Genomic DNA, 57,671 nt, shown 5'->3' on the forward strand with positions numbered 1-57,671 from the left:
TCTCACATAACAGCCCTGTACCTGATTCCGGCTCTTCCTCATTATAATTATAATTCCATTTTGCCAAAGGTTTTCACTCGCTCAGCTTTTTTATTAATATACCGGCACAGATAAATTCCTTCCGACCGCCAGTAACGTCACACAGCCGTCCCCGCCCGTGCCAGTAAAGTAGATAGCCGCTGGGGAGGCAGGGGACATATGCGAAGGTATAAGCGGGAGGGACGGAGAATCCTCACCAGATTCCTTGGCCCGTGGGATGAGAGCCCCATCGGCGAACATTCCACGGGCTTAGGAATCTGTGTGATAGTCGCAGTTCCCGGACGCATCGGAGCAGATGCCCCCTGCCTCCCCAGCGGCGTCCTAATTTACTAAACCCCCATTTACTGGCAGGAGTAGGCTCCGTCTACGATGAGATCGCTGCCTGTCGTGTAGCCTGACGCATCCGATGCAAGATAGAGCACCGGCGGTATCAGCTCTTCCGGCTTTCCCATCCGGCCGAGCGGCATGAGCGGCATCCATGCGTCTATCAGTTCCTGGGGTGACAGATCGACAGACATCGGCGTGGCGATGTAGCCCGGGCTGAGTGAATTGACCCGGATGCCATATTGCGCCCATTCTACGGCCAGTGATTTTGTCAGGTGGATAACCCCTGCTTTCGAAGCGTTATAGGAACACTGCCACTGTGGTATGTTGACGATCGTCCCCGACATAGAAGCCATGTTGATGATGCTGCCTTTTATGCCACGTTCAATCATAATCCGCCCTACAGCGCGCGCCATAATAAATTCTCCCGTCAGGTTCGTATCTACGACCTGGCGGAATTCCTCCACAGTAGCGTCCATGGTTGACTGATGCATGCAGATACCGGCATTGTTGAAGAGGATATCTATCGTACCGGAACGCTCCAATATGGAGGCGAGCGCCTGTTCCACCTGTGGCTCGTCCGTAACATCGGCTTTGAGCTCGTAAGCCTTTCCGCCGTCTTTCTCAATCATGTCCACCGTCTCTTTGGCCCCGGACCGGGAGATGATTACGACTTCGGCTCCTGCTTTGGCAAGGCCGCAGGCGATAACTTGACCGATGCCGCGGCCACCTCCGGTCACGATGGCAGCTTTGCCGTATAATCCAAATATATCCTGTAAATACATCACATAATCCTCCTTTTGGGTTCTAGTCAAGCCAGCCTTCTCTTGGCACCGCGTGGAAGGTGCCGGCAAGGGCTTTCAGCTGATCTTTCGGTATCTCGTTCTTTCGTTCCAGATGGGCGATCTTCATATAGATTTCTGCGGCCTTCTCCACGGTCTCTATGAGGCCGAAAGCCTCGTCCAGAGTCCGGCCTGTGCCGAAGATACCATGGTGTGCCCATACGACGAGACGGCAGTCCTTAATCTTCTCGGCGGTAGCGGCCCCGATGTCATTTGTCCCTGACACCATCCACGGTACGATGCCCACACCGTCGGGAAATACGACGATACACTCTGTGATCATCTGCCAGAGCGTGCAGGTGAATTCGCGGTCATCGATGGAATGTACAAAGGTCATGGCAATCGTATTTGCCGGATGGCAGTGCATGACGACCCTGTGTTCTGGATCTGCTTTCAGCCTTGCCATATGATTCATGAGATGCGTAGGAAATTCACTCGTCGGGAGCGTTCCGCCTTCAAACCCCCAGAGCAGCTCCAGTTCTCTGCCGCTTGACGCCACACGTACGATTCCAAGATTTCCCTCCGGGTCTTTGGTTACATTTTTAAAATACTTTCCGGTTCCCGTGACAAGAAACAGGCGTCCGGCAAGCTCTTCGGCGTCAAATGCAATCGGAATACTGCGAATGACTTTAGAAAGGTCGAGATAATCTGACAGTTCCCTCTCATCCAGGAGCCAGCTTATATTGCCGCCATTTCGCTCATCCCATCCAAGCCGATACATGTTGGCAGTCATATCACAGATATCTGTTATGATTGGTGATTCTAATATATGTTTCATCGTTGTTCCTCCTTGGCGCCTCGAAGAGACGCCGGGTCTGAATCGTTCGACAGTTTCAGAAATGCTTCATAATGCATATTCCACTCTTCCGTGTTCTGAGGGGTATATTCTTTCGTCCTATATGATGGCCTCATGATATCTTTTGCCTCGTTGAGCGTGGCAGCCGCTCCTGTAGAGATGAGCTGGACGGTGATGTTGCCGATGGCGGTTGCCTCATCCGGGCCTGCGATAACCGTGCGCCCCGCTGCGTTGGCGGTGAACTGGCAGAGCATCGATGCTTTGGCCCCTCCGCCCATCATATTGATGACAGGAAGCGGTTTGCCGGATATGTGCTCCAGCTGTTCGATCGTCCAGCGGAACTTCATCGCCAGGCTTTCATAGATGCAGCGGATAATTTCACCCGTGGTCTCGGGACGCGAGCCGTAGCGGTCCATACAATACTGCTGTATTTTTACAGGCATATTGCCGGGCTCATAGAATACGTCCTCATCCGGATCAAAGAGATAGCCAAACGGTTTGGCGGCCGCAGCAAGCTGTCCCAGCTCTTCAAAGGAATAGTCCTGCCCGTGCTCTTTATAATATCGTTTCGTCTCCTGGATGAACCAGGAGCTCATCACGTTGCGGAGCAGGCGGTGATGCCCTTTGAAACCGCCCTCGTTGGCAAGGTTTGCCCGGTAGCCTTCCCCGGTGATGACACAGGACTCCAGCTCCGTGCCTATGAGCGCCCACGTACCGCAGCTTATGAGGGCACAGTCTGACGTGACCGGAGAAGAGAGATAAGCGGAAGCCGTATCGTGTTCGCACACGACGGATACAGGAAACCCTTTTGTCTCCATATATCTGTTGTAGCTTTCCTGCGTGCGTCCGAGCAGGGTGCCCGGTTTGGTCAGTGTGCCGAACAGGCTGCGCGGTATGGAGTAGCAGTCCAGTATCTCCTGGCACCAGTCATCTTTTTTGAAATCATACATCTGGCTGACAGAGGACAGCGTGTATTCGGATATGGTCTTTCCGGTCAGAAAATTGATGAGCAGATCAGGGATAAAGAGCAGCTTGTACGCGTTCTTCAATATGTAGCCGTGCCCGTCCTCGCACATGGCGGCGAGCTGCATGTAAGTGTTGAACAGTGCGTTCTGGTTGCCGCTCAGGCTGTAAAGCTGTTCCTTGGAAAGCCGTCCGTATATCTTCGCCGCGTGGCGTTCGGTACGCTTGTCCCTGTAACAGCGCACGGGGGTGAGCAGTGCTCCTTTTTCATCGATAAATGCAAAATCATTGGAAAAGGAGTCGATAGCAAAAGAATCGATATGGTCGTCCGTCAGCTCTATGGCCTTTTTGATTCCGATGTTCATCTCTTTATAGATGTTGATGATATCCCAGTACAGGCTGCCGTTGATCTGGTATGATACATTGTCGAACCTGTGGATATTCTGAATAGATGCTTTGCCGTTACCCACGGCCGCAAGAAAGAGCTTGCCTCCGCTTGCGCCCAGGTCAAAAGCCAGTATATTCAATGTGGGACCTCCTCCCTCTAGCTTGTAATAATTTTAATATTATTTTTGGATGTAATCGTACGTATGTTGCTGCCGGTCTGAGGTGTATAGTCATATTTGTCAGTCACGATATAGTCAATCGCATCGAAGTCTGACAGATAGAAAGGTCCGTTGATCTCGAATTTCGTGTGGTCTGCCAGCAGATAGGTCTCTTTTGACTTTGACATAAGCGCTTTCTTCGTATCGACCTCGTTGAGGCTGATATCAGTAAGCCGGTTCTCAAGCGTCACGCCGGTGCAGGAGATGAAGGACTTGTTCGGGAAAAAGTCCTCCGCACTTTTAATCGTCCTTGTTCCGTAGACCGAGTAATTGTTGCAGTTATAGAATCCTGCCAGCGATATGAGCGAAAGGTTGGGATTCCCGAGCTTGGCGGCCTCCAGCAGTACCTTTATGGAGTTTGTGATGATAGTCAGGTGAACCTCTCTCGGAATGTAGTCCAGGAGGAATAAAGTCGTGGAGCTGTTATCGATGAAGATGGTGTCCCGGTTCTCGATAAAAGCGGCGGCTTTCTGGGCTATCTTTTTCTTTTCCGGTATATTTCTCACATGCCGGAGCGCGAAAGGATACTCGTTGTTGAGTATCGTGTCGCCGTACTTGGCAGACGCTCCGACGGAACGGGAATTGCCGTTCGTTATGGCCCCGCCGTGGGTCCTCGTCAGCAGGCCTTCGCTTTCCAGCTCTTTAAGATCCCGCCGTATCGTCTCCTTGGACGTGTGGAGCATATCGGCCAGTATGTTGACGCTCACGGAAGACTGTGCCTTCAGCAGGTCGATAATTTTGGCTTTCCTTTCATGGCTATACATAATTCATACCATCCTTATTCAGAGTTTAGATGAGGTTCTTCGTAATGGTACAGAAAGCGTCGCACTCGATGCGCTCTAACATACTGTAGGCAAGATAGATGCTCGGACCGGACACGACGACGCCATGCTTTGGCATAATCATGCCGATCGGCTTCTTTTCCGCCAGCTCCCTGTGGTCTTCAAAGTACTGGTATACGTTTCTGCTCAGCTCTTCGGAATAGGCTTTCGTCCATTCGATGCATCCGACCTCGCCGCGGCCCATCGTGGCTTCCGTCACATTCGGAATCGGCTTGCACTGTGCCACGAACGGCATACAGTAGAATGGATGGGCATGTATCGTACATGCTATTTCTTTGAAGTTGCTGAGGATCAGCACATGCATCAGACCTTCGCGGGAGAGCTTGCCATCCCCTTCCAATATGTTCTGGTCATAATCGATCAGAAGGAAATCTTCCGGTTTCATATTGCAATGCTTGTTTTCTGACATAAGCGACGGGGACATGAGAATGCGGTTATCGTCCACGCGTACCGCGAAGTTCCCTCCGGCAGCGTTCGTAAGCCTGCGCTCCCACATCAGCCGTGCTACTGTTACCATTTCCTGTCTCATTTCGTAATAAGATAAATTGCTCATACTTTTACTCCTTTACTTTAATATAATTGGCAGATTTTTTCAATTGTTACTTGGCTTTTCAGTTCCATGGCTCGGTTATAAACATAGCCTGCCGAGAGCTGCGATTCAGCGGTGGCCGCCGAGACCCCTGTCGCGGTCCGTATCGTCTCTTCCATATCATATCCCTGGGATAGGCCGTATACGAATCCGGCGAGATAGCAGTCGCCGCAGCCTATCGTATTTACAACGTCTACTTTGGGCGGATGTACGCGGTATATCCCTTCCGGAGTCTTGACGATGGAGCCGTCGCCGCCTAGTGATACGGCGATAATCTCCACTCCGTACGTGTCAAGAGAATCAATGGCTTTGATGATAGACGCGTCATCTTCCGGAATACTGAATCCGGCCAGGGTGGACAGTTCGTCAAGGTTCGGCTTGATCATATAGGGCGACTCCTGGATGCATTCCTTCAGCGAGGGGCCGCTCGTATCCAGAAAGAACTTCACATCCTTCTCCCGGAAGATGTGCAGAATCCGGTTATATATAGAAGGGTCGGGAGAATTGGACGCGTCACCGGAAAATATGAGGTAATCTCCGGGGCAGATGACTTCTTTCATCGTAGCGAGAAGGCCATCCAGCTCTTTTTCCGTGAGCGTGACTCCGGATTCTGCGACAATCGTACAGTCGGTACTGTCCTCGATGAGCAGATAATTTGTCCTCGTCTCCCTGTTATCTTCCATATAATGGTTGAAACGGACGTTGATACCGTAATCGGACAGCATCTGGATGACCTGCCTTCCGTTTTCACCGTGGCATATGCCGAAGGCATTGTTGTCCTGACCGAGAAGCTTCAGATTGATAGATACGTGTGTGCCTTTGCCGCCGATAGTGTCTGTGGTTTTTCTGACCCTGTTTGTGACGTTCTTTTCCAGCTCTTTCAAGTACAGGATCCTGTCAATGGCGGGGTTCAGCGTAAGGGTGTGAATCATAACATGCTCCTTTCTATGTACATCTGATATAAGAAATTAAGCATAAGATAACACAAAAACAAAAATAAAACAATAAAAAACAAAGAAAAAGTCAAAAGTAATAATTGAATGACGGTTGATAATATGAACTAAATATGAACAAAGATATAACTAAAAGTGTACATTTTAACAAAAATCATAAAAAAGTGACTGCCAAAGGACAAAAAAGTGACTTGACAAACAAAGGTCATAATATTATAATTTGTCCTATAATAAGCAAAATGCATAATAAATACTAAATATTTGTCATAGAATCGTTAAAAGTGCTAGGAGTGATATTGCCACAAGCATAAACGGTCAAAAACGGTAATAAAACAAATATGTAAAATTGCGAAAATGGTAAAAGCTGTGCAGTATATGAAAAGGGAGGAAAGAAGAGTGGAGAATATTAAAATGCGTGTCAGCGGAATTAATAAGTCTTTCCCGGGAGTCAAAGCTTTGGACAACATCGATTTTGCGGTAAGAAAAGGGACGGTACATGCCCTTTGTGGGGAGAACGGTGCAGGAAAGTCTACTCTGATGAAAATCATCAACGGACTTTACAAACCGGACTCAGGACAGATATTCATCGACGAGAAGCCGGTGGAGATTAAAAATCCTATTCAGGCACAAAGCTATGGAATCGCCATGATTGCCCAGGAGCTGAACTATGTACCTGAGATGTCGATAGAAGAGAACCTGTTTCTCGGAAGGCTGCCGGTTAACAAGATCGGTAAAATCGACTGGAGGAAAGTCCGCAGGGAGACGCTCAAGTTTCTCGAGCAGGAGAAGCTTCCGTATGATCCGGAGCAGAAGCTCAAGACGCTTACCGTATCTGATATCCAGATGCTGGAGATTATCAAGGCTATTTCTAATAATGCAGATATCGTAATCATGGATGAGCCGACATCGGCAATCACGAACAGAGAGGTAGAGGTGCTGTTTGAGAAGATTGCAGAACTCAAGAGCCGCGGCGTAAGTATTATCTACATATCCCACAAGATGGAAGAAGTATTCCGCATTGCAGACGACATCACCGTATTGCGTGACGGGACGGTCGTCGAGACGCATCCGGCTTCCGACATAGATCTGGACACGGTCATCGCACTGATGGTAGGGCGGAAGATGGAAAATGTATACCCGAAAGAAGAAGTGCCCGTCGGCGATCCGATTCTTGAAATCAAGGACCTGGAGAGCAGGGGAGTGTTCAAGGATATCAATTTCTATGCCAAAAAGGGCGAAATCGTAGGATTTGCGGGGCTGATGGGAGCAGGACGTACAGAGACGATGCGGGCGATCTTCGGCCTGGACCCTTATGACGGGGGAGAAATCAAAGTCCATGGAAAGCCGGTTCACATTAAGAAAGTAAGAGACAGTATCAACAACAAAGTCGTCATGCTGTCAGAAGACAGAAGGCGCTATGGAATCGTACCGATCAGAAGCGTTATGGAAAACGCCAGCATATCAAGCCTTGACAAGTTCATCTACGGCGGCAGGAGCCATCCGAGAGAAGAAAAGAAGCTCGTCGGAGAATATTTTGATAAGATGAACGTCAAGACACCTTCGTTAGAGACTGCGATACAGGCACTTAGCGGCGGCAACCAGCAGAAGGTACTTCTTGCAAAGTGGATGCTCAGAGACCCGGATGTGCTGATTCTGGATGAACCTACAAGAGGTATCGACGTTGGCGCAAAGTTTGAGATATACAGACTGATGACCGAACTTGTGAAAGAGGGAAAGACGGTCATCATGGTTTCGTCAGAACTGCCTGAATTAATCGGAATGTGCGACAGAATCTATGTCATGAACAAAGGAATGATTACAGGATGCCTGAACAGGGATGAGTTCTCACAGGAGACTATTATGAGATTTGCGACAGGCACAGAAAAAGCGGAGGTATAGGAAGATGAGTAAAGGTAAATTCAAAAACAGTAAGTTTGTAGAAAAATATTCTATTTTTATTGTGTTGCTGGCGATGTTCATTTTATGTGCGGTAATGAATGAGAATTTCTTGTCCGTGAACAACCTGACTAACGTTGCCCGGCAGCTGTCTGTAGGAACCATCATTGCATACGGAGAGATGCTCCTTGTCATCGCAGGACTGATTGACTTGTCCGTAGGCTCCGTACTGGCGCTTTCCGGCGTTCTTTCAATCGCCTGCTACCAGTCTACCGGTTCCCTTGCGCTGGCCCTTTTGCTGGCGATTGTAATCGGAGTTCTCTGTAACCTGGTAAATGCAGTGCTTGTAACACATTTTGATGTTCCGGCTTTCATTGCCACGCTGGCGATGCAGACGATGGCAAGAGGCGCCGCCCTTCTCTATACAAAAGGGCAGAATCTGCTTCAGCTGAAAGATTTTACGATCTTCGGCCAAGGCAGCGTGGGACCGATACCGATGCCCATCATATTCATGGTTGTCATCACGATCATCACCTGGTATATCATGAACCACACGAGATACGGACGTTCCCTGTACGCCATCGGCGGCAACGAAGGAGCAGCCATCGCGTCTGGTATCAACGTTAAGAAGAACAAGTATATTACATACATCATCAACGGCGTGTTCGCCGGTATCGCAGGCGTATTGTTTATGAGCCGTGTTAACGCGGGTCTGCCGAACGGTGCGGTAGGGTACGAGATGGAAGGCCTGACAGCTACGATTGTCGGCGGCACGAGCTTCTCGGGAGGCGTGGGAACGACGATGGGCACCCTTGCCGGTGCATTTATCATCGGTTTCCTGAACAACATCATGAACCTGACCGGAGTGGATTCCTACGTGCAGCAGATAGTCAAAGGCGCCATCATCGCGTTTGCGGTTGTGCTGGATATCCGTTCTAAGAACAAGAAGACGAGGAAAGTTATCCTTGTGGCGGATGATGCCAAGAAAGATTCAGGAGACAAGAAAGACAGCTATAAAGTGGCTTATATCGCAAGAGCCCAGTCCGATTCATTCGCGGCATGGCTTGCAAATGAGCTGAAAGCTGAATTTGAAAACTATGACGATATGACACTGGAAGTATTTGACGGTGAAGCTAATGACGAAAAAGAGAACACGATGATTGAGAACGCCATCTCCAGCGGATTCGACGGTATCATCATCCAGGCGAACAACGGTGAGGCTCAGCTTCCTTATATCCAGCAGGTAGTGGACGCTGGAATCCCATGTATCACGACAAACCCACGTGTCGAGTGTGAAGGAACAGGCTCTATCGATGCCGATCCATACGAGCAGGCGAAAGTCAACTGTGAGCTTGCTATCGACCAGATTCCTGAGAACGCAAAAGTTGTCGTTCTGTTAGGGCCTGCAGGTAACTTCCACAGCACAGAGAGAAGAAATGCATGGGAAAAAGAATTCTTTGAGAAGAGACCAGACGTAGAAATCCTTGCAGAAGACATCGCTAACTGGAACAAAGACGAAGCTATGGCACTCATGGAAGACTGGGTACAGGCTTACGGCGACATCGATGCAGTCGTATCTATGAACGACAACATGGCAGCAGGCGCAATCGAAGTAGTGAAAGATAATGACAAATTTAAAGATATGCTGGCATACGGCGTTGACGGAACAGCAGAGGCTTGCCTGTTAATCAAAGAAGGCAAGATGACATCTACAGGCTTACAGTCAGCAATCGACCTGGCCAAGATGAACGCAGAGGCTATCCACTCTGTACTGACAGGCGAAAAGAAGATTACTGATATTAATGACAACGTTCCGGCTCCATTGATCACAAGCGACAATGTTGACGAGTATATCCAGATGTACAAAGACAACGGACAGATTAAAGAATAATAGAATGTCAGTAAATAAAAGTATATTGTAAAAGTAAAAAACTGGCAGGTCTTATGGCTTGCCAGTTTTTATACAAAAAAGCGCTGTCACGCATGCGCTGCAAGTATGCTGCCCCGTCAGCTTGCTGCGGGGTATTTGATTTGACCAAAAAAATCGAGAAAAAATTAACAATCCAGGAAGGGACAGGTGATTTGGTATGAAAAACAGAGCGGCTTATATGACAGATTTAGACAAAATGGAGATTCGTGACATCGAGATGCCGGAAGCCGGGGCAAAAGAAGTGCTTGTCGAGCTTGAATATGTAGGAATCTGCGGTTCCGATGTGCATTACTTCCACGATGGAAGATGCGGCGACTACAAAGTTGAGGGAGACTTCATGCTCGGCCACGAATGTGCCGGTACAGTTATCGCTCTTGGCGAAGGCGTGGAGCACCTTAAGGTCGGTGACAAAGTTGCACTTGAGCCGGGCATTACGTGCGGCCAGTGTGAGTTCTGCAAGACAGGGCGTTACAACTTGTGTCCGGACGTACAGTTTCTGGCGACGCCTCCGGTACAGGGCTGCTATGAGAACTACATCGCATTTCCGGAGAACATGTGCTTCAAGCTCCCGGAGAATATCAGTACGAAGGAAGGTGCTCTTGTAGAACCCTTATCCGTAGGTATGCACGCAGCCAATCAGGGCGATGTAAAGCTCGGTGACTCCGTAGTAATCCTCGGCGCGGGCTGCATCGGCCTTGTGACGCTGCTTGCCTGCAAGGCACACGGCGCCACAGATATCACGGTAGTGGACGTGATTCCAAAGCGTCTTGACTATGCCATGAAGCTTGGCGCGACCCGCGTCATCAACGGCAGAGAGGCGGACGCGGTCGCTGAAGTAGAAAAGCTTACAGAAGGTGCGGGCGTGGATAAAGTATTTGAGACGGCAGGCGCTCCGATTACAATCCAGCAGACACCGTACATGGTGAAGAATGGCGGGACTATCGTTCTCGTCGGCATATCTGCACAGGAGAAGATAGAATATAATTTTGCCAAGATAATGGCCAAAGAGGCAAAGATTGAATCTGTATTCCGCTACAGAAATATATATCCACAGGCGATTGCGGCCATAGCAGACGGCATCATCGACGTATCTGGCATCGTGACGCATGAGTTTGACTTTGATGACATCCAGAACGCTTTTGATTGTGCCATCAACAATAAAGATGAAGTTGTGAAAGCAGTAATCAAAATTAAATAAGTGACAGGAACGACCCATGGAGGATGATAAGAGATGGATTACAGAACTTTTAATGAAGACTTCAGCCTGGCAGGAAAGACTGCTATCGTCACAGGGGCTGCAAGCGGAATAGGATTTGAGATTGCAAAGATGTATGCGAGAAAAGGCGCCAACGTCGTGAGCTTCGACTTAAGCGAACCTGCAGAACTGCCTGAATATATGGAGAAACAGGGTGTGGGCTATCTGGCTTATGCAGGTAACATTACAAAGACAGAGGCGATTCAGGAGTGTGTCGATCAGACGGTGGAGACGTTCGGTTCGCTGGACATCCTTGTCAACTGTGCGGGAATCGGCGTAGTGGAAGGCGTGCTGGAGCACGATGAGGCGCTTTGGGACAGGACGCTTGGCATCAACCTGACAGGCACTGTGCGATTCATGAAGGCCGCCGCAAAGCGGATGAAGGAAAACGGCGGCGGAAAGATTATCAACATGGGCTCTCAGGCCGGTGTAGTCGCACTTGAGGGACATCTTACATACGGCTGCGCCAAAGCGGCAGTCATCTATGCGACCAAACAATTTGCAATGGAGCTGGCCCAGTACAATATCAATGTCAATGCCGTCTCACCGACAATCATCCTCACTCCTATGGGCGAAGAGAACTGGAACAATGAGCGGGGCGAGGAGTTTAAGAAGAAGATACCGGCCCACCGGTTCGGATATCCGGAAGAAGTTGCGGCGTGTGCGGTATTCCTTGCAAGTGATGCGGCAAGCCTTATCAATGGGGCGAACCTGGTAATTGACGGTGGATTTACAATCTGCTAGTCGTAATTGACTAATATCAGACGGAGGTTCTTAAGATGGAAGAAAAAAGAGTGAAAGAACTGGCACTAACGGCAGCGAAGATAAGGAGAAAGGCGCTCGAGGCAATCGAGGCGGCCCACTCCGGACATGTAGGCGGTTCTTTTTCAGTGGCAGACATACTGGCAGTATTATACTTTGAGAAGATGCAGATAGACCCATCTGACCCAAAGAATCCGGACCGTGACAGGTTCGTGTTATCCAAAGGGCACTGTACACCGACAATGTACGCGACGCTGGCCCTCAGGGGATATTTTCCGGTGAGCGACCTGATGACGTTCCGGAATGTGGACAGCTATCTTTCCGGACATGTAGAGATGACGAAAGTTCCGGGTGTGGATATGTCGGCCGGTTCGCTCGGACAGGGATTGTCAGCGGCCGTCGGCATGGCTCTGACCGGCAAGGTGGATAAGAAAGACTACCGGGTATACGCGGCGCTCGGCGACGGTGAGATTCAGGAAGGCCAGATATGGGAAGCAGCCATGGCGGCGGGCAACTATGGCCTTGACAATCTTACCGTGTTCGTAGATAACAATAACCTGCAGATTGACGGCACGGTCGAGGAAGTGATGTCTCCTTATCCTATCGAGGATAAGTTCAAAGCGTTCAAATGGAATGTCATTCCGATTGACGGACATGATTATGAGCAGATTGCCGATGCAGTCGATGAGGCGGCAGACGTAAAGGGCATGCCGACAGTGATTGTGGCAAAGACGGTAAAGGGCAAGGGTGTGTCATATATGGAGAACAATGTGAAGTTCCACGGCAGCACTCCGACAGAAGAACAGTTCAGTCAGGCATTTAGTGAGATAGATGCAGTTATCGCATCACTGGAGGTGTAATCATGGGAAATGTAGTATCAACGAGAGAAGCATATGGAAGAGCTCTGTGCGAATTCGGAGCCGACGAAAAGATAATGGTATTCGACGCAGATCTTACGATCTGCACCATGTCATGCTATTTTGCCGAGAAGTATCCGGAGCGTTTCTTTAATGCAGGTATCGCCGAGTGCAACATGGCGGGAATGGCAGCCGGAGCTGCAGCGTCGGGAAAGACGGCGTTCATCCATACCTTTGCGATGTTCGCGGCAGGCAGGATATATGACCAGGTGAGGAACTCTATCGCCTATCCGGGACTGAATGTTAAGGTGGTAGGCACCCATGCGGGGCTGTCGGTAGGTGAGGACGGGGCTACCCATCAATGTATCGAGGACCTGAGCCTGATGCGCACCATTCCAGGAATGACGGTCATCTGCCCGTGCGACGCATATGAGACAAAGGAGGCATTAAAAGCCATGATAGACTACGATGGCCCCTGCTACCTGAGGCTCGGCCGTTCCGGAGTGGAGTGTGTGACAGACCATATAGACGGCTATAGATTTGAACTTGAAAAAGGCGTGCAGTTAGAAGATGGCGATGATGTGACGATTATTGCCACAGGACTTATGGTACAGGAGGCGCTGAAGGCATCCGCCCTCCTTGGGAAGGAAGGCATCAGGGCGAGAGTCGTAGACCTACACACGATTAAGCCGATAGACAAGGATATCATTATAAAAGCGGCGAAGGAAACAGGTGCAATCGTGACGACGGAAGAGCACAATATCATCGGCGGCCTCGGCGCTGCTGTGTCTGAAGTGGCAGGCGAGACATGTCCGGTGCCGGTCGTAAAGCATGGTGTGGAAGATGAGTTCGGTCATTCTGGAACAGCTGAGGCGCTTATGGTAAAATACGGCCTGACGTCCGAAAAGATAGCTGCAAAGGCAAAAGAAGCCATTGCCCTGAAAAATAGAAAGTAGGTGTCCATAATGGAAATGATGAAAGCAAATGTGTACGATAAGCCGGGCCACTGCCAGATAACACAAGTGCCGGTACCGGAAATAGCGCCTCATCAGGTGCTCATCAAAGTAATGTCCTGCGGCATATGCAAAGGTGCAGATGTAGCCCTGGCAGGGGGTGGGTTCCTGGCGGAATTCCCTCTGCTGAACGGACATGAATTTGCAGGATACATATATAAGGTGGGAAGAGATGTCAAGACATTCAAGGAAGGTGACCGGGTGACGGCAGACAATACGGTGCTCTGTGACGACTGCTATTACTGCAGGAAGGATGAGCCGCTCTATTGCGAGAACTTCTACTCCCTCGGCTGTAACGGCCCGGGAGGATTTGCGGAATATGTCGTGGTGAATGCCGACAAGGTATTCCCGATCAGCGACAGCCTGTCCTTCAATGACGCTATATTTGCAGAGCCTACGGCGTGTGCGGTACACTCTATGGACCGGGTCCAGGTGCAGTTTGGAGATGACGTGCTCGTGTACGGATGCGGACCTACGGGAATCATCCTTATCCAGCTCCTCATGCACTCGAATGCCAACAGGGTCGTCGTGTGCGGGCCAAGCCAGGATAAGCTCGACATATTGAAAAAATATGGCTGCAAGGAGACGATTCTCATGGACAGGAATGACCCGGCCGTGCATGAGGCGAGGCTTAAGGAGATTGCACCAAAGGGATTTGACGTACTTGTAGATACGACGGCAAATGTAGATGTCATGGAAAGCATGATCAAGTTCGGAAAGATGGGCGCCAAGTTCATGATGTTTGCGATGCCCCACGCCGGTGCGAAGTGGGCCATCGATCCGGAATACTGGTATCTCCACGAGATACAGCTTATTCCGACGTGGGCGCAGACACACTGCTTCGGGCGTGCGTTGGAATATCTGGAGTCAGGCAAGGTACAGGTGAAAGACCTCGTCACGCACGAGATGCCGCTTGACGACTATGACAAAGGAATCGCGCTGGCCGCGAAAGGAGGACCTGGAACGCTGAAGGTCATCCTGCACCCGAATTACGAATAAGGAGCTTTTTATGGCCGTGGCGGAATGCTCCGCCACGGCCATCTATTTCTGCCATTTCATTCACAATTTCTATAGCGAAAGTAACCGAAAGTAGACAAAACAGGAACACAATGCTAGAATATCTTTAGAATCCATACTAATTGAACTGCTAATGTTCAATAAGGTAAAATAATCATATCGCATTCAGGAGGGAATTAAGATGAAGATTGCAATCGGCTGTGACCCAAATGCACAGGAGGCAAAGGAAGATTTAATTAAGTTTATGGAAGCAAAAGGCTATGGAGAGATTACGGACTTCGGAAGTGATGATCCGATTTATGCTAATACTGCTGTCAAAGTAGCAGAGGCAGTGGCTTCCAAAGAGTATGACCGTGGCATTCTCATATGTGGGACAGGCATCGGCGTGTCTATCGCGGCCAATAAAGTTAAAGGCGCATATGCGGCATTGGTTTCTGACGTATACTCAGCACAGAGGGCCCGCCTGAGCAACGATGCGAACATCGCATGTATGGGCGCGTTTACAACTGGTGGAAAGGTAAGGGAGCTGCTTGTGGAAGCATTCCTGTCTAACGAATTTGTACCGGGATGCTCTTCACAGCCGAAGGTAGACGCTTTTGTGGAATATGATAACACGCGTGACTAATATTGTAAGACTATCTTAGATTAAAAACTTAAAACATGGAAAATGCAGGAATACAAAATCTTCTGCGTTTTCCATTTTTTTAATGCCATGACTCTCCTTTTATGACTGCTTTTTAGAATTCATTTCTTTAAAATATTGAATCAATTCATAAACAATGTGAATTTCCTGTTCAGACAGAGAGGAAGCATCTAAAAATATATTGGTTTTAAGTCCGAGTAAATAATCTGTAGATACTTGAAATAATTGAGAAAGTTCTACGATATAAGTAGTAGAAGGAATAGACAATCCCATCTCCCATGCGTTAACGCTGCTGCGGGTAATATTCAGTTTTTTTGCCAGGCTTGTTTGCGTCATGTGACAAGAGGTACGTAGTTGTTTAATTCTTTCAGCAATCATATCAGAAGTCTCCTTTAAAAGTATAGTAAAACAATCTATGAGATATCGCATTATCATAATGATGTTTAAAATTGACAATTGCGATTTACAGTGATATACTTTACTTGTTTCATTAATATTATTGAGATAAAAGCAGAAAATAATTCTGCTGCCGGTATTGGGCAGATACAATGCCTTAATGAATTGCTTGAAAATAATAAGTATAAGGAGAAGAGATTGGTATGAGAAAAAGATTATTCGTAATACTTATGTGCTTAGTGGCTTTGTACCCGGCTGGTTGTTCTCCGAAAGCAGCTGAATCCGAAGTATCCGAGGAAGAGACGAATAAGCAGACAGAAGAGAAGGATATCATAGAACAAAGCCATGATGATGCAAGGGAGATTAGTTTTAATGGCGATATAGTAATTAGTAAGGGTCTGATACTAATATTGACTGATGACGGACATGTGTGGGGCAAAGGTGTTAATGTCAACGGAAATTTAGGAAATGGAAAAAGAGTTGATGCTTCTGACTGGGTACAAGTATCAGATTTGGAAAACATAGTGGGCATTTATGCATCTGTAACATATGGAGATGGCTATGGTGGCGAGGGGCAGGAACATTGTTATGCAGTAGACGAGGACGGTACGTTATATAGATGGGGAGGCAATATATTTACACCCGAGACAGTTAATCTGTTTTCTAACATCAAATCGGTAAACAGGGCAAAGGGTGGAGCCTCCAGGATGACTATCGAATGTGAAAACGGTGAAAAATATTTTATGGTTGATGCATTTTATGAGGGGCAAGATGATTACTTTATTCCTTATGCATCGGAGGGCGAAATTGATACAATTACAGAAAAGTTTTTCCTAAGTGATGGAAATTTGAAATATTTTACCTTAACTTCACAATATGCGGGCAACCAGCCAACTCTGGCGGTTTCATCAAAATCTCTGCAAGACTTATATGAAGAACATCCCGATCGTCTTTTCAGCATTGACAATATTAAAGTCAAAAATGCAGACGGTAACTATTTTGTTGATGAAGAGAATGGAGCGGTATATAAGTATAACGAGAGTGAGAAGTCGGTAGAAAATCTTGGGGGAAAGGGATGGAAAAAATATAGTAGTGGTGTTTCTACATTTGCTTTGTCTGAGGATGGCATACTGTCTACAAAAGGAGATAACAGTGAAGGGCAATTAGGAGATGGGACTACGGAAGATTTAGAGGATACATACTATAAAATTTCAGAAATTTCCTTTAAAGAATTTGTAACTACAGGTCGGTTTATCGCGGCCTTAGACCATGACGATAACTTATGGGCATGGGGAGAAGGTTATGGAGCAGCACCTGAGATAGTAGTTTCAAAAGAAGAGTTTATGAAAGTAAAGTAGGCCGACGGCAAGTCAATTACCGGATAGTCCTAAAAGCGTTATAAATCTTGAAAATTCAAGCATTAATAACGCTTTTTTTATTGACGTGGATTCTCCTTTATGAAAGTTTAAATTGTCTGAACATTATGATATAATAGAGAGGATTTTAGACGATACGAAAGAGAGGTTGCACGGTATGCTGAAGGTACTGATTGCGGATGATGAGAAGAAAGTATGCCAGCTGATTGTCAATCTGGTGAATTGGAAGGCTTTTGGGTTTGAGATTGTCGGGGTGGTGAACGACGGAATCTCGGCGTATAAGTTTTTGCAGGATAATACGGTCAATGTCATGATTACAGATATCCGCATGCCCGGCTGCGACGGGATGGAGCTGATTCAGAAGGCGAAGGTGCTGTATCCGGACATGTATATCGTCATCATCAGCGGATACAGCCAGTTTGATTACGCACAGAACGCTATCCGCTTTGGGGTGGAAGATTATCTGCTGAAGCCGATACGCAAGAAGGATTTGACGGCAACGCTTAAGAAGATTATCGAGAAATGCCGGGAAGAGATTCTGGACGCCCAGAAGTGGGAAGATATGCAGAAGCGGCTGGAAGAGAATGAAGAGCGGGTGAAGGGCAGCTTCCTGGAGGATCTGCTGAAACGGCCGGAAAAGTTTGGCGGCTTTTATCCGCTGGACCGGATCAACAAGGAGTACCACTATCATTTTCAGGATGTCTGCTACCAGACGTTTATCATCAAGGCCATACCAGGTAAGAGGAAAGAGGACTCGGATACGAGAAGGATTCTGCTCCAGAAAGGGACGGAAATCGTAAAAGAAGCGTTGGAAGGCATGTGCGGCGAAGCAGTAACCGGAGTGGTTGACGGCGATATATGCGGTATCATTAACGGAACAGAAGACGATATGAAGAAGACTGCCCGCAAGCTCAAAAAGGTGAAGCTGGACATCGTAAGGCTGCAGGATGTGTTCGAGGAGGTGCAGGTGTATGTCGGGCTTGGCAGAGAGACCGGGAGCATGCAGAACATACGGGAGAGCTTTGAGTCGGCAGAGCAGGCGGTACAGCAGAGGTTTTATTATGGAGAGGATTTTCTGCTGAAGGCCCCGCAGGGGGAAACCTACAAAGATATGGTGGGAGAGATTATCGACAACGCATGCAAGAAGCGCTTCTTGAACTATATCGAGATCATAGATCTCGAAAGCATCGAGGGGGAATTGGACAATGTGGAAAGGCTGCTTCTGGAAAGCCCAGAGAAAGACGGCCGCCTCGTCTCCGGAATATACAAGGAAGTTCTGACACTGTTCTATTTTGGTACACATAATTATAATATTGCCATACCGGACCAGTATCCGGAACTGCTGAAGCATCTGGAGGTGCTTGGAACCATCCATGAGGCGGTCGGCTATCTGAAGCAGTATATGCTGCGTTCTCTCATGCATTGGATGGAAGAGAAGAAGTATGTAGAATCGAGGCCAATCAGGCAGGCAAGACAATTTATCGGAGAAAACTATTACCTTCCGCTGACGCTTGAGACAGTGAGCAGGGAGATCGGATTCAATCCTACATATTTTTCGGGTATGTTTAAAAAGGAGACGGGAAAGAACTTTTCGGATTACCTGAAGGAGATAAGAATAGAGAATGCAAAGAATATGCTCTTGAATACGGAGCAGCAGGTGGAGGATATATCCTTCGCGGTCGGTTACTCAGATATCAAGTATTTCTCCAGGCTGTTCAAGAAGCTGACGGGAGTCACGCCTACAGAGTTCCGCAGGCTGTACAATTAGAAGGAGGTACAGGATGAAAAGAAAAGCGCTTTCCGCAAGGGTGGCAGCAGTCATCGGCTTGCTGCTGCTGTCAGGCATCGTCAATATAGTGATATTAAGTATTATATTCTCTGAGAGGACAGTCTCTGGAATGTTCATGTGTACCGTTATACTGGCAGAGGTCGTTCTGCTGCTCGTCTCAGCCTATCTGGCGGCAGAGTATGTGCTGAAGCCTTACCAGGAGCTGAAACGGATGTACCAGAGGTTTATTGACGGACAGGTGTACGAAGAACTGTTTGACGCCGAGAATGAACTGATGCCGCAGTGGAAGGAAGTGTTGAAAAAGATACGCCATCTGCTGAACAAGCAGGATGCCATAAGGATGTCCAAAAAGCAGGCAGAGTATCTGGCACTACAGAACCAGATCAACCCTCATTTCCTGTATAACACGCTGGAAGCCATCAGGGGAGATGCCATCTGTGCCGGACTGGACAGCGTGGCGGAGACGACAGAGGCCCTCTCTATCTTTTTCAGGTATTCCATCACAGGAGTGGACAGGCTCGTCACGCTGGAAGAAGAGATTGACAATGTAGAGAATTATTTTACCATCCAGCATTACAGATTTGGCGAGAAATTGAAGCTTCAGATTACCTATCCGAAGGAGGAGGAAGTCCTGCAGCTGCGTCTGCCGAAGCTGACCATCCAGCCCTTTGTAGAAAATGCCATTTACCATGGGCTGGAAAAGAAAGTAAACGGCGGGGTGGTAAGGGTGAAGATTGATACGACGGAGCATAAGCTGATGATTACTATTTCTGACAACGGCGTCGGAATGCCGGAAGAACAGGTGGAAAAGATAAACGGCTACTTTGAGAAGGTGGCGGTCAGCTATGTAGGAGATGACAGGAAGAAAAAGGGCGGCATCGCCATGAAGAATGTCAACAGCAGAATCAAGCTGCTGTTCGGAGAAGACCATGGAGTACATGTATACAGCGTTGCAGGCATCGGGACGGATGTAAAAGTAATGCTGCCCAGATTGAGGCGTGGTGAATATGAAGAGAGAACGGCTGAGGATTGAAAATATCAGAAAAGGCAATCTTCTCAAACGGATTGAGCTCCAGGTATTCGAGGGTGAGATCATCCATTGCGTGTTTGACAATATTCAGGAGAAAACGTTATTCCTGGATATTCTGACAGGGACTCAGAAGGCTGATTACGGAAGGGTGTACTATGAAGAAAACAGCATACCGGAAAAAGATATGGCACGTGTGCTGAAGAAGCGGGTAGCGCTCATCTCAAGGGAAAGCAGACTTATCGACTCTGTGTCCATGGAGGAGAATATGTTTCTTGTGCGTCCTCGGGTGAAGGGGCACTGGGTTAAAAGAAGGTGCTACAGGAAAGAAGCGGCAGAGCTGTTCATGGAATTTGGTCTGGATATAGACATGGAAAAACCGATGGGACGGCGTACTGTATTTGAGAAGGTGCAGATAGAAATCATGAAAGCTTATCTGCTCGGGCAGAAGATTATTATACTGACTGCCCTCAGCATATGCCTGAGCGATGCGGAGATGAAGAAGCTGTGGCGTCTTCTTGAAAAGCTCCGTGTCAGGGGATTGTCCTGCCTTGTCGTGGAACCTCTTGAGGATATCAATTTTGTCTATACGGACACGGTAGTGGTTATGAAGCATGGCAGGACGTGTGCGGTAAAGGATGTAGACGACTGTGACTATACGACGCTTCACACCATTCTATACCGCGATGAGATGGAGAAGAATGCGGAAGATTGGAAACGCGGCACGAAAGAATGGACCGGAGAGGGGGTAAGTATCAAGGACATATGTACGTCCTATCTCAGAAATGTCTCTTTCTCCGTCGATAAAGGTGAAGTTGTAAAGCTATTCTGCATAGACGAGCGCAGCTATGACGAGGTCACCGGTTTTCTGAAGGGTGAGTCGGAGGCAGTGTCAGGCAGGCTGCGCATCGGCAGCTTTGAGAAACCTGTCGGGAAGATGCTGGCCGGAGTGAAGGACCGGATTGGCGTCGTGCAGGGCAACCCCGGGACGGCTTCTCTATTCGAGGAGCTTTCCGCCATGGATAATCTGCAGATGCTGCTGTCACAGAAGGTGAGCGGGATGTGGATGATTCCCAAGTACAGGAAGAGCATCAGGAAGCTGCTCAGAGGCATCATATCGGACGAGGTATATGCCAGGAAGGTGAAGGAACTGTCCCCCGCAGATGTCCAGCGGATCGTATACTGCCGCTGGCTCATCTATTCCCCGCAGCTGCTTGTCTGTATCCAGCCCTTTGCCGAAGGGGACATACAGGCGCGGGAGACGGCGCGGGAGATGATATATATGCTGGAGAAGAGAAATATCCCCGTCCTGATCATCACCTCCAACACAGCAGAGCTCAACTACTGCCGGGGGAGGGAGCTGTATATGCGGCACGGCAGGATGATCAGTAAAGAAGAGGCTTATGAGTTCCTGTATTCAGAACTGTGATGAAGAATGAAAATGTAGTAGAGGTAAGATGCCTGGACTGTATCTTGTGATATCCCCGCATGGTGGGGATATCATTTTTTTCGCATGTCTACTATTCCCGCGGGCAACGAGCCAAGCGGACATGGCGACTGCCGCGGGGTATTTGACTTAAATAGCAGGGCACTTGGACAATATAGACAAAAATGTAACGAAACAAGAAAAGATATTATGTAAAACATCCAACTTCTGAAGATTGTCCCCCCTATTGTGAAGATGGTAAGTAGGAGACAGGAGAGCAGTGTGATACGATGCATTCATCGAGAGGAACCTGTGAACGGTGATGAAATATATGGGAGGAAAAGTTATGAAAAATGAGGAAAAGGCGCAGGATGGTCTTGTGCTTGAAGCGCGTAATATCACAAAACGTTTCCCGGGGGTCCTGGCGTTATCTCATGTAAACTTCAGGCTGGTGAAAGGCAGAGTGCACGCGCTTATGGGAGAGAACGGAGCCGGAAAATCAACTTTGATGAAAATCATTGCAGGTATCTACCAGGCGGATGAAGGAGACATCTTTCTACACGGAGAGAAGGTGTCCTTCCACACGCCGAAGCACGCGCTTAGCCACGGCATTTCCATGATACATCAGGAACTGAGCCCTATACTGGATATGACGATTGCCGAGAACCTCTTTCTTGGAAAAGAATTTTGCAGGGGAAAGCTTATCGACTACAAGACGATGAACCGGGAAGCAGCCCAACTGCTCAAGAAAGTAGGGGTCGACCTGCCTCCGGGAAGGCTGATGAAAGAGCTTACGGTGTCACAGATGCAGATGGTAGAGATTGCCAAAGCGCTGTCCTATGATGCGGAAGTTATCATAATGGATGAACCTTCGGCAACGATAACAGACAGGGAAGTCGCCAGCCTGTTTGGGATTATCCGAAGCCTGAAGGAGGACGGAAGATGTATTGTCTATATAACACATAAGATGGATGAGGTATTTAAGATTGCGGACGAGATAACGGTATTCAGAGACGGACAATATATCGGTACATATGACGCCGGGGAGATTGATGAAAATGAGCTTGTCGTCAAGATGGTGGACAGAGAGCTGACTGAAATATATCCGGTACGTTCAAACAAGCCGGAGGAAGTCGTGCTGAAGGTAGAGAACCTCAGCCAGGAAGGCGTATTCGAGGATATTTCCTTTGAATTGCGAAGGGGAGAGATCCTTGGCTTTTCCGGACTGATGGGTTCCGGGAGGACGGAGGTGATGAATGCCTTGTTTGGAATCACCCAGCCGACCGGAGGCACTATCTGGGTCCATGGAGAGAAGCTTGAAAAGCCCAGGCCGGGCAAGGCGATATCGAAAGGAATCGGCTATGTGACAGAGGACCGGAAAGGAAACGGGCTTGTTCTGGACATGAGCGTCTATGATAATATGGTACTTCCGTCTCTTGGCAAACTATCCAACAGGATGGGCGCCATCAACCGGCGACAGGCCGCCAAAGTAGCAGAGGAATACAAAGACAGGCTGAACATCAAGACGCCGAATATGCAGCAGATGGTCAAGCAGTTAAGCGGTGGAAACCAGCAGAAGATCGTGCTGGCAAAATGGCTGCTGCAGAATCCGGATATTTTGATATTTGATGAACCTACGAGGGGAATCGACGTCGGGGCAAAGACAGAGATATATAAGCTGGTGGCGCGGCTTGCACAAGAAGGGAAGGCAATTATATTCATTTCTTCGGAGATGCCCGAGATATTGGGAATGTCTGACCGTGTCGTCGTATTTTATGAAGGAAGAAAAAAGGGAGAGCTGGCAAGGGAAGAGGCTACGCAGGAGAAGATCATGATGTACGCTTCGGATGTCGATGAAGGAGGAATGGAGTGATGAAAGAGATGACAAAGAGGTTTGACCGGAATTGGGTTCAGACATACATGCTTATATTTATTGTGATTGGTCTTGGGATTATTTTATCATTTATCTCGGGTAACTTTTTGACAGGCACGAACCTGCTCAACGTTCTGCGGCAGATATCAATCAATGGGATACTGGCTATCGGGATGACTATCGTATGCCTGACCGGAGGGATAGACTTGTCGGTCGGTTCTATCGTGGCATTTTCCGGAATCATAGCAGCGGGCCTTCTGCGGGACAAGGAATACCCGATTGCGCTTATCGTGCTCATTGCGGTTGCAATCGGCGGGCTGCTCGGGCTTTATAATGGTTATTTCGTGGCATACTGGAACGCGGCGCCGTTCGTCGTAACCTTATCTATGATGACGATAGCGAGGGGCATGACTTATGTATACAGCACCGGCCGTCCGATATCGAACCTGCCTACAGAATTTCTGGCCATCGGCAAAGGGAGCATTGCAGGGGTTCCGGTGCCTACCATCATACTTATCATCGTGTTCATACTGGCAAGCGTCATGCTCACTAAGCTCAAGTTCGGGCGCTATGTATATGCGGTCGGCGGAAACGAGAATGCGGCCATGGTATCCGGTATCAATGTAAAGCGTATAAAGATGATGGTATATGTGCTGAGCGGCATCGCCTGTGGAATCGCAGCTATCATATTGACGGCCCGCGTGTCCGCGGGGCTTCCGACAGCAGGCGAAAGCTATGAGCTGGATGCCATCGCCGCGACCGTTATCGGAGGCACAAGCCTTTCCGGAGGGCGTGGGAGGCTCTGGGGCACGATAGTCGGAGCTATCTTGCTAGGGATTGTGAACAACGGGCTGGACTTGATGAACGTGTCATCGTTCTACCAGCAGATTGTAAAAGGGTTGATTATTCTCGGGGCGATTTTAATCGATTCAAAACGTAACCAATAATTTCAGGAGGGAAAGTTATGAAAAAAAGAATGTTATCTATGTTACTCGTAGCGGCCATGGCGGCCAGTCTGCTGCTTGGATGCAGCTCGGGTACGGAAGAAAGTGACGGCAAGGGGGATGATAAGAAGGCATCCAAGAAGGATGGTGGATATACGATTGGATGTACGGTCTATTACATGACCGAATTCGTAACGCTTATGACAGAAGGTATGGAGAAAAAAGCAGAGGAGCTTGGCTGTGACCTTGTCATGCTCGACGCGCAGCAGGATGCCCAGAATCAGATTACGCAGATTGAAAACCTGATTGCACAGAAGGTGGATGTCATCATCGTGGCGGCAGTAGACTCAGACGCGATTCTTCCGGCCATCGAGATGTGTGACGACGCAGGAATCCCGCTTGTCGGCGTAAACATGCTGTTCAATACAGAAGAGCCTTATCATTATGTGGGACCTGATGATGTGCTGGCCGGAGAGCTTGAGATGCAGAATGCCATAGATGAAATCGGCGGAGAAGGCAACGTCGTCATCCTGGAAGGGCCAATCGGACAGTCTGCACAGATACAGCGTCTGGAAGGGAACCAGAACATTCTTGACAAATACGAAGGCAAGATTAACGTGCTGGCCGACCAGACGGCAAACTGGAGCCGTGAGGAGGCGCTTACGCTTGTAGAGAACTGGCTGGAGACGTTCAGCGGCAAGATTGATGCTATCGTAGCCCACAACGACGAGATGGCGCTTGGCGCAATCCAGGCGCTGGAGGCAGCTGGCCTGACAGACGAGATAGTCGTAACGGGGGTAGATGCGATTCTGGACGGCTGCAACGCAGTCAAAGACGGTACACTTCTTGGAACCGTATATCAGGATGCAGGACTGGAAGGAAGCGAAGCAGTACAGAAGGCATATGACGTGCTGGAAGGAAAAGTGACAGAAAAAGAATTATCTTATATTGATATGAAATGGATTACAAAGGATAACGTAGACGAGCTGCTGGATACGATCTATGCAAAGTAGAAGCGGATACATGATCCGATGATAAAACGTAATGAGCCCTGAGAAAAATTATAAGTGGTTGGGTTATGCCCAACCACATAAAAAATAGCGAATTGTTAAAAAAATATCATATTTATCGTTTTTAAATGGTAGATAAATAAAGAATGATGGAAAAGAGGTATACATATATGGAAGGAAAAATGAAGGTTGCAGTGATGACAGGGGCGAGGCAGATGGAGTGGACGGAAAAGGACATTCCGAAGCCGGGTAAGGGAGAACTGCTCGTCAAGCTGGAGTATGTGGGCGTGTGCGGTTCGGATCTGCATTTTTATGAGGCCGGAAGACTTGGAAACTGGGTGCCGGAAGGCCCTCTTGTACTTGGTCATGAGCCGGGGGGGATTGTAGAAGAAGTCGGGCCGGAGGTGACGGGATTCAAAAAGGGTGACCGGATAGCGATAGAGCCGGGGGTTCCATGCGGCTCCTGTGATATGTGCAGGAAGGGTCTGTATAACCTCTGTCCGGATATGTCTTTTATGGCGATACCGAACGAGAGGGACGGGGTATTCTCCGACTACTGCGTCCATCCGGCAAATATGTGTTTCAAGCTGCCGGATAATGTAGATACGATGGAAGGGGCGCTGATTGAGCCGCTGGCTGTCGGGTTCCATGCCGCTAAGGTTGCAGAGGCGGAGATTGGGCAGAGTGCCGTCGTACTTGGCTGCGGCTGTATCGGGCTTGTGACGATCATGGTGCTAAGGGCAAGAGGAATAGAAGAGATCTATGCGGTTGACATGATTGACAAGCGTCTGGAAAAGGCCAGGGAAGTCGGGGCGAAAGAGGCATTTCACGCAAAGGATGTCAATATCGAAGAATTTGTCAAGTCACTTCCGGGAGGGGGAGTTGACATCGTCTTTGAGACGGCAGGCGCGGAGTTTACGACAAGACAGTCTGCGAAGCTGATTAAGAATGGAGGGCGGGTTGTGCTTGTCGGCATGTGCGCGGAACCTGAGATTGTCGTGGACATCGGAAGCCTGAGTGCGAAAGAAGGTGACCTGAAAACGATATTCCGTTACCGGAACCTGTATCCGACAGCGATAAAAGCGGTGAGCGAAGGTACGATTCCGCTGAAATCCATCGTTTCCCACGTCTTTGATTTCAAGGATGTGATCGAGGGGGTCGCCTATAACGTAGACAACAAGGCAGATGTCATAAAGGCAGTTGTGAAATACTAGAACGGGGGAAAAGTATGAGGAAAATAATCAATGATGCGGACAATGTCGTTTCGGAGATGATGGAAGGCTTCGTCGGAGCTTACAGCAGATACTTCCAGAAACATCCTGAGGTGAATGCTATTTTGTCCAGACAGAAACGACAGGACAAGGTGGCCCTCGTCATCGGCGGCGGAAGCGGACATGAGCCGATGTTCGGAGGGTTTGTCGGGAAAGGGCTTGCGGATGCCGCTGCCTGTGGCAATATCTTTGCCTCTCCGGACCCGAACACGATATATGAGGCCGCAAAAGCGGTGGATAACGGCAAAGGAGTGCTCTTCGTGTATGGCTGCTATGCTGGGGATAACCTGAACTTTGACATGGGAGAAGAATTTCTCAGCGCCGACGGTATCCGGACAGCCCACGTCCGTGTACAAGACGACGTGGCAAGCGCGCCGAAGGAGCGCATGGAGGACCGCAGGGGAATCGCGGGTGACGTATTTGTGGTCAAAATCGCAGGCGCGGCCTGCGACGCGGGCCTGAGCCTGGAGGAAGTGACGCGGGTTACCGAAAAGGCGAGAGACCATACGAGGACGGTAGGGGTCGCCACGGCCCCGGCTCAGCTCCCGGGGGTGGATAAGCCTATCTTCGAGCTGGGTGAGGACGAGATAGAGTATGGCATGGGGCTGCATGGGGAGCGGGGAGTGCTCCGCACCCACTGGCAGCCTGCCGATGTGCTTGCAGAAAAGATGTACGCACAGATAAAGGAAGATACGGACCTGCAGGCAGGCGACGAGATATGCGTACTCGTGAACGGACTTGGCTCCACGACAATCACAGAACTTGCAATTGTCTACCGCAAGATAAAAGAACTGCTCGATGAAGATGGCATCACGGTGTATGACGCAGATCTGAACAACTACTGCACGAGCCAGGAGATGGGGGGCTTTTCGGTCACCTTTTTCCAGATTGACGAAGAGCTGAAAGGCTATTACGACAGCCCTTGCTGCTGTCCGTATTATGCCAAAGGAGAACGGTCAGGATACGCCTGCGGGCGGGAGAAGGAGCCGGAAACTGTCTCAGATGCGGTCAGCCGGGATATAGAGGTTAAGGACGAAGAGGATGGCAGTGCTCCCGCAGGGGAGGCTGTCGCCGCCGAAGAGGCAGCTATAAGACGGAAGGGGGTGCTGACAGAGCTGAGTGCCCAGGACGCCAGAAGGATGCTCCTCTACATAGCAGATAAGATTATCGAGAAGAAGTCCTATCTGACAGAAATAGACAGTGCCATCGGCGATGGGGACCACGGCATCGGCATGGCCGGGGGCATGAAGAAGGCAAAAGAAAAGCTGGAAAAGATGGCAGGCGAAGAGAACGTGTATGCAGTCTTCGAGGCGGCCGGAAAGGCGATGCTCATGTCCATGGGCGGAGCCTCAGGCGTCATATTCGGAAGCCTGTACCTGGCGGGAGCGAAAGGTATGGATCCCAAACCGGTCATAACGGCGGAAGATCTGGCCAGGATGGAGCAAAAGAGCCTGCATGCCATCCAGGAGAGAGGGAAGGCCGAAGTAGGCGATAAGACGATGGTAGACGCCCTGTCTCCGGCGGTAGAAGCGATGGAAGCAAGCAGCCGGAAAGGCTTGCTGGAGATGCTGAAAGCCGCGGAGGAGGCTGCGGCCCAAGGTGTAGAGGACACGAAGAACTATGTGGCAAAGTTCGGCCGTGCCAAATCACTCATGGAGCGGGCCGTCGGTTACCAGGACGCAGGGGCAACCTCGGTGTGGCTCATCTTCCAGGGAATGAGAGAATACGTAGAAGGATAAATGAATTGGGGACGGAGGAAATCTAAAAAACCTCCGTCCCCAATTCGTTTTTGGGTGTCCCCAATTCGTTTTACCCTGTCCCCCTTATTGAATTATGTGAATACTAATGTTAGAATGTATCACAAACCAAAGGTGACTGTAGTTTTGCGTGGAGCATGGGAAGGAGAAGGCAAGTATGGTGTTTTATGTATTGAACGGGAGCCCCAGAAAGAACCATAATACGGCAAAGATTTTGAACTCTGCCATGGAAGGGATCAGAAGCATCCTTCCCGATGCAGAGTTCAAATGGATTCATGTCTATGATTATTCCTACAGCGGATGTGTCAGCTGCTATGGCTGTAAACGTATTGGGGGAAAGTATTATGGGAGATGTGCAAAAAGGGATTCCATCAGCGGGATTCTGGCGGATATTTCCCGGGGGGACGGGCTGCTGATTGGAAGTCCGGTCTTTTTCCATGACATTCCGGGCCAGCTGCGGGCATTTCTGGAGCGTCTGCTGTACCCGTATCTCGTCTACGGACAAGAGTACACCTCGATTGCTCCGAAACGCTTCCCGGTCGCCTTTTTCTACACGATGAACGCGACGGAAGAGAAGATGAAGCAGATGAATTATCCCGTAAAGCTGTCTGCAATGGAAGAATATGCAGGTATAGTCTTTTCAGAGCCGGAAATCTTCTACTGCTTCGACACGTGCCAGTTTGACAACTATCAATTATACAAGGCAGACCGGTTTTCGGAAAAGGAGAAAAGCTACATAAAGAAGGAACAATTTCCAAAGGACTGCCTAAGAGCCGCTGCACTTGGAGAGAAGATTGCACGGAAAGCTATATGTCAGAATCCCATTGTTTCAGGAAATCCTGGCAGAACTTGATAAAATCTGTCTGTTCCGGATAAAAATAACTGTTATGTATAGAGATCAGGTTATACGAATGATATTCATAATAATCTCTGATATAAATCTGCCGTATAGAACCTTCTTTCAACTCCCTGGCTACAGCACTTTTATACAAGAATGAAATTCCGGTATTCTGGATCAGCAGCTGCTTCACGGTAGTGAGGCTATTGCTGATTTCGATGAGATGTGCAAAGTGCATGGAGGATATATTGTTATCCCGGAATATCTGCTCCAGCCTGTTCCGCGACGGAGTCTTATCGACGCCGAGTATGAGTGTGCTGTTATAAAGCTCCTGTATAGATACGCTCTGTTCTGCAAGCGGATGTTCTGGCGAGCAGGCGCAGATCGTACTGCTGCTGCACAGTTCATAATAGTCGTGTTCTGATTTGGAGACGATTCCATCCATCAAAAAAAAGTCAAGCTCTCCTTCGTTCAACATTCTTGAGAGGGCATCATAATTATCAGTTACAACCCGAATCTTATAATCTGGGTATTTTTCCATAAATGCAATAATCAGATAAGGTAAAAAGGACTCGCCTGCGGACTGTTCTGCGCCGAGCCGCAGCTCCTTCGTAGAAGAAGATAAAAGGGACAGATGCTCTCTGATACGTTCAGAATCTGAATGGACGGAATTCGCGTACTGGTACAGAGTGCGCCCGGTGGGCGTCAGGACAAATCTGCGGTTCGTGTACGTGTAAAGCTTCGTGTGATAATAGCCTTCCAGATACTTGATGTGATGAGAGACCGCAGGCTGCGTAATATGGAGTCTTTCAGCAGTTTTTGTAAAACTTTTCGTCTGGCAGAGCGTCAAAAAGGTGACCAGTCTTGTATCTAACATCAAAGAGCCCCCCAACTATTATTTGTAGTAATAGATAAATTATAAATTAGAATTTTATTATAAATAAAAAGGCTGATATAATCAATAGTAAATCAATAGAATCAGAAAAAATGCCATTTTAATTCAAATATAAAGAAAAAACGGTCATTATTTCTGAGAGTTTAATCAAAATCCATAAAGGAGGGTAATGTATGAAGAAAATGATTTCTAGTTTACTGTGTGTTGTTATGGCAGCCGCCCTGTTCGCCGGATGCGGTAAAGCGTCGTCTGACCCAAAAGAGTCCGGAGATACGCCATCTGTCGGGGATACAGCCAATGATGGCGATGATATCGTCAGATATACGCTGACCTCCACACCGCAGATCGATCCGGGCGTCGGTTCAGACCTTGGAGCTGCAACGGTATTGATTAATCTTTACGATCCGCTCGTGCAGCCCCAGAAGGATGGAAGTACGGAGCCGTGGATCGCGACGGAATGGGAAGTATCCGAGGACGGGAAGACATGGACATTCAAGCTTCGTGATGACGTGAAGTTCCACAGCGGCAATCCGCTGACCGCGGCGGATGTCGTATATTCCATGCAGAGGAACCTGGATATGGGCGAGGGATTTGGATATCTGTTCAGCTCTGTCGTGGAAGAGGCAAAGGCAATTGATGATACTACGGTACAGTTTGTCTGCAGCAAACCAACCGGAACGCTTCTGGCAACATTGGTAAGGCTGTACATACTGGACAGCAAGCTCGTAGAGGAAAACTATGCAGACGGCGATTACGGGGACAAGGGCGATTATGGCAAAGCCTTCCTTCTGGAAAATGATGCGGGAAGCGGACCGTACAAGGTAAAAGAATATGCCGCAAATTCCCATGTGCTTTGTGAGAAAAATACAGACTACTGGGCAGGTCTGGATGAGAATACGCCGGAAGAATTTAAGGCGATCGGTTCGAATGAAGCCGTTACGGTAAAGACGATGCTGGAGAGAAAAGAGCTGGAGCTTTCCGACGAGTACCAGACTTCAGAGACAATCGATGCTCTTGGCAAAGTGGATGGCATCAGCATCATGGAAAACACCCAGGGAGATATCATCTATCTGCTTCTGAATAACCAGAAAGCACCGACAGACGATGAACACGTAAGAAAAGCACTGGCTTATATGCTGGATTATGATGCAGTCTGCAAGGATGTATATCCAAATTCCGTCAAAGCAGAAAGCATTATTTCAAAAAATGTACTTGGATATAAAAAAATGAGTGATTACAGCTTCAATATTGAAAAGGCTAAGGAAGAGATTCAAAAGTCCAAATATGCAGATAACATTCAGGATTATCCGATTGAGGTCTGCTGGGTAGCAGAGACGCCGGACCGTGAAAAGCTGGCTCTCTTAATACAGTCAGCGGCACAGCAGATTGGCGTGAATGTCAAGGTTGTCAAAACACCTTGGGCAAGCGTCGTAGAGAGTTCTTCCTCACCGGAGACGACGCCAAACGTAACAACCACATGGTTTTCTGCCGACTACCCGGAGGCAGGGTCTGTCTTCGAGTCCGCACTTCACTCCAAGACCTCGGGAACGTGGAAGAACTGCTGCTGGATTGAGGATGCGACGCTGGATGGCATGATCGATGACGCGATGACAACTGTCAGCCAAGATGAACGTGTAGCAAAATACGAGGGTATCCAGGATTATCTAGCTGATAAATGTGTCATGATACCGATTGCAGAAGTTACGTTACGCTTTGCCTACCGTTCCGATTACGTAGACTATGATGCTGCAGACCCTGCAAACCTTGTTCCGGTTATGGGATATATCAACTATATGCCAAATATCAAGATATATCCGGACAAGAAGTAAGAGCATAACGGGAAAGAGAGGAGGATACGATCATGTCACTCCTGAAGAGTATATTGAAACGACTGCTTAGTTCGCTCGTTGTTTTACTCGGGCTGACAATTATTATATTTGTGCTGATGCGGATTGTACCGGGCGATCCGGCCCGGCTCGCATTAGGAGCAAATGTATCGGAGGAAGTGCTGGAGAATTACAGAGAGGTCAACCACCTGAACGAGTCTCTGCCCGCCCAGTATGGATACTGGCTGACGGGAGCGCTGCGCGGAGACTTTGGCACGTCAGCAGTCACGAAGCGTGCGGTCATACAGGATATCAAGGACTTTGCCCCTGCCACGATCGAGCTCGTCTTGTGGGCCGGGTTCCCGTCAATCCTGGTGGCGCTGTATCTGGGCGTTACAAGCGCCCAGCACAAGAATAAATGGCAGGACTATCTGTGCAGATTTTCCGGATACATATTTGTAGCGACACCGACCTTTGTATTTGCGGTCATGTTCGTGCTCATCTTCGGGTACTGGATACCAGTGATGCCAACGATAGGGGGGCGGCTCAGCCCCTCCTTCACGATACCGGATATTACGGGCCTGTACGTACTGGATGCACTGCTGGGCGGAAAGCCGGCGGCAGCGTGGGATGCATTTTTACATCTGCTGTTCCCCGCACTTGCGCTGGCTCTTGGAAAGACGATGCAGGAGGCCAGGATCACGAGATCCAGCATGCTGCAGAATGCGGATAAAGACTACATCACTATGGTCACCTCGCAAGGTGTCCCACAGTCGGTGGTCAACAGAAGATTCCTGCTGAAGCCGTCCGTAATCCCCACGATTACCGTAATAGGTATGGACATCGCGGCTATGTTCGGCAATGCGTTTCTCGTAGAGCGGATTTTTAACTGGCCCGGGCTGTCCAGCTACGGAATGACAGCGATATTAAACAAAGATACAAATGCGGTTTGTGCCGTCGTCTTAATCATCGGCCTTGCTTTTGCGCTGACGAGTATCGCCGTAGATATCGTGGCCATGATACTGGATCCGAGAATGCGGCAGAAGCGGACAAGATAGGAGGTGGTGTAAATGAAAGCAGAACGTAAAGAAACATGGATCCAAAACTGGTATAAGTTCGCAGCCGGTAAAGTATCTGTATTGGGGCTGGCAATCGTGCTGCTCATAGTATTACTTGCAATCTTTGCACCAGTGATTGCTCCATATCCCGAAGATGCGGGGCCGGTAGTAAAGTTTGAAGAGAGCTCTAAGCCGCCTAGCGCCGAGCATCTTATGGGGACGGATACCATGGGGCGGGATGTCTTTTCCAGACTGCTCATCAGCCTGAGGAGCAGCCTGCTCATGGGAGTCCTCGTGCTGGCGATTGCAGTACCGGTAGGCTTTGTCGTAGGTGTGCTGGCGGGATACTTTAAAGATACGTGGATAGAGACGATACTGATGCGGATCGTAGATATCTTCCTGTCGGTGCCTGCATTGGTACTGGCACTTGCAATTGCAGCAATCCTGGAACCGAATCTGAAGAATTCTATGATAGCAATTACGATTATGTGGTGGCCCTGGTATGCGAGGCTGTCCTTTGGAGTGGCTTCGTCTCTGAGGACGGAAAACTACATCGTGTATGCGGAACTGACGGGTGCAAGGTTAAGCCATATCGTATTGAAAGAGTTCCTGCCTAACACCTTTGATCAGATTCTGACAAAAATGACGCTGGATATGGGATATGTCATATGCATGGGCGCGACATTAAGCTTCGTGGGCCTTGGGGAACAGCCGCCCACGCCGGCTCTTGGCAATATGATCAATGATGGCGTCAAATTCCTGCCGGATATGTGGTGGCTTGCAGTATTCCCGGCGGTGGCTATTATTGTCATCGTGTTAGGATTTAACCTTCTGGGGGATGGTGTCGGAAATATCTTTAACGTGGAGGGCAAATAGATGGAAGAAAAGACGAACGTACTGGAAGTCAGAGATTTGTCCGTATCATATACTGTTGCAAATGTAAAAACCCACGTATTGGAAGGGGTAACATTCAGTGTGGAAAAGGGAAAAAGTGTAGGAATTGTCGGTGAATCCGGATGCGGAAAGACAACGACGCTACGGGCCATATTGAATGTGCTTCCCTCTAATGGAACGATAGAAAGCGGAGAGATACTCTATGATGGGAAGAACATACTCCAAATGCCCAAAGATGAACTGCAGGAATACAGGCAGAAGGGGGCCGGAATGATATTCCAGGATCCGTCAAGTGCCCTGAACCCGGTTATTTCCATTAAGAATCAGTTTCTGGAAGCATTGAAGTATGCGCACAATGAGCAGAAGGGCAAGAGGCTCACGAAAGCGGAGCTTCTTGAAAAGGCGGCAAAATCGCTGGAGACGGTATCGCTGGCAGATCCGAACCGGATCCTGAACAGCTATCCGTTTCAACTGTCCGGGGGCATGCGCCAGAGAGTCTGTATTGCCATGACAATGGCAGCGGAACGGCAGCTCCTTCTGGCAGACGAACCGGGTACCGCGCTGGACGTGACGATACAGGACCAGATACTAAGACTGATCAAGAGCCTCGTCGAGTCGGGAGAACTGTCGGTCGTAATGGTAACCCACTCCCTTGGCGTAATCAGGCAGGTTACAACGACAGTCAATATCATGTATGCAGGTACGATTGTTGAGGGCGGTGAGACAAAGCAGGTATTTGAGAGCCCGCGGCATCCGTATACGCAGGCGTTGATAGACTGTCTGCCTAAGCTTACCGGCAGTGGTATTGCGAAAGGAATCCCCGGGCGGATACCAGATTACAGCAATCCGCCGAAAGGCTGCCGCTTTGCACCCCGCTGCCCATATGCTGCTGAAAAGTGCATAAGCGAAAAACCAGCAAGACATGAGATCGGCGCAGAACACTGGGTAGCATGCTTTCAAGCGGAGGAGGGGCGATAATGTCGGAAAAAATATTAGAGATAAGAGATTTGAAAAAATATTTTCCTCTGGGGAACGGACAGACGGTAAAGGCCGTTGACGGTGTCAGCATGGACCTGTATAAAGGCGAGACTCTGGGCCTGGTGGGCGAGTCGGGGTGTGGGAAAAGCACCATTGCCTATACGGTGGTCGGAATGTACGGCGCGACAGAAGGAGAAGTGCGTTATAAAGGGACGGACCTTGCAAGAAAGGGATATAAGCGGACGCTGCGGCAGAAAGGAGAGATTCAGATCGTATTTCAGGATCCGGGCTCTTCGCTGAATTCCCGCCGGACCATTGAAAAAAGTATGCAGGTTCCGCTGGACATCCATGACAAGATGTCCAAGGAAAAGAAACAGGAGCGGATTGAAAGCCTCCTGGAGGAGGTAGGGCTTCCGAGAGAATATAAAAACAAGATGCCCCGCAATATCGGCGGCGGGGAGAGACAGCTCGTGTCCGTGGCAAGGGCGCTGGCCACCAACCCGGAACTGATTATCCTGGATGAACCGACATCTGCTCTGGACGTATCGGTACAGGCAAAGGTTATCAATACTCTTATTGAGCTGCAGAAGGAGCTGGAGCTATCGTATCTTTTTATCACCCATGACCTGAGCCTGATGCGGAATGTGGCAACCCGCGTAGCAATCTTGTATCTGGGCAGGCTCTGTGAACTTGCTCCGACAAAAGAGTTTTTTGACGCGCCGCTGCACCCCTATACGCAGATGCTTTTGTCCTCGATTCCGGTTGCGACGGAAGAAGAGGAGGCCATGAAGCCGGAGCAGATTACTTCACAGGGGGAGATTCCGTCTCCGGTCAATGCTCCAAAGGGGTGTACATTTCACACTAGATGTCGTGACTGTATGGATATCTGCAAGAAAGAGGCACCGACAATGGCTGAAATCGGACCGGAGCATTATGTATGCTGCCATAAGTTTGCAAAACAGGATGTGGCGGAACATGAGGAGGAGGGGGAAAAGTGATAGGACGTGATTTGCAGTTTGCAGCAGAAGTGCTGGTCAGGGATCTGCTCCAGACGCAAAAGGATGAGATAGTCGCAATTACTGCAGATACGGCGGCAGACACATCTGTCATCGAGGCGGTCGGACGGGCCGCGGCCATGGCGGGGGCGAAGCCGTTGGCCGTTCTGATGCCTGTACCGTCCGGTGTAAGTCTTGCCGCGGATAAGGATATCCAGGTTGAGGGCTTGAGCCGGCTGCTTGCCCATGCAGACATCTGGATTGAGCTGAATGTGAAATGGCTCTTATATTCCACCCCTTTCTACGAAGCAAAAAAAGCGAATCCGAAGCTCCGCCATATGTGCCTGACCGGGACGACCGCGGACACCCTGATCCGCTGTGTCGGCAATGTCAATTATCCTGCTATGCGCAAATTTACTGTAATTCTGCGGGATAAGATCGCGCATGCAGAGAGGGTACGTATGGTGTCTCAGGAGGGGGATATTCTTACTTTTGAAAATGTACCGGGAAGGCCCATATCTTGCAAACTTGGAGATGCCAGCGTTCCGGGGACTCATCTGTATATGGGACAGATTGGATGGACGCCGGAGATTGAAAGTGTGAACGGAGTCATTTGCCTGGACGGCTCCGTGGCTCCTGACATCGGTGTGATTGCGACACCGGTAAAGATCAGAGTGGAGCAGGGCTGTATCCGTTCGATTGCCGGCGGGGAAGAGGCGAAAAAGTATGAAGCGTGGCTGAAAAGCTTTGGACATCCGCAGATGCTTCGGGTGTCACACGCCGGAATCGGCTTCCACCCGGGTGCGGGCGTGATTGGCGATATTCTTCTGGATCAGCGGGTATGGGGTTCTACAACATGGGGATTCGGGAGCATTGGTGCCGGCATGCTGCCGCCGGAGGGCGTGTATGCGCCGTCCCACTCAGACGCGGTTTCCTTACATACGGATATCTATCTGGACGATAAGGCGCTGTGGATGCATGGGACGCTCGTAGATGAGGATCTGAAGGAGCTGTCAGGCAGACTGACATGTGCAGGACAGGAGGTATGATATCATGGGAGATTTTTTATATGAATTTGAAATGGGAAAGGCCGCAGACGTTATCGTAAAAGAGCTGTTTAAAGTAAAGCCCGGTGAAAACTTTGTGATTACAGCGGACACGAAGAGTGATGAACGTGTCGTGAACGCTACCGCGCGCGCCGTGTATGCAGCCGGGGCAAAGCCGATGGTTATCTGGACGGCGACTCCGCCGGGACCAGGAAAACAGGTGGATGGTTTTCTGCCGTCCGCGGCCATTAAAGCTGCGCTGCTGGAAGCGGACTGCTGGATAGAGTACAACGCGATGTACTTCTTATATTCCACCACGTATGAAGAAGTGGCGCACACGAATAAAAAACTGCGGTTCTTATGCCTTCCGGGGATGTATGTGGACGTGTTTATCCGTTTGTTTGCCCATACAGACCATGCGGCCCTTCGGGATCTTCTGCACGCGGTGCGGGATAAGATACGCGCGGCGAAACACGTTCGGCTTACCAGTACGGCAGGCGAAGATATATCATTTGACAACCATCCTGATTACCCTATCAATGCACGGGACGGCTATGCGGATGTGCCGGGTACCCATATGCTGGCAGGCATGATTTCATGGACGCCGGATCTGGATACGGTGAACGGCGTCATTGCCATAGACGGTTCCCTGGTGCCACAGTTCGGGGTACTGAGCGAACCGGTGAAGATCTATATGAAGTCCGGGGTGATCGATCATGTGGAAGGCGGCGCCACTGCCAGACAGTGGGAGAAATATATGAGGGACTTCCATCATCCACAGATGCTGAGGCCCGCGCATGTCTGTGTCGGCTTCCACCCAAATGCGAAACTGACCGGGCAGCTTGGTGAGGATGAACGCATCTTCGGAGGTTCCCAGTGGGGCTTCGGGGCAATCGGCAGCTTCCTCATGCCGCCGGACGGGATTCCCGCACCGTCCCATATCGATGCAACCTGCCTGAGCGTATCCATCTATCTGGATGGCTCTGCAATCACCAGGGACGGGAAAATCGTCGACGATGAGTTGAAAGCATATGCGGCCAGACTGGGCAGATAAAGAAAGAGGGGATACCGTGGAGCACATATTAAATAACCTGATAGACGAGTATCAGAAGGAGATTGTGAAGACAACCCAGAGGCTTATTGCACATCCGAGCCTTTATGAGGAAGGAAGGGAAGGTGCGCCGTTTGGAGCGCCCATCGAAGCCGCGCTGGAAGAAGTGCTGAAGGTGGCGGAGGAGCTTGGCTTCGATACGGTGAACCATGAAGGATATGCTGGCACGGCCAGATGGGGACAGGGAGGGAAGCAGATCGGCATACTGACCCATATTGATGTTGTGCCGCCCGGAGACGGATGGTCCTACCCGCCCTTCGAGGGGACCATTGACAACGGCAGGCTGTATGGAAGGGGGTCGCTGGACGATAAGGGACCTATGGTGGCAGCTCTTTTTGCCATGAAGGTGGTAAAAGAAAGCGGGCTTCCGGTAAAAAACCATGTGTGCCATATAATCGGTACGGACGAAGAGAGCGGCTTTATGCGTGGCCTGAAATATTATCTTAAAAAAGAAGAAGCTCCCTGGGGCGGGTTCTCACCGGACGGAGAATTCCCCGTTATCCATGCGGAAAAGGGAATCCTCCGGTTTTACGTATCCGAGACGTGGGAAAAGCCGGAGGAGGCTTCCGGCATGATGCTGCAAGAAGTCCGGGGCGGAACGAAGGTCAATGTAGTTCCGGGCTATGCATATGCAATCGTTGGCGGGGCGGAAGATGCAGGCGGGATACTGCGGGAGTCGAGAGAAAGCTATACAAAAAAGGATAAAATATCTATTTCTGAGCATATATCTTCCTCAGGGCAGGGAAGGGGCTGGAAAATAGAAGCGAAGGGGCAGGGCGGGCATTCATCACAGCCGTGGAATGGTGAGAACGCAATCCAGATACTGCTGGAATTTCTGCACATGCTTCCGCTGTATGAGGAGGGAAAGAGCCGGTTTGCCAGCAAGATAGAAGAGCTGTTTGGCGACGGCTACCGGGGCGAGCGCCTCGGCGTTGCATGTGAGGATAAGCTGTCCGGCATTCTCACGCTTTCCCTGGGTGTGCTGGAAGTAGGAGAAGACTCTGGAAAGGCGACGGTGGAAATCCGTTATCCGATCCATGCTTCAGAGGAAGTGATTCTAAAGACGTTACGGGTGGCCTGTGCGCAGCAGAAGGTGGAACTGGATATCTATCAGGACAAAAAGCACATTTATATGCCCGTGCAGGCGCCTTTGATACAGACGCTGCTGCATGTATACCAGGAGACTGCCAAACAGGCGGATGGGCCCGTCGTGATCGGCGGAGGCACCTACTGCAGGGCAGCGGAGAACTTCGCGGCTTATGGTCCTGTATTTCCAGGACAGAGGGAGCTGGCGCATGAGCCGGACGAGTACATCTGCGTGGACGACCTCATATTGTCAGCGAAGATCTATGCACAGGCATTATATACACTTTTAAACATTTCCTGACAGGAAGAATATGAAAAAGGAGCGGATGGCGTTGTTGAAGATAGGGTTGGTGCAGCTGTCGGTCACAGAAGGCAAAATAGAGCAGAACTGCGCACATATCAGGGAACTTGCTTCGGCCTATGCAAAGAGGGAGGTTGATGTGTTGTGTTTCCCGGAACTCTGTATAAGCGGGTATGATTTTTACAGGGCAGAACATTCCCAAGATGAGAAGCTGTTTTTTTCTGCGCTGGCAAAGGAATGTAATACTGCGATTCTGGCCGGTATCTGCATAAAAGAGGATAATACGTATTATGACGCGGCATGTATGTGGGATGAGACGGGAAGGCTTCTGGGCACGTATAAAAAGATACATCTTTGGGATAAGGAATGTGGGTTTTTCACCCGTGGGGAGGAACTGATTCTGATTCCTTACAGAGGATGGAAGATTGGCGTGCTCATATGTGCGGATATGCGCTTTTTTGAGATATCCACGCCACTGGCCAATATGGGGGCAGACGTGATCGTCTATCCGAGCGCCTGGATTGACGGCTGGAAAGATTTACTACATCTTTGCGCGCGGATGCGGGCGGCGGAGAATCAGATCTATGCCGTCGCGCTGAACCGTGCCTCCGGGGACGTAAGGTATTGCGGCGGCACGGCTGTAATGGGACCGGCGGGAAACGTGTTATGTGCGATTGAGGATGACAGAGAAGGATATGTGGAATTGCAGCTGTCCAAGCAGGAAATCCAGAACGTCAGAGACAGGCTGGAATGGGACGGTATGAAGCTGCCCCACATATATCAAAAATATGAAACTTATAGATATGCGGATAAGAATCTGGAACATTATAGCCTTCTTACAGCGAAGCCGCTGTAAGGGCAGTGTGAAGTCAGCCGCCGACGTTTTATCGTCTGCGGGTATCCGCTTTGAAAAAGCAGGAGGATATAATATGGAGTGGAATCTTGGAGTTGAAATGCGTAAGGAATATCGAAGGATGGAGCTTGCCAGGGCGGCGATGAAACTGGTACGGGATATCATGCTCTGCAAACCGGGTGAAAATCTTGTGATTACATATGATACCTGTGTGGATGAGAGAGTGGTCCACGCGTTGACAGAGGCGGCTTATACGATAGAAACAGTCCCTACGGTCGTCTATTATCCGACGGCAGAAGGATTTTATGCAGATCCTCCGCAGCCTGTTGCCGATGCCATCGCAGCAGCGGATGTATGGATCGAGCTGACCTATGCATCTATCATGCACGGGCCGGCTTACCGCAGGGCGGTGGACGACAATGGCGCGCGGTACATCTGTGCAACCGGGCTCGATACGGAGATGCTGGTAAATTGCATCGGCAAAGTGAATGTCGACAAGGTGATTGAACTGGGCGAGTATTTCAAATACCGGCTGGAGAGAGCGCAGGAGATCCATCTGCTCTCGAAAGAAGGCATGGATCTTCGAGGCAGCATGGGTGGGCGCAAGGTGCGCCACTCTGGAATCAAAGCGACAGAGAAAGGGTATCCGGTCATGCTCACCGGCCAGACAAGCTGGTGTCCGGTGGAGGAATCTATCGAGGGAAGGCTCGTATTTGACGGGGCCGTATTTCCGCCGGATACGCTGGGTGTCCTGAGAGAGAAGATCTGCATCGACTTCAAAGAAGGACGTGTCGTGGACGTGACAGGAGGAGCGGAGGCAGAAATATATAAGAACTGGCTGTACTCTTTTGATGATCCGAATATGCTCCGCCTTGCACATTACTCGCAGGGATTTAATCCAGGAGTAAGGAAGGTGACGGGGCGTATCGTAGAGGATGAAAGGGTATTCGGCTGTATGGAATTTGGAATCGGAAGCCAGGGTATCAAGATTGGCGGCGCACACTGGAGTGCTGCTTCACATTCGGATGGAACGGTTTTGCGCCCTACTATTATCCTGGATGGTGAAAAACTTGAGGAAGACGGCGTGTTTGTAGATGCTGCTGCTAAGAAGCTCTGCGCGGAACTGGGAATCGCAGGATACTAGCATACAGGTGAGGAGTACATATGGGGAAAAGGCGGATTTTATTTTTAAAAGCAGTTGCTTACAGTGATTTAAACCCGATGATTCAATCTTATCTGGACAGATATCGGAACGAGAACACGGAACTCGAAGTGCGGAGCCTCAAAACAGGCCCGAAGCATTTGGAATACCAGTATTATCAGGCCATCGCAGGGGACGGCATTTTAAAAGAAGTGAAAAGGGCAGAGAAGGATGGGTTCGATGCGGTAATCATCAGCTGCTTTGACGATCCGTTTTTATACCCGTCCCGGGAGATCAGCCAGAAGATAGTTGTTACGGCGCCCGGCGAAGCCAGCATGCACCTGGCCGCTGTGCTTGGGAACCAGTTTTCTGTCATAGTGGGAAGAGACAAATGGATTCCCCAGATGAAGGAGAACGTGCACAGATACGGGCTGGAAAGTAAACTTGCATCCTTCCGGAGCCTTGGCATGGGGGTGCTGGATTTCCACGAGAATGAAGAAGAGACTGTCAGGCGGATGAAACGGGAGATACGCTCGGCAATTGAAACAGACCGGGCGGAAGTCATAATCCTTGGCTGCAGCATGCAGTTCGGCTTCTATGAAGAATTACAGAAAGAGTTCCAGGTACCAGTCATAGATTCTATGGTTGCAAGCCTGAAACATACAGAATACCTGCTGGAAGTCCAGGAACGGACAGGCTGGCGCTTCAGCAGGCAGGGATTGTATGAGCGGCCGCCCGAGGAAGAGATGGAAGAATGGGGGATAAATTAGGAACGCAATTGGGGACGGAGGAAAATTAATTTTCCTCCGTCCCCAATTCGATTCAGGGTGTCCCTATTTCGATTTGGGGTGTCCCCAGAGATTCCCGTGTTGCTTATTGATTTTTAAACCATTATAATATAACATAATAAATTAATGTTGATGCCGGTGGGTATTAGATGAAAGGTGTTTGTAATGCAGAATAGAAAATGGCGTGTACTGATTGTGGACGATGAATTTAGGATTGGGATGTTAATCAAGAAGCTGATCAAGTGGGACGAGTATGATATGGAGTTTGTAGATGCCGTGGATAATGGGGAGGCCGCGTTCCAGATTATCAAGGAGAAACGGCCGGACATCGTGATTACGGATATACGGATGCCCAAGATAAACGGCCTGGATCTGATCTGTATGACGCGTGAAATAAGCAGGGACATCAAGTTCGTCGTGATAAGTGGGTATAAAGAGTTCGAGTATGCACACCGTGCGCTTCAGTATGGGGTGGATGATTATCTGCTGAAGCCGATCAGTGAGGACGAACTGGACAAAGTGCTTAAGAAGATACATAAGGAATTCCTCCAGAAGGAGCGCCAGCTTCAGGAGAGACAGGAGCTTCAGGAGAAGGTTACGGAGAGCAGGCAGATTATCAAGCGCGATTTTTTGAAAAATATCATCGAGCAGGACGATGCGGTGGAGATGGAGGATGCCAGGGTAGCGCTGGAAGGTGAAGTCTACCGGGGAATTGATATCAAGCTCGACTATGTCGATTACAGCAAGAGTGACAGGAAACAGGACAGGCTGACCGTGGAGCGGGTCGTGACCATAGTGGAGGGTATCCTTAAGGAAGTGTCGGAGGAAGTGCTCATCTGTGAAAAGGAGAACCTGCATATCTACTGCCTTTTCAATTATGATTACAGCAGGGCCAAGCTCATCAAGAACAGCATCAACGATATCCTGTCGGAGATAAAAGAATATCTGATGGGATTTGAACAGTATGAGGTGACGATTGGAGTCGGGACAGAGAAGACAGACTTCGGGGGGATACGTTTTTCTATCAAAGAATCCAACCGGGCAGTCGGGAACCGTATCAAGATGGGGACCGGAAGGCTCATTTATGCGGATGCACTTTCAGGCAGCGGAACCGGTGAGGAGGACAACCCGGTGGAACAGCACAAGGAAGCCTTCCTGGCCAGCCTGGAAGTGTATTCGAGAGATAAGATGGAGCAGTGCCTGAACCAGATATACAGCAGCTTTATGCTGCGAGAGGATATCGACTTTTCAAAATGTTACACAGTTGCGGAAGAGCTTGTGGAGCTTTTCTTCGGATATATGGACCTGAATCAGGAAGAGTCGCGCCAGACGAGAAAAAGGCTGAGCGGCAGCTGCCAGCACTGCTATTCTGTCACGCAGCTTAAGAACCTGCTGAAAGCAGAGCTGGGCAGCTATCTTGACATGAACCGGGAGGCCGTCTGGGACGAATCCGTCAAGCCGGTACGTCAGGCAAAGCAGTATATAGACGAACACTATAATGAGAAGATAGTTCTGGAAGACATCGCGGAAGTCATTGGCCTGAACCCGGTTTATTTCAGCGTCCTGTTCAAAAAAGAGGCAGGCATGAACTTCAGCACCTACCTCATGAACGTGCGCATGGATAAAGCGAAGGAAATGCTCTGCAGTACGAATGAGACGATAGCGGCCATCGGTGAGAGCGTCGGGTATAAGGACTCCAGGTATTTCAGCCAGACATTTGCCAAAGCAGTCGGAGTGAAGCCCGCCCTCTACCGTAAGCTGCACTCTTAGGAGGAGAATATGAAACTGGTCAAAAGAGTAAGAACTATAATCATAAGCGAAATGGTATTCCTGCTCCTGCTTTTTCTGTTCATGGAACGATACGGATATTCCCGTGCCGTGATTCCGTCTGTCATGCTGTTCCAGACCGGCATCATGATTTATCTCGCTGCGGCTGTCTATATCCCGTTTAAAACCTTTGCCGAGACGCTTGCCTACTTTGCGCAAAGAGACAGCCGGGAAGAGGAAGACATCGAAATGGAACTGAAGCAGGTGGCGGGACGCGTCCCCTATATGGAACAGATCGAACGGCTTATCGACAGGTTTGCCAAACGGCGTACGAGAAAGAGCTCCGCGAAGATCTTCGACAAGCAGACCGAGCTCACCGCCCTCCAGAGCCAGATCAATCCCCATTTTTTGTATAACACGCTGGAATCCATCCGGGGGCAGGCGCTGATGGACGACAATCTTGAAATCGCAAAGATGGTGGAAGCGCTCGCTGCGTTTTTCAGATACAGCATAAGCGGGAAAGGGAATCTTGTCACGCTGCGCGATGAACTAGCCAATATCAACAACTATATGCTCATACAGCGGTACCGTTTCAATAACCGCTTCTCCATGGAGATCATCATAGATGAGGAAGATGAGGCGGCATATGACTTCCTTATCCCGAGGCTGATTATCCAGCCTGTGGTAGAAAATGCCATTTTCCACGGGCTGGAGGAAAAGCTGGAAGGGGGCAAGGTGATTATCGAAGTCATCGTCACGGAAAGCAACCTCATCGTTACCATCTCAGACAACGGAAAAGGGATAGAAAGCAGAGATTTGAAAGAACTCAACGCCAGAATCCAGTCACAGGATATGCAGCTGGATGACGGCGGCAGCCGGCAGCGGAATACAGGGATAGCTCTGCCGAATATCCACAAAAGGATCCAGCTGCTTTTTGGAGAAGAGTATGGGGTAAACGTATACAGTACCGTAGGTCAGGGCACGGATGTAGAAATCACTGTCCCGGCCGGATATGAAAGGGGCGGTGGATTAGAAGATGAAGAGAGAAATACTTCGGATTAACAGCCTGAACTACGTATATGCCGGGAACAGAAAGCTGGAGAATCTCTCCATGTGCATCCTGGAAGGGGAGAGCGTCGGCTTCCTCGGGCTGACCTATTCGGGCAAGGACCTGCTCGTCCGCCTGCTGTGCGGCGAGGCAGAGGCGGATATATGCGGACTCAACATATATGTGGATGGTACAAAGATGTCGGATCAGGAGGAACTGGTGCAGAAAGTATACCGTATCGCGGCATCTAATTATTTGATTGATGACTGGACGGTAGCAGAATATATAGGGCTTGTAGACTCCAGCTGGTTTCAGATGCTCTGGAACAGGCGGCATCTGGAGGAAGAGACAGACGCGTACTTTAAAGAGCTCGGCATTCCGTTTGATGTCTCCAGGAAAATGAAAGAGCTAACGGAACTGGAAAAAAGGATTGCAGATATGGTGAAAGCGAGAAGCCACGGAGCCAGGATTGTCATAGTGGAAGACGAGTTCGAGGGTATGCGTCCGGAATCGATCGGGGAATTCGCCCATGTGATGAAAAGGCTGGCGAAGGGTAATATGGCAGTCATTGTAAACAGCCATTCGGACATGGTCTTATCGATACTGTCCGATAAATATATCATCATGAAAAAGGGGCGGATCGTGAAGAAGTGCAGCAAGGATTATATACAGGACAGCAGCCATCTGGAAAAGTTTCTGCTCGGCGGCACGATCAAATCCAAAAAGCAGGACATGGACAGCTATACGCTGGAACAAAGCGAAGAAAAAAAGACAGTATACCGGGTGAGGGGGCTGGAACTGAAAGACGGAAGAAAAGGAGACTTCAACTTTTTTAAGGGAGAGGTAGTCACGTTTCTCGTGCTGGATGGCAAAGAAAAGGAGAGGCTGTTCCTCGTGCTCTCAGGCAGGAAGCCCGGAAGGGACAATTACTGCATCATCGATTCGAAGGAATATGCGTCTGGTGATTTCAGTGGATTCGTACAGGGGAAAATCGTATCGGTCATGCATATGGGGAGCAAAGAGGAAGTGTTCACCCGCATGTCTGCAGGGCAGAACCTGCTGCTCCCATCACTCGGAAAGATATCATCCGTAGAGTATATCATATCGTCCGGAAGGATATCGAAGATGCTGAAGCAGAATATGGACAGTGATGCGGTGATGCCGGACATGGAAGCCGGAGACCTGGAAATCAACGATCTGATCAGCATTACGCTTGAGCGCTGGTACATCTATAATCCCAAGGTACTTGTACTCTTCGAGCCATTTGCACAGTGCGACGTATACGGGGTATCCATAGTAAAGTCATACATCAAGAAGTTTGCAAACAGGGGAACAGCGGTAATCATACTGAAGTCCAGAGAAGAGTATGTCGAGGACATCTCGGATAAGATTATAAGCCTTGATTAGATATTCTGATCAAGGCCTTAAAATGTTCACACTTAATCTAAATCCTGTCACATTGGAATCTGATTTTCCCACATGTATAATAAAACCATTCCAACAAGGAAAGAACTAACATAAAGGAGGAAATGTACATGAAAAAGAAAGTTTTATCCGTTCTGCTGGCAGCAGTCATGGTTACTGCACTGCTGGTAGGATGCAATTCCGGAGAAACCAAGAAAGAATCGGGGGGAGAGGCAAAGAAGGGCGAGGACCTGACATTTGTCGTCGTACCTAAATGCGTCCATGCCTGGTTCGACGAAGTCAACAAAGGTGCACAGCTTCAGGCAGATGCACTGTCCGATCAGCTGGGAGTGGAAGTTAAGATCGACTATCGTGCGCCGTCCAAGTCAGACGTGGCAGAGCAGAACTCTGTTATGGAACAGGCAGCGGCAACAAAACCGGACGGTATTGCTATCGACCCGGTAGACTACGAAGGAAGCAAGGCTGTTATAGAAGAAATCCAGTCCCAGGGCATTCCGGTCGTTCTCTTTGATGCACCGTCACCGGAAGGCAGCGGACTCACGAGCGTAGGCAATGACTTTAAAGAACAGGCAACGATTGCGGCAGATAAACTTGCGGAACTTATCGGAGAAGAAGGAAAGGTTGCAGTAATGCAAGGCTTCCCATCTGCCCCGAACCATGCAGAAAGATATCAGGCACACCTGGATGCGCTGAAGAAATATCCGAATATAGAAGTGATTGACGGCGGCATTGACAATGACAACGTAGAAGAAGCACAGTCCCAGGCAGCAGCCGTTCTTGCAGCCAACCCGGACCTGAAAGGCTATCTGAACTGCGACGCCTGCGGCTCCGGTGTGGCGGCAGCAATCGAGGAAGCAGGGAAAGCCGGCGAAGTGACATTTGTTGCAATGGATAACCTGATTGAAATCCTTGATTATGTCAAGAGCGGAACGATCTCTGCGACATCTTCCACGATACCTCAGATGCAGGGCTCGATGGCAGTTCTGATGATGTGGCAGCAGTCCATCGGAATCGACATTCCGCAGAAAGTTGACACAGGCATTGCATACATTGATGAGACCAATATCGATGAATGGATCAAAACAGTAAGTGAATAACAATCAGAATGACTAAAAACGGGGGGCTTGTGACTGGATTAATTCAAGTTACTCGCCCTTCGTTTTTTTAAAAGGAGCATGTCTATGAAAGTATTAGAGGCACAAAATATTACGAAATTATTTCCGGGCGTAGTCGCGCTTGATTCGGTAGATGTATCCTTTGAGCCTGGAGAAATCCATTGCGTCATCGGTGAGAACGGTGCGGGGAAAAGTACGCTGATCAAGTGTCTGACAGGAGTATATGAGCCGGAAGAAGGGCAGGTCCTGATAGGCGGGGAAGACGCGCTGAAGAATAAAGTGCTTTTTGACAAAGTGGCATACGTGCCCCAGGAGATTGATCTGTTCGGCTATATGTCAGTTGCCGAAAATCTGTTTCTCCCCTATGAGAAATCCGGCCTCAAAGGAATAGTAAACCAGAAAGAATTAGAGAAAAAGGCGGTTCCGCTGCTTGAGAAGTTCTGCATACCGGTAAAGCCGGATGAACTTGTGAAGGACATATCTGTATCTGCGCAGCAGCTGCTGCAGATTGCGAGAGCCACTGTCCATGAAGACTATGAAGTGCTTATGCTGGACGAACCGACGACCAGCCTGACGACGAGCGATACACAGATATTATTTGACATTGTAAAAGAAATTAAAGCAGAAAATAAAGCAATCATATTCATTTCTCATAAGCTGGAAGAGATATTTGCCCTTGGCGATGTGCTGACAGTATTCAGAAATGGAAAGAAGGTTGCTTATTCCAAATTGGAAGAGATAGATATACCGTGGGTAATCCGGCAGATGACAGGACGAGAGCTTGACCAGGAGCAGGTATTTTATTCTGACAAGGTTTCAGACGAAGTTCTGCTGGAAGTCGACCGCCTGACCGGGGAGCGGTTCACGGATGTGAGCTTTACTTTGAAAAAAGGAGAGATACTGGGATTTTCCGGATTGGTGGGAGCCGGCAGAAGCGAGCTGATGCAGGCTATCTTCGGTTATCTGCCTGTATACTCAGGCAGCGTGAAGCTGGACGGCGAGGACTGGAAACTGGGCGATACGAATTATTCCGTTAACCACGGGTTCATCTATCTCCCGGAAGAGAGGAAGAAGCAGGGAATCCTCCCGGTCCTGTCTATCCGCGAGAACATATCCGTCTCGTCCCTGGAGGACTTAAAGAGCGGCTTTGGCATCTCCAAGAGGAAGGAAGACGAGCTTGCGGGCAGGATTATCGATACATATGATGTCAAGACGCCGGATGCGGAAAAAGAGATTCAGTTCCTGAGCGGAGGGAACCAGCAGAAGGTCATTATCGGCCGTTCCATGTGCTGCAGCCCGAAGGTGCTCGTGTTCGATGAACCGACGAAGGGAATCGATGTCGGCACGAAGGCGGAGATATACCGTCTGATGAAGGAGCTGGCAGAGGAAAAAGGTATCGGTATCATCCTCATATCATCAGAGATGGAGGAGATAAAAAAGTGTTCCAACAGAATCATTGCGTTGTACGAAGGGAAGAAAGCCGGAGAGTATGATGCAGAGGCGGACAAGGAAGCAATCCTGAGTGCTATTATTGGAGTAAATTCTTAGAGAAAGAGGAGTCGTTTATTATGAATAAAGAGAAAACAAAAACAAACAACGTCTTCGTAAATGCGTTGAAGAAAAGTAATATGACAGCTATCGGCGTCGTATTGTTATTGATGATTATTATTGCAAGTGTAGCTTCTCCGTATTTCCTGGATATGTATAACCTGCAGTCGCTCATCAGAGACCTGGCTTTCATCGGCATGATAGGTATCGCCCAGTCTCTGCTTCTGCTCATCGGCGAGCTGGATCTGTCGGTGGGGAAGATAGCGTCCCTGTGCGGCATCCTTGCAGGTATGATGATGGTGAATTATGGAATCAACCCGTGGCTGGCGCTCGCGCTTGCGCTTCTGCTCGGTCTTGTGTTCGGCTGTATCAACGGGCTCATAATTACAAAGCTGAGGCTGAATTCCATGGTTGCCACGATTGGTATGCAAGGGGTTTACGGGGGCATCAACCTTGTGCTGACAAAAGGGAAAGCGATTACAGGAATCCCGGAAGATATCTACATACTTGGCAAAGGGAACCTCGGCCCGGTGCCATTCCCGTTCGTATTCTGTGTGGCGGTACTCATCCTTATCATATTCATGGTGAAGAAGACAAAGACCGGCCGTTACATCTACGCCATCGGTAACAGCCGTGAGGCTGCTAAGATCCTTGGCATCAAGGTAGACAAGATCAGAGTGATGATATACGCTATCGTCGGTCTCATATCTTCCCTGGCAGGGATATTGTACGTGGCGAGGCTCGGTTCCTCACAGTCTGCAATCGGTGAAAACTGGCCGATGAACTCTATCGCAGCATCCGTTATCGGCGGTGTATCCCTGACCGGCGGCATCGGCAATCCTGCGGGCGCGCTCATCGGTGCGGCCATTATCAGTATCATCCAGAATATGATCGTGCTGTTCGGCGTCAATGTATACTGGCAGTCAGCCGTCAGCGGCATCGTAGTCGTTATCGCCATATCCTTCAGCTCTATTTCGGAGATAATGCGGGAGAGAAAACAGAGAAAGATAAAGCTTGGCTAAGATTCATATATGGGCTGCACGATGTGCGGTCCATATTCGGAAAGGAGATTGATTATGAAGCTTGGATTAAATCTGTCATTTGCTGTGAAGCGTTTTTTAGAGCCGGATAAGCTGGCTCGTATGTGTAAGCAGGACTTTGGCACGGACCACGTGCAGTTTACGTGGGACCTCATCGACCCGTGGTGGCCGGAAGAATTAAGGGATGTGCTGGCAATCCGCTACAAGGAAGCATTTGCAAAAGAGGGCGTGCACATAGATGCTACATTCGGGGGGCTGGCGTCCTATTCATATGCCCATCTTCTCGCCCCTTCAAAGGAGCAGAGAGAGGCAGCCTTCCTCTTTTTCAAACGGGCTGTCGACCTTACGGCAGTGATGGGGGCAAAGGTCATGGGAACACCGGTAGGGGGCATGTCATACGATGACGCCCGCTGCCCTGAAAGGCGGGAAGAACTATACGAAGAGATGCTTGCCTATGTCAGGCGGCTGGCCTCCTACGGGAAGGAACGAGGACTTGAAGAGATACATATCGAGGCGACACCGCTCATCACGGAATTTCCCCACAGCCCGGAGGTGTCCGTGAAGATGATGAAAGATCTGGAAGGGACAGACATTCCGGTCAGGCTGCTCGTAGACTGGGGGCATGCGCTTTATAAGCCGCTGCTGAAAGAAGAGGCGGATATTGAACTATGGCTTTGCACATGTGCTCCGTATATCGGTTCTATCCATCTCCAGCAGACCGATGGACAGTGGGACCGTCACTGGGACTTTACAAGGGAAGGTATCGTTACTCCGGAACTCATCAGGCATGCCACTGCAAAGGCCGGACTTGACGATATCATGCAGTATCTGGAAGTTGTCACAATATTTGAAGACGACGATGATGCAGTGTACGGGGGCATGAAAAAGACGATGGACTATCTTCACAGAGAATTGGACTAGAGGAGGCGGCAGCATGGAATATAAAGAGATGTACGAGCGGATGCTCTCGGAATACAGGCAGGTGTTTGAAAAGCTGGATCAGACGGCAATGCGGGAATTTATCGATGAGGTGAAACGTCACGACCGCATTTTCCTCATCGGGGTCGGACGCGAGGGGATGGCAACGAGAGCATTTGCCATGAGGCTTATGCATATGGGCAAAGAAATCCACTGGATCTGGGATGACACGACGCCTTCCATAGGAGAAGGCGACATGCTGATAGCCACCTTGGGAGACGGCAGCATCGGGCATATCAACTATATATGCGAGAGGGCCAAAGAAGCGGGTGCGCTCATATACGTCGTGACCGGTTCCCCGAGTGGAAGTACGGCCAGGCGCGTGGCAGACAAGGTATTCTTTGTACCGGCGGCGGTGTACCGCGGAACGGATGATGTCGTTCCGTCATTCCAGCCGATGGGCAACTTGTTTGAACAGTGCCTGCTCATCGTGTTTGACATGATAGTGATGACCATCGTGGATGAGACGCCGGGGCTGACATTTGAGAAGATGTCAGGACGCCACAGGAACGTGGAATAAAGAACGTGGAGAGAGGAACTATAAGGAGGAAGAGGTGCGATGAAAAAGATATTGAATGCGGACGTGGATCATGTCGTGGAAGAGATGCTTGCCGGATATCTGTCTGCATACAGGCGTTACTACAAAAAAATCGGCGAGTACAATGCGTTTAAATACAGGGGGCACAGAAAGGATAAGGTTGCGCTGGTCATCGGCGGAGGAAGCGGACATGAACCGCTGTTTTCCGGATACTGCGGAGCCGGGCTGGCCGACGGCGTCGCCTGCGGCAATATATGCGCCTCCCCGAATCCCGAACTGATTTATGAGACGGCGAAAGCTGTGGACCAGGGGAAAGGAGTCCTGTTCATCTATGGTTGCTATGCAGGAGACAATCTGAACTTTGATATGGCAGAAGAGCTTTGCCGTGCAGACGGCATAAAGACCGCCCATGTGCGGGTTTGGGACGACTGCGCTTCGGCGCCGAAGGAGAGGGTCACAGACCGCCGCGGGATTGCCGGAGACGTCTTTGTCATCAAGACGGCGGGAGCGGCCTGTGATGCAGGTCTTGCGTTTGATGAGGTGGTGCGTATCGCCGAAAAGGCGAGGGACAATATCAATACGATTGGTCTTGCAACGTCTCCTGGAACGCTGCCGGGCAATGATAAGCCGACATTCGAGCTGCCGGACGATGAAGTGGAATTCGGTATGGGGCTCCATGGTGAGCCAGGCATCGAAAGGACGAAGATGAAGCCGGCAGATGAGCTGGTCGGAAGAATGTATGCAGAGCTGAAAAGAGAGATGGACCTGAAAGAAGGAGATGAGATCGCGGTCCTTGTGAACGGACTTGGATCCACACCGCTCCTGGAGCTGAACATCGTGTATTACGACCTGCACAGACTTATGACGGCAGACGGGCTGAAGGTGCACGATGCAGAGGTAAAGACGTACTGCACCTGTATGGAGATGGGCGGATTTTCCATCACTATACTGAAGCTGGATGAGGAGCTGAGACGGTATTATGACGCTCCGTGTTATTCCCCATATTATGCAAAGGGCGAGCTGACGGGTGCCGTCTGCGAATACGGAGACCGTGATGAGGAAGAAGAGCCTGAGTTTGATGAAACGGATGTAAAAGAGGCGGTAATCGTAAGGAGCCAAGACGGTGAACTTGCAGAGCTAAGTGCCGCTGATGCGAGAAATATGCTGCTTTATATCGCGGATAAGATTATCGCAGCCAAGCCGTATCTTACAGAGATCGACAGCGTAATCGGAGACGGCGACCATGGAATCGGTATGGCCGGAGGGATGCAGAAAGCAAAGAAAAAGCTGGTGCAGATGAAGGACGAGACAAATGCATATGCAGTATTTGAAGCGGCGGGAAATGCAATGCTCATGTCAATGGGCGGCGCATCCGGCGTCATATTTGGCAGCCTCTATCTGGCGGGAGCTAAGGGCATGAAGCCGAAAGAAGTGCTTACAGCGTCAGACCTGGCGAAGATGGAGCGGATGAGCCTCATCGCCATCCAGGAACGCGGCAGGGCCGAGGTGGGAGATAAGACGATGGTGGACGCGCTTGCTCCCGCGGTAGAGGCGATGGAGCAAGAGGCGTCCGGCAGCCTTCTCGACATGCTGAGGGCTGCGGAAGAAGCAGCGAGACAGGGCATGGAAGATACGAAAAAGTATGTTGCCAGATTCGGACGAGCCAAATCACTAATGGAGCGGGCAATCGGTCACCAGGATGCAGGCGCGACCTCCGTATGGCTGATTTTCCAGGGGATGCGAGAATTTGTGGAAGGCAGATAGGGACACCCTAAAACGAGTTGGGGACGGGGGAAAATGAGTTTTCCCCCGTCCCCAACGGACCTCAACGATGAAAGGTGGTTAAAGTTGATGAATAGAAAAGTAAACTGGGGCATCTTAGGCTGTGCCGGGATTGCCAGGATAAGGACGATACCGGGGCTGCTTCAGGCGGACAATGCGAGGCTGTATGCCGTCGCAAGCCGGGGCGGCAGCAAAGCGGAGGAATTCAAAGAATTATTCTCCGCTGAAAAGGCCTATGGCGGCTATGAACAGCTGCTGGAAGACGATGAGGTGGAAGCTGTCTACATACCGCTTCCCAACTCTATGCACTATGAATGGGCAGAAAAGGCGGCAAAAGCCGGAAAGCATATTTTATGCGAGAAGCCGTTAGCTATGAATGAAGAAGAGGCAAAGAAGATGTATGAGGTGTGCCGGAAGAACGGAGTGCTTCTCATGGAGGCATTTGCCTACCGGCACAGTCCGCTCGTGCAGAAGGTGAAGGCGCTTATAGATGAGGGTGCCATAGGCAAAGTGAAGTATATAGAATCCCATCTGACGGATGTGCTTCACGACATGTCCAACATCAGGATGAATCAGAATCTGGGCGGCGGAGCGTTCTATGATATGGCGTGCTATAATGTCAATGTCATAAGCTATCTGATTGGAAAAGAGCCGGTAGATGTCAAGGCATTTGCCGAGGTGGATAAGGAATATGGGGTGGACGTTAGTAATACGTTCCTGCTCAAATATAGTGACGGCATCCAGGCTGCAGGATATTCCTCTCTGAATTCTTATGCGAGAGGCTATTATGCTGTCGTAGGGGAGAAGGGCAGGATAGAAGTACCATGCAACTTCAACTGTAGAAATATATGCAAGTTCACAGTTTCCACAGGTGCCTGTGTGGATAATGTGGAAGTGCTGGATGAAGAGAAGACGGAATACACAGTCATGTGTCCCGACAACTATATGCTGGAAATCGAACAGTTCGGCAGATGCATATTGGACGGGGAGCGCCCGCTCGTGTCGGAAGAAGAGACGCTTCGGAACGCGCGTATACTGGACAGGGCGCTGGAAGACGCAGGACGGTAGGAATAAGGTACTGTCTGTAAATGGAAAAATGGGGACACCCTAAAATGAATTGGGGACGGAGGAAATTGAATTTTCCTCCGTCCCCAATTCGTTATCTTGGAACGTAATAGAGCTTTATTATATTATCTCCTTCGCACAGGTCCAGACGGTAAGGGCAGGCGCAGACAAATTTCCAGCAGGGCAGGCGTAGTATATGGCTACAGGCATCTATAGGCTTGCAGGGATCAGCGCCAGTCACGAGCTTATCCGGGCAGATGCGTATTCCGGTGCAGCGGTTCAGATATTGCACGGTATAGTGGGCGGAGCCTTCTTTTACTGCTATGACGGCATTGTCATATAATATGCCGTTTCCGGTCTCCAGAATAGCAAAATCCGGAATGACGGTGTCGCTGCAGTTCGTTATATATTGAAATGTAAATTCCTGATAGCTCCCTGCCGGGACGGTGAAGTCCTCTGCCAGAATCCGGCGTCTTGTGCTTGCCCGTGCTTCCTGTACGGTACGTACATTCTGCACCTCATAAAGCAGGGGGAAGTGCATTGGAACATCGGTATAATTGTGGACGATTACACGGTAGTAGATTTCCTGGCAGGCGGATACGGATAGTGACTTGTATATTACATCATCTGCTTCTGTGCCCACGAATTTTTCTACAGTAAAGCCGGAGTGACACGATATGACCGGCGTCTGGAAATGAAGTATCCGCGTCGGATTATCGTATGTGAGTTCCGTTGAGGCGGCATCAAGATGATTCGCCTCCTGGAATGAGACAAGTGTCCCTTCATCGTTGTTTGTGTGCAGATGGGAACCGTGGGCAGGCCCTTTGTTTTCAATACGGTAGGTGACCCGGATCCGTGTCCGGCTGTCCGGTGAGACAGGAGGATAAGGAACTTCTCCCAGACCGACGGTAACCACCCCGTCCTGTACATTTGCATCACTGATATCAGGCAGAAGAGCCGGCTTGGTGTACACGGTATAATCTGGATCCAAAGGATCCGTAATGTCAGGAGCGCTTATTGACTTTAATTTTATGCCATCCTGTTCTCCGGTGATACGGATTGAACCGGGTACGTAATCGAAGAGAGCCGTATTGACCGTATCTGTAATCGTAACCTGGGGCCCTCCGGTCAGGATGAACAGATACCTGGCAAGCCGTTCCAGCTCTTCTATGATAGGATTGTCAGAACCACCCTCGGCTGCCTCGTGGAGATAGGAGCCGGTAGAGGCGATTGTGCGCATGATGTCCAGCACATCCTCCCGCGTGTAAGGTCCGGGTGACTGGGCGTCTATCTCTATGCCGAGAACAAAGACAGAGGCGTTGCCGCCAGCAGGATCCTTGATCCTTCCGGCAGTTTCCCAGGCGCGCTTTAAAGCAAGGACAAGCTCTTCTGATGTGGCAGACCGGTTTGCAATTTCAGAGATGAGGCTGCTAACAGTCTGCTGCAAGTACATAAAGTAACGCCACGGTTCCCCGGGCATACTTGGAAAATAGTCGCTGTCAGTACTGCCTGGTGTTGCATATCTACCAGGATATCCGGGATTGACAGACCGGTTTGCCTGGCCGTCGGTAATTAAGATAACCGCACGGCGGCGAAGGTCATCTGACTGGGCGAACCCGGGCGTGGTAAAGAGGGTGTACGCTTCGTTTAGACCTGCTTCTGTGTTCGTATCTTCCCCATAGGGAATGGCCCAGATAAGATTATCCAGAACCGTATTACTTTCATATCCAGTGTCATTCATGCTGTAAGGAAGCTGCGTGCTGTCCAGAGGCGTTCCTGCGGCAACATTCTGGATAAAGTTGCCGGCGTATGCGCCAGGATTCTGAGCGTATACGTCAGACAGGTAACGGGACAGTACCGAATCCGTACGTGGGGTGCCGTCATCCTCATAGATATCAGAGTATTGTATTTTATAATAATTGTAGTAGTTGTAGAGACTCAGTTCGGTACTCGCTGCAATGGGAGCAGACTGTGCCATATAAGTCGGAATATCTGTAGTAGAGACATATGATCCATTGCGGTAGCCGAGAATCTGTCCGATACGGTTGCCGCTTGTCGTAGAACGCCGCCATGTGAACAGCGTCCCAAGGTAATCATAGGAAAGCCCGCCGCCTGGCAGCGGCACATATGCGTCTCTGGCAAATGGCACGATGGTGACACGTGTTTCCTTATTCTGCTGCCAGAGCAGCTGGATCGTCTGGCTCAATGCCCTTTTTGCCAGCGCCATCTTACGGCTTCCGCCGGACATCATGCTGGCGGTTACATCCAGCACAAATATGACATCCAGCGAGTGGGGCGGGTAATAAGAGTATACGAGCGGGTTGGCTTCGACATCCAGCGTGACCGTCGAGGAGCATCCGTCCGATGCCCCTTTGGATATCCGGATCCGGTCCTGAAAATGGATGAGGCCGCCCCGGCCATCGTCATATCCTGCATCATAGACGGTCGTATTACCGGAAGTAATCCAGTAATCCGGGTCTGAGGGATCTTCTGTAGGACGAATCATATCATAACCTCCAACGTCTACCGGATTTTGCATTCCGGGACCTTGGTAGGGACAAGATGTCTTAGTAGTTGACATAGCAATACCTCCATTCAATACTATAGTATCGAAAAGAATGTGGCGCGTGAATGATTGGATGCAGAACGCATATCCGCACAGAACTGTTATCCGGCGGGACTGTGTGTTATACTGGAAAAAGATGGAGAGAGGTGAAAGGATGAAGAGACGTTATGGACTGAACATGGTATGGAAGATGACGATTGCCACGATGCTGCTGCTTCTCATACCGATATTCATTATCTGTATCATATACATACAGATGTATCAGAAGACCTCAATGGAGACTGCGGACGGAAAACTGACGTCTGTACTGGGCAGCATGCAGGGCAGGATTGATGAGACGCTGTCAGACGCAGAGGTCATGCTGGACGAGCTGTTTTACCGGCAGGAATTTTCCTATTTTATGAATGACAAGAACGAATTGAGCCAGCGGGAAATCAACTATTATACATCCAGCGTTCAGAAAGAACTGATCAATAACCGCTACCTGTATTCCAATATTTTTGGAAACATCGGACTCTATTCCTCCAATAGCCAGGTGAAGGCGGACTGGCAGTTCCCTCTTCAGAATCTGGAAGAGAAGCCATATTACGCGGAGGTGACGGTAGACACGCAAGGGGCGGTCTACGGAGCCGTCAGAGAGTCAGAGCTTGTGTTTTCCACCCTCGATACCAAGCACATAAAAGTCGGCAATGCCAATGTCTATGTCCTTCCTATCTATAAGAAGGTATATGCGATAGGGACGAAAGATGTAATAGGAGTGGTGGAGACAGATGTGGATATCAACCGGCTTATGG

The 57,671-nt window shown here is 49.6% G+C and carries 49 protein-coding genes (1 of these 49 cut by a window edge); 40 read left to right on the forward strand and 9 right to left on the reverse strand.

Translation table 11 applies throughout. The annotated features are described in order from the left end of the window. Positions 1-380 precede the first annotated feature (380 nt). Genes HMPREF0980_RS08815 through HMPREF0980_RS08840 form a run of 6 tightly spaced genes read right to left on the reverse strand, consistent with a single transcriptional unit; the run spans position 381 to position 5,932 of the window. Entirely contained in the window at positions 381-1,148 is a 768-nt protein-coding gene (locus HMPREF0980_RS08815) for an SDR family oxidoreductase (protein WP_198146216.1), read from the reverse strand. 22 nt (positions 1,149-1,170) lie between these two features. After that, positions 1,171-1,983 (reverse strand): rhamnulose-1-phosphate aldolase, encoded by an 813-nt coding sequence (rhaD, locus tag HMPREF0980_RS08820; RefSeq protein ID WP_049728768.1) that lies wholly within the window; start codon positions 1,981-1,983, stop codon positions 1,171-1,173. Next, positions 1,980-3,491: a rhamnulokinase gene (locus HMPREF0980_RS08825; RefSeq protein ID WP_049728769.1), complete on the reverse strand. Its 1,512-nt coding sequence runs from the start codon at positions 3,489-3,491 to the stop codon at positions 1,980-1,982. The genes rhaD and HMPREF0980_RS08825 overlap by 4 nt, the downstream gene beginning before the upstream one ends. Before the next feature lie 17 nt (positions 3,492-3,508). Continuing rightward, positions 3,509-4,333: a DeoR/GlpR family DNA-binding transcription regulator gene (locus HMPREF0980_RS08830; protein WP_049728770.1), complete on the reverse strand. Its 825-nt coding sequence runs from the start codon at positions 4,331-4,333 to the stop codon at positions 3,509-3,511. A gap of 25 nt (positions 4,334-4,358) precedes the next feature. Next, the gene (locus HMPREF0980_RS08835; protein WP_049728771.1) at positions 4,359-4,964 is read right to left on the reverse strand and encodes a class II aldolase/adducin family protein; all 606 of its coding nucleotides are present in this window, start codon (positions 4,962-4,964) and stop codon (positions 4,359-4,361) included. A 17-nt stretch (positions 4,965-4,981) separates the two neighbouring features. Then, positions 4,982-5,932: a 1-phosphofructokinase family hexose kinase gene (locus HMPREF0980_RS08840; protein WP_049728772.1), complete on the reverse strand. Its 951-nt coding sequence runs from the start codon at positions 5,930-5,932 to the stop codon at positions 4,982-4,984. A gap of 417 nt (positions 5,933-6,349) precedes the next feature. Between HMPREF0980_RS08840 and HMPREF0980_RS08845 the strand changes: the two genes are divergently transcribed. The 8 genes from HMPREF0980_RS08845 (at position 6,350) to HMPREF0980_RS08880 (ending at position 15,308) form a co-directional block, all read left to right on the forward strand. Beyond that, positions 6,350-7,852, forward strand: a complete 1,503-nt coding sequence (locus tag HMPREF0980_RS08845) for a sugar ABC transporter ATP-binding protein (RefSeq protein WP_084002712.1) — start codon at positions 6,350-6,352, stop codon at positions 7,850-7,852. 4 nt (positions 7,853-7,856) lie between these two features. Then, positions 7,857-9,740, forward strand: coding sequence for a substrate-binding domain-containing protein (locus tag HMPREF0980_RS19780; protein ID WP_049728773.1), 1,884 nt, complete (start codon positions 7,857-7,859; stop codon positions 9,738-9,740). A 196-nt stretch (positions 9,741-9,936) separates the two neighbouring features. Beyond that, positions 9,937-10,977, forward strand: a complete 1,041-nt coding sequence (locus HMPREF0980_RS08855; protein ID WP_049728774.1) for an NAD(P)-dependent alcohol dehydrogenase — start codon at positions 9,937-9,939, stop codon at positions 10,975-10,977. 33 nt (positions 10,978-11,010) lie between these two features. Beyond that, a complete protein-coding gene (locus HMPREF0980_RS08860) occupies positions 11,011-11,778 on the forward strand; it encodes a GolD/DthD family dehydrogenase (protein WP_049728775.1) in 768 nt (255 codons plus the stop codon). A gap of 35 nt (positions 11,779-11,813) precedes the next feature. Continuing rightward, the gene (locus tag HMPREF0980_RS08865; RefSeq protein WP_049728776.1) at positions 11,814-12,656 is read left to right on the forward strand and encodes a transketolase; all 843 of its coding nucleotides are present in this window, start codon (positions 11,814-11,816) and stop codon (positions 12,654-12,656) included. Between the two features lie 2 nt (positions 12,657-12,658). Continuing rightward, complete coding sequence (locus HMPREF0980_RS08870) at positions 12,659-13,609, forward strand: transketolase family protein (protein WP_049728777.1); 951 nt, start codon at positions 12,659-12,661, stop codon at positions 13,607-13,609. Positions 13,610-13,618: 9 nt separating this feature from the next. Next, a complete protein-coding gene (locus HMPREF0980_RS08875; protein ID WP_084002713.1) occupies positions 13,619-14,665 on the forward strand; it encodes a zinc-dependent alcohol dehydrogenase family protein in 1,047 nt (348 codons plus the stop codon). A 199-nt stretch (positions 14,666-14,864) separates the two neighbouring features. Then, on the forward strand, positions 14,865-15,308 hold the full coding sequence (locus HMPREF0980_RS08880; RefSeq protein WP_049728778.1) for an RpiB/LacA/LacB family sugar-phosphate isomerase: 444 nt from the start codon (positions 14,865-14,867) through the stop codon (positions 15,306-15,308). 99 nt (positions 15,309-15,407) lie between these two features. Here HMPREF0980_RS08880 and HMPREF0980_RS08885 read toward each other — a convergent pair whose 3' ends face one another. After that, positions 15,408-15,704, reverse strand: coding sequence for a helix-turn-helix domain-containing protein (locus tag HMPREF0980_RS08885; protein WP_049728779.1), 297 nt, complete (start codon positions 15,702-15,704; stop codon positions 15,408-15,410). Between the two features lie 221 nt (positions 15,705-15,925). Here HMPREF0980_RS08885 and HMPREF0980_RS08890 point away from each other — a divergent pair, with 221 nt between their 5' ends. From HMPREF0980_RS08890 to HMPREF0980_RS08935, 10 genes are all read left to right on the forward strand, one after another. After that, positions 15,926-17,080: an RCC1 domain-containing protein gene (locus tag HMPREF0980_RS08890; RefSeq protein WP_049728780.1), complete on the forward strand. Its 1,155-nt coding sequence runs from the start codon at positions 15,926-15,928 to the stop codon at positions 17,078-17,080. A gap of 175 nt (positions 17,081-17,255) precedes the next feature. Next, complete coding sequence (locus HMPREF0980_RS08895; protein ID WP_049728781.1) at positions 17,256-18,866, forward strand: response regulator; 1,611 nt, start codon at positions 17,256-17,258, stop codon at positions 18,864-18,866. 13 nt (positions 18,867-18,879) lie between these two features. Next, positions 18,880-19,920 carry a sensor histidine kinase gene (locus tag HMPREF0980_RS08900; protein WP_049728782.1) on the forward strand — a complete coding sequence of 347 codons (1,041 nt, stop codon included), beginning with the start codon at positions 18,880-18,882 and terminating at the stop codon, positions 19,918-19,920. Further along, positions 19,895-21,343 carry an ATP-binding cassette domain-containing protein gene (locus tag HMPREF0980_RS08905; protein ID WP_049728783.1) on the forward strand — a complete coding sequence of 483 codons (1,449 nt, stop codon included), beginning with the start codon at positions 19,895-19,897 and terminating at the stop codon, positions 21,341-21,343. Before HMPREF0980_RS08900 ends, HMPREF0980_RS08905 begins: the two co-directional genes overlap by 26 nt. 343 nt (positions 21,344-21,686) lie before the next feature. Next, a complete protein-coding gene (locus HMPREF0980_RS08910; protein WP_242847368.1) occupies positions 21,687-23,213 on the forward strand; it encodes a sugar ABC transporter ATP-binding protein in 1,527 nt (508 codons plus the stop codon). After that, positions 23,213-24,160 (forward strand): ABC transporter permease, encoded by a 948-nt coding sequence (locus HMPREF0980_RS08915; protein ID WP_084002714.1) that lies wholly within the window; start codon positions 23,213-23,215, stop codon positions 24,158-24,160. Before HMPREF0980_RS08910 ends, HMPREF0980_RS08915 begins: the two co-directional genes overlap by 1 nt. Before the next feature lie 17 nt (positions 24,161-24,177). Beyond that, entirely contained in the window at positions 24,178-25,170 is a 993-nt protein-coding gene (locus HMPREF0980_RS08920) for a substrate-binding domain-containing protein (RefSeq protein WP_049728784.1), read from the forward strand. Positions 25,171-25,337: 167 nt separating this feature from the next. After that, on the forward strand, positions 25,338-26,381 hold the full coding sequence (locus HMPREF0980_RS08925) for an NAD(P)-dependent alcohol dehydrogenase (RefSeq protein WP_049728785.1): 1,044 nt from the start codon (positions 25,338-25,340) through the stop codon (positions 26,379-26,381). Positions 26,382-26,395: 14 nt separating this feature from the next. Next, the gene (gene dhaL / locus HMPREF0980_RS08930) at positions 26,396-28,177 is read left to right on the forward strand and encodes a dihydroxyacetone kinase subunit DhaL (RefSeq protein WP_049728786.1); all 1,782 of its coding nucleotides are present in this window, start codon (positions 26,396-26,398) and stop codon (positions 28,175-28,177) included. Between the two features lie 175 nt (positions 28,178-28,352). Continuing rightward, the gene (locus HMPREF0980_RS08935) at positions 28,353-29,048 is read left to right on the forward strand and encodes a flavodoxin family protein (protein ID WP_049728787.1); all 696 of its coding nucleotides are present in this window, start codon (positions 28,353-28,355) and stop codon (positions 29,046-29,048) included. Here the strand turns inward: HMPREF0980_RS08935 and HMPREF0980_RS08940 are convergent. Then, a complete protein-coding gene (locus tag HMPREF0980_RS08940; RefSeq protein ID WP_049728788.1) occupies positions 29,002-29,910 on the reverse strand; it encodes a LysR family transcriptional regulator in 909 nt (302 codons plus the stop codon). The two genes, HMPREF0980_RS08935 and HMPREF0980_RS08940, sit on opposite strands and share 47 nt — an antisense overlap. Positions 29,911-30,101: 191 nt before the next feature. On the opposite strand from HMPREF0980_RS08940, the gene HMPREF0980_RS08945 reads away from it, so the two are divergent. From HMPREF0980_RS08945 to HMPREF0980_RS09045, 21 genes are all read left to right on the forward strand, one after another. Continuing rightward, a complete protein-coding gene (locus tag HMPREF0980_RS08945) occupies positions 30,102-31,757 on the forward strand; it encodes an ABC transporter substrate-binding protein (RefSeq protein WP_049728789.1) in 1,656 nt (551 codons plus the stop codon). Between the two features lie 32 nt (positions 31,758-31,789). Then, complete coding sequence (locus tag HMPREF0980_RS08950) at positions 31,790-32,812, forward strand: ABC transporter permease (protein ID WP_049728790.1); 1,023 nt, start codon at positions 31,790-31,792, stop codon at positions 32,810-32,812. A gap of 12 nt (positions 32,813-32,824) precedes the next feature. Further along, positions 32,825-33,688, forward strand: a complete 864-nt coding sequence (locus HMPREF0980_RS08955) for an ABC transporter permease (RefSeq protein WP_049728791.1) — start codon at positions 32,825-32,827, stop codon at positions 33,686-33,688. Continuing rightward, on the forward strand, positions 33,689-34,684 hold the full coding sequence (locus tag HMPREF0980_RS08960; RefSeq protein ID WP_049728792.1) for an ABC transporter ATP-binding protein: 996 nt from the start codon (positions 33,689-33,691) through the stop codon (positions 34,682-34,684). Beyond that, a complete protein-coding gene (locus tag HMPREF0980_RS08965; RefSeq protein ID WP_049728793.1) occupies positions 34,684-35,682 on the forward strand; it encodes an ABC transporter ATP-binding protein in 999 nt (332 codons plus the stop codon). The genes HMPREF0980_RS08960 and HMPREF0980_RS08965 overlap by 1 nt, the downstream gene beginning before the upstream one ends. Further along, on the forward strand, positions 35,679-36,728 hold the full coding sequence (locus HMPREF0980_RS08970) for a 2,5-dihydroxypyridine 5,6-dioxygenase NicX family protein (RefSeq protein WP_049728794.1): 1,050 nt from the start codon (positions 35,679-35,681) through the stop codon (positions 36,726-36,728). Before HMPREF0980_RS08965 ends, HMPREF0980_RS08970 begins: the two co-directional genes overlap by 4 nt. 4 nt (positions 36,729-36,732) lie before the next feature. Then, positions 36,733-37,779: a 2,5-dihydroxypyridine 5,6-dioxygenase NicX family protein gene (locus tag HMPREF0980_RS08975; RefSeq protein ID WP_049728795.1), complete on the forward strand. Its 1,047-nt coding sequence runs from the start codon at positions 36,733-36,735 to the stop codon at positions 37,777-37,779. A 16-nt stretch (positions 37,780-37,795) separates the two neighbouring features. Continuing rightward, complete coding sequence (pepV, locus tag HMPREF0980_RS08980) at positions 37,796-39,223, forward strand: dipeptidase PepV (RefSeq protein ID WP_198146218.1); 1,428 nt, start codon at positions 37,796-37,798, stop codon at positions 39,221-39,223. 34 nt (positions 39,224-39,257) lie between these two features. Beyond that, positions 39,258-40,079, forward strand: coding sequence for a carbon-nitrogen hydrolase family protein (locus HMPREF0980_RS08985; RefSeq protein WP_242847369.1), 822 nt, complete (start codon positions 39,258-39,260; stop codon positions 40,077-40,079). Between the two features lie 73 nt (positions 40,080-40,152). Further along, complete coding sequence (locus tag HMPREF0980_RS08990; RefSeq protein ID WP_049728798.1) at positions 40,153-41,220, forward strand: 2,5-dihydroxypyridine 5,6-dioxygenase NicX family protein; 1,068 nt, start codon at positions 40,153-40,155, stop codon at positions 41,218-41,220. A 20-nt stretch (positions 41,221-41,240) separates the two neighbouring features. Further along, positions 41,241-41,987 (forward strand): aspartate/glutamate racemase family protein, encoded by a 747-nt coding sequence (locus tag HMPREF0980_RS08995; protein WP_049728799.1) that lies wholly within the window; start codon positions 41,241-41,243, stop codon positions 41,985-41,987. Between the two features lie 183 nt (positions 41,988-42,170). Continuing rightward, entirely contained in the window at positions 42,171-43,775 is a 1,605-nt protein-coding gene (locus tag HMPREF0980_RS09000; protein ID WP_049728800.1) for a response regulator transcription factor, read from the forward strand. 9 nt (positions 43,776-43,784) lie between these two features. After that, positions 43,785-44,834, forward strand: coding sequence for a sensor histidine kinase (locus tag HMPREF0980_RS09005; RefSeq protein ID WP_049728801.1), 1,050 nt, complete (start codon positions 43,785-43,787; stop codon positions 44,832-44,834). Then, positions 44,809-46,227, forward strand: coding sequence for a sugar ABC transporter ATP-binding protein (locus tag HMPREF0980_RS09010; protein WP_049728802.1), 1,419 nt, complete (start codon positions 44,809-44,811; stop codon positions 46,225-46,227). The genes HMPREF0980_RS09005 and HMPREF0980_RS09010 overlap by 26 nt, the downstream gene beginning before the upstream one ends. A 128-nt stretch (positions 46,228-46,355) precedes the next feature. After that, on the forward strand, positions 46,356-47,342 hold the full coding sequence (locus HMPREF0980_RS09015) for a substrate-binding domain-containing protein (RefSeq protein ID WP_049728803.1): 987 nt from the start codon (positions 46,356-46,358) through the stop codon (positions 47,340-47,342). Positions 47,343-47,426: 84 nt separating this feature from the next. Continuing rightward, a complete protein-coding gene (locus HMPREF0980_RS09020; RefSeq protein WP_049728804.1) occupies positions 47,427-48,908 on the forward strand; it encodes a sugar ABC transporter ATP-binding protein in 1,482 nt (493 codons plus the stop codon). A 20-nt stretch (positions 48,909-48,928) separates the two neighbouring features. Next, positions 48,929-49,930, forward strand: a complete 1,002-nt coding sequence (locus HMPREF0980_RS09025) for an ABC transporter permease (protein WP_049728805.1) — start codon at positions 48,929-48,931, stop codon at positions 49,928-49,930. A 54-nt stretch (positions 49,931-49,984) separates the two neighbouring features. Next, positions 49,985-50,869: a sugar phosphate isomerase/epimerase family protein gene (locus HMPREF0980_RS09030; RefSeq protein WP_049728806.1), complete on the forward strand. Its 885-nt coding sequence runs from the start codon at positions 49,985-49,987 to the stop codon at positions 50,867-50,869. A 13-nt stretch (positions 50,870-50,882) separates the two neighbouring features. Beyond that, positions 50,883-51,446: an SIS domain-containing protein gene (locus tag HMPREF0980_RS09035; RefSeq protein WP_049728807.1), complete on the forward strand. Its 564-nt coding sequence runs from the start codon at positions 50,883-50,885 to the stop codon at positions 51,444-51,446. Positions 51,447-51,485: 39 nt separating this feature from the next. Further along, complete coding sequence (dhaL, locus tag HMPREF0980_RS09040) at positions 51,486-53,228, forward strand: dihydroxyacetone kinase subunit DhaL (protein WP_049728808.1); 1,743 nt, start codon at positions 51,486-51,488, stop codon at positions 53,226-53,228. Between the two features lie 87 nt (positions 53,229-53,315). Beyond that, a complete protein-coding gene (locus HMPREF0980_RS09045; RefSeq protein WP_049728809.1) occupies positions 53,316-54,314 on the forward strand; it encodes a Gfo/Idh/MocA family protein in 999 nt (332 codons plus the stop codon). Positions 54,315-54,405: 91 nt separating this feature from the next. Here the strand turns inward: HMPREF0980_RS09045 and HMPREF0980_RS09050 are convergent, their stop codons facing one another. Next, entirely contained in the window at positions 54,406-56,817 is a 2,412-nt protein-coding gene (locus HMPREF0980_RS09050) for a vWA domain-containing protein (RefSeq protein ID WP_049728810.1), read from the reverse strand. Positions 56,818-57,031: 214 nt separating this feature from the next. Here HMPREF0980_RS09050 and HMPREF0980_RS09055 point away from each other — a divergent pair, with 214 nt between their 5' ends. Continuing rightward, positions 57,032-57,671: the 5' portion of a sensor histidine kinase gene (locus HMPREF0980_RS09055; RefSeq protein WP_198146220.1), read on the forward strand. The gene runs 1,154 nt beyond the window's last position; the window shows 640 of its 1,794 coding nt (coding positions 1-640); the start codon lies at positions 57,032-57,034; the stop codon falls past the right edge of the window.

The organism is Dorea sp. D27 (assembly GCF_001185345.1).
GTDB lineage: Bacteria > Bacillota > Clostridia > Lachnospirales > Lachnospiraceae > Extibacter.

Excerpts from the sequence above, each read along its gene's own strand:
- HMPREF0980_RS08950 (WP_049728790.1), top strand. The coding sequence starts at position 31,790 with ATGTCACTCCTGAAGAGTATATTGAAACGACTGCTTAGTTCGCTCGTT.
- HMPREF0980_RS08840 (WP_049728772.1), bottom strand. The coding sequence starts at position 5,932 with ATGATTCACACCCTTACGCTGAACCCCGCCATTGACAGGATCCTGTAC.
- HMPREF0980_RS08870 (WP_049728777.1), top strand. The coding sequence starts at position 12,659 with ATGGGAAATGTAGTATCAACGAGAGAAGCATATGGAAGAGCTCTGTGC.
- HMPREF0980_RS08900 (WP_049728782.1), top strand. The coding sequence starts at position 18,880 with ATGAAAAGAAAAGCGCTTTCCGCAAGGGTGGCAGCAGTCATCGGCTTG.
- HMPREF0980_RS08915 (WP_084002714.1), top strand. The coding sequence starts at position 23,213 with ATGAAAGAGATGACAAAGAGGTTTGACCGGAATTGGGTTCAGACATAC.
- HMPREF0980_RS08995 (WP_049728799.1), top strand. The coding sequence starts at position 41,241 with ATGGGGAAAAGGCGGATTTTATTTTTAAAAGCAGTTGCTTACAGTGAT.
- HMPREF0980_RS08885 (WP_049728779.1), bottom strand. The coding sequence starts at position 15,704 with ATGATTGCTGAAAGAATTAAACAACTACGTACCTCTTGTCACATGACG.
- HMPREF0980_RS08910 (WP_242847368.1), top strand. The coding sequence starts at position 21,687 with ATGAAAAATGAGGAAAAGGCGCAGGATGGTCTTGTGCTTGAAGCGCGT.
- HMPREF0980_RS08835 (WP_049728771.1), bottom strand. The coding sequence starts at position 4,964 with ATGAGCAATTTATCTTATTACGAAATGAGACAGGAAATGGTAACAGTA.
- HMPREF0980_RS08830 (WP_049728770.1), bottom strand. The coding sequence starts at position 4,333 with ATGTATAGCCATGAAAGGAAAGCCAAAATTATCGACCTGCTGAAGGCA.
- HMPREF0980_RS09005 (WP_049728801.1), top strand. The coding sequence starts at position 43,785 with ATGAAACTGGTCAAAAGAGTAAGAACTATAATCATAAGCGAAATGGTA.
- HMPREF0980_RS19780 (WP_049728773.1), top strand. The coding sequence starts at position 7,857 with ATGAGTAAAGGTAAATTCAAAAACAGTAAGTTTGTAGAAAAATATTCT.
- HMPREF0980_RS08855 (WP_049728774.1), top strand. The coding sequence starts at position 9,937 with ATGAAAAACAGAGCGGCTTATATGACAGATTTAGACAAAATGGAGATT.
- HMPREF0980_RS09050 (WP_049728810.1), bottom strand. The coding sequence starts at position 56,817 with ATGATTCGTCCTACAGAAGATCCCTCAGACCCGGATTACTGGATTACT.
- HMPREF0980_RS08860 (WP_049728775.1), top strand. The coding sequence starts at position 11,011 with ATGGATTACAGAACTTTTAATGAAGACTTCAGCCTGGCAGGAAAGACT.
- HMPREF0980_RS09045 (WP_049728809.1), top strand. The coding sequence starts at position 53,316 with ATGAATAGAAAAGTAAACTGGGGCATCTTAGGCTGTGCCGGGATTGCC.
- HMPREF0980_RS08905 (WP_049728783.1), top strand. The coding sequence starts at position 19,895 with ATGAAGAGAGAACGGCTGAGGATTGAAAATATCAGAAAAGGCAATCTT.
- HMPREF0980_RS08890 (WP_049728780.1), top strand. The coding sequence starts at position 15,926 with ATGAGAAAAAGATTATTCGTAATACTTATGTGCTTAGTGGCTTTGTAC.
- HMPREF0980_RS08920 (WP_049728784.1), top strand. The coding sequence starts at position 24,178 with ATGAAAAAAAGAATGTTATCTATGTTACTCGTAGCGGCCATGGCGGCC.
- HMPREF0980_RS08940 (WP_049728788.1), bottom strand. The coding sequence starts at position 29,910 with ATGTTAGATACAAGACTGGTCACCTTTTTGACGCTCTGCCAGACGAAA.
- rhaD (WP_049728768.1), bottom strand. The coding sequence starts at position 1,983 with ATGAAACATATATTAGAATCACCAATCATAACAGATATCTGTGATATG.
- HMPREF0980_RS09030 (WP_049728806.1), top strand. The coding sequence starts at position 49,985 with ATGAAGCTTGGATTAAATCTGTCATTTGCTGTGAAGCGTTTTTTAGAG.
- dhaL (WP_049728786.1), top strand. The coding sequence starts at position 26,396 with ATGAGGAAAATAATCAATGATGCGGACAATGTCGTTTCGGAGATGATG.
- HMPREF0980_RS08925 (WP_049728785.1), top strand. The coding sequence starts at position 25,338 with ATGGAAGGAAAAATGAAGGTTGCAGTGATGACAGGGGCGAGGCAGATG.
- HMPREF0980_RS08990 (WP_049728798.1), top strand. The coding sequence starts at position 40,153 with ATGGAGTGGAATCTTGGAGTTGAAATGCGTAAGGAATATCGAAGGATG.
- HMPREF0980_RS09020 (WP_049728804.1), top strand. The coding sequence starts at position 47,427 with ATGAAAGTATTAGAGGCACAAAATATTACGAAATTATTTCCGGGCGTA.
- HMPREF0980_RS08865 (WP_049728776.1), top strand. The coding sequence starts at position 11,814 with ATGGAAGAAAAAAGAGTGAAAGAACTGGCACTAACGGCAGCGAAGATA.
- HMPREF0980_RS08945 (WP_049728789.1), top strand. The coding sequence starts at position 30,102 with ATGAAGAAAATGATTTCTAGTTTACTGTGTGTTGTTATGGCAGCCGCC.
- HMPREF0980_RS08875 (WP_084002713.1), top strand. The coding sequence starts at position 13,619 with ATGGAAATGATGAAAGCAAATGTGTACGATAAGCCGGGCCACTGCCAG.
- HMPREF0980_RS08965 (WP_049728793.1), top strand. The coding sequence starts at position 34,684 with ATGTCGGAAAAAATATTAGAGATAAGAGATTTGAAAAAATATTTTCCT.
- HMPREF0980_RS08960 (WP_049728792.1), top strand. The coding sequence starts at position 33,689 with ATGGAAGAAAAGACGAACGTACTGGAAGTCAGAGATTTGTCCGTATCA.
- HMPREF0980_RS08975 (WP_049728795.1), top strand. The coding sequence starts at position 36,733 with ATGGGAGATTTTTTATATGAATTTGAAATGGGAAAGGCCGCAGACGTT.
- HMPREF0980_RS09010 (WP_049728802.1), top strand. The coding sequence starts at position 44,809 with ATGAAGAGAGAAATACTTCGGATTAACAGCCTGAACTACGTATATGCC.
- HMPREF0980_RS09025 (WP_049728805.1), top strand. The coding sequence starts at position 48,929 with ATGAATAAAGAGAAAACAAAAACAAACAACGTCTTCGTAAATGCGTTG.
- HMPREF0980_RS08815 (WP_198146216.1), bottom strand. The coding sequence starts at position 1,148 with ATGTATTTACAGGATATATTTGGATTATACGGCAAAGCTGCCATCGTG.
- HMPREF0980_RS09000 (WP_049728800.1), top strand. The coding sequence starts at position 42,171 with ATGCAGAATAGAAAATGGCGTGTACTGATTGTGGACGATGAATTTAGG.
- HMPREF0980_RS08880 (WP_049728778.1), top strand. The coding sequence starts at position 14,865 with ATGAAGATTGCAATCGGCTGTGACCCAAATGCACAGGAGGCAAAGGAA.
- HMPREF0980_RS09035 (WP_049728807.1), top strand. The coding sequence starts at position 50,883 with ATGGAATATAAAGAGATGTACGAGCGGATGCTCTCGGAATACAGGCAG.
- HMPREF0980_RS08955 (WP_049728791.1), top strand. The coding sequence starts at position 32,825 with ATGAAAGCAGAACGTAAAGAAACATGGATCCAAAACTGGTATAAGTTC.
- HMPREF0980_RS08895 (WP_049728781.1), top strand. The coding sequence starts at position 17,256 with ATGCTGAAGGTACTGATTGCGGATGATGAGAAGAAAGTATGCCAGCTG.
- dhaL (WP_049728808.1), top strand. The coding sequence starts at position 51,486 with ATGAAAAAGATATTGAATGCGGACGTGGATCATGTCGTGGAAGAGATG.
- HMPREF0980_RS08935 (WP_049728787.1), top strand. The coding sequence starts at position 28,353 with ATGGTGTTTTATGTATTGAACGGGAGCCCCAGAAAGAACCATAATACG.
- HMPREF0980_RS09015 (WP_049728803.1), top strand. The coding sequence starts at position 46,356 with ATGAAAAAGAAAGTTTTATCCGTTCTGCTGGCAGCAGTCATGGTTACT.